At 43.7% G+C, this 57,671-nt stretch carries 49 protein-coding genes (1 of these 49 running past the window's edge); 23 read left to right on the forward strand and 26 right to left on the reverse strand.

Features of this window, described 5'->3' with window-relative positions:
* Positions 1-1,000, reverse strand: a 1,000-nt coding sequence (locus ACE5CV_RS04605) for an HlyD family secretion protein (RefSeq protein WP_374948989.1), incomplete at its 3' end; no start/stop codon positions are given.
* 273 nt (positions 1,001-1,273) lie between these two features.
* On the opposite strand from ACE5CV_RS04605, the gene ACE5CV_RS04610 reads away from it, so the two are divergent.
* The 3 genes from ACE5CV_RS04610 (at position 1,274) to msrA (ending at position 6,032) form a co-directional block, all read left to right on the forward strand.
* A complete protein-coding gene (locus tag ACE5CV_RS04610) occupies positions 1,274-2,941 on the forward strand; it encodes a gliding motility-associated C-terminal domain-containing protein (protein ID WP_374948990.1) in 1,668 nt (555 codons plus the stop codon).
* A gap of 140 nt (positions 2,942-3,081) precedes the next feature.
* Positions 3,082-5,358: a catalase/peroxidase HPI gene (gene katG / locus ACE5CV_RS04615; protein WP_374948991.1), complete on the forward strand. Its 2,277-nt coding sequence runs from the start codon at positions 3,082-3,084 to the stop codon at positions 5,356-5,358.
* 182 nt (positions 5,359-5,540) lie between these two features.
* Entirely contained in the window at positions 5,541-6,032 is a 492-nt protein-coding gene (gene msrA, locus ACE5CV_RS04620; protein WP_374948992.1) for a peptide-methionine (S)-S-oxide reductase MsrA, read from the forward strand.
* Positions 6,033-6,036: 4 nt separating this feature from the next.
* Here msrA and ACE5CV_RS04625 read toward each other — a convergent pair whose 3' ends face one another.
* Positions 6,037-6,552: a peptide-methionine (S)-S-oxide reductase gene (locus ACE5CV_RS04625; protein WP_374948993.1), complete on the reverse strand. Its 516-nt coding sequence runs from the start codon at positions 6,550-6,552 to the stop codon at positions 6,037-6,039.
* Positions 6,553-6,666: 114 nt separating this feature from the next.
* Here ACE5CV_RS04625 and ACE5CV_RS04630 point away from each other — a divergent pair, with 114 nt between their 5' ends.
* The 4 genes from ACE5CV_RS04630 (at position 6,667) to ACE5CV_RS04645 (ending at position 10,647) form a co-directional block, all read left to right on the forward strand.
* Positions 6,667-7,038, forward strand: a complete 372-nt coding sequence (locus ACE5CV_RS04630) for a DUF2809 domain-containing protein (protein ID WP_374948994.1) — start codon at positions 6,667-6,669, stop codon at positions 7,036-7,038.
* Positions 7,029-7,790, forward strand: a complete 762-nt coding sequence (locus tag ACE5CV_RS04635; RefSeq protein ID WP_374948995.1) for an oxygenase MpaB family protein — start codon at positions 7,029-7,031, stop codon at positions 7,788-7,790. Before ACE5CV_RS04630 ends, ACE5CV_RS04635 begins: the two co-directional genes overlap by 10 nt.
* Positions 7,791-7,938: 148 nt before the next feature.
* Complete coding sequence (locus ACE5CV_RS04640; RefSeq protein WP_374948996.1) at positions 7,939-8,478, forward strand: ferritin-like domain-containing protein; 540 nt, start codon at positions 7,939-7,941, stop codon at positions 8,476-8,478.
* A 3-nt stretch (positions 8,479-8,481) separates the two neighbouring features.
* Positions 8,482-10,647 (forward strand): catalase, encoded by a 2,166-nt coding sequence (locus ACE5CV_RS04645; protein WP_374948997.1) that lies wholly within the window; start codon positions 8,482-8,484, stop codon positions 10,645-10,647.
* A gap of 34 nt (positions 10,648-10,681) precedes the next feature.
* Here the strand turns inward: ACE5CV_RS04645 and ACE5CV_RS04650 are convergent, their stop codons facing one another.
* Both ACE5CV_RS04650 and ACE5CV_RS04655 read right to left on the reverse strand, forming a co-directional pair.
* Positions 10,682-11,161, reverse strand: coding sequence for an ankyrin repeat domain-containing protein (locus ACE5CV_RS04650; RefSeq protein WP_374948998.1), 480 nt, complete (start codon positions 11,159-11,161; stop codon positions 10,682-10,684).
* 32 nt (positions 11,162-11,193) lie between these two features.
* Positions 11,194-13,194, reverse strand: coding sequence for an ATP-binding protein (locus ACE5CV_RS04655; protein WP_374948999.1), 2,001 nt, complete (start codon positions 13,192-13,194; stop codon positions 11,194-11,196).
* 138 nt (positions 13,195-13,332) lie between these two features.
* On the opposite strand from ACE5CV_RS04655, the gene ACE5CV_RS04660 reads away from it, so the two are divergent.
* The 4 genes from ACE5CV_RS04660 (at position 13,333) to ACE5CV_RS04675 (ending at position 17,765) form a co-directional block, all read left to right on the forward strand.
* Positions 13,333-13,707 (forward strand): hypothetical protein, encoded by a 375-nt coding sequence (locus ACE5CV_RS04660; RefSeq protein WP_374949000.1) that lies wholly within the window; start codon positions 13,333-13,335, stop codon positions 13,705-13,707.
* 63 nt (positions 13,708-13,770) lie between these two features.
* Positions 13,771-14,691: a hydroxypyruvate isomerase family protein gene (locus ACE5CV_RS04665; protein WP_374949001.1), complete on the forward strand. Its 921-nt coding sequence runs from the start codon at positions 13,771-13,773 to the stop codon at positions 14,689-14,691.
* Between the two features lie 146 nt (positions 14,692-14,837).
* Positions 14,838-17,405: a BamA/TamA family outer membrane protein gene (locus ACE5CV_RS04670; RefSeq protein ID WP_374949002.1), complete on the forward strand. Its 2,568-nt coding sequence runs from the start codon at positions 14,838-14,840 to the stop codon at positions 17,403-17,405.
* A gap of 204 nt (positions 17,406-17,609) precedes the next feature.
* Positions 17,610-17,765 (forward strand): hypothetical protein, encoded by a 156-nt coding sequence (locus ACE5CV_RS04675; protein ID WP_374949003.1) that lies wholly within the window; start codon positions 17,610-17,612, stop codon positions 17,763-17,765.
* 103 nt (positions 17,766-17,868) lie between these two features.
* On the opposite strand, the gene ACE5CV_RS04680 is transcribed toward ACE5CV_RS04675, so the two are convergent.
* The 4 genes from ACE5CV_RS04680 to ACE5CV_RS04695 form a co-directional block, all read right to left on the reverse strand.
* Entirely contained in the window at positions 17,869-20,121 is a 2,253-nt protein-coding gene (locus tag ACE5CV_RS04680; RefSeq protein WP_374949004.1) for a xanthine dehydrogenase family protein molybdopterin-binding subunit, read from the reverse strand.
* A 4-nt stretch (positions 20,122-20,125) separates the two neighbouring features.
* A complete protein-coding gene (locus ACE5CV_RS04685; protein WP_374949005.1) occupies positions 20,126-21,118 on the reverse strand; it encodes an FAD binding domain-containing protein in 993 nt (330 codons plus the stop codon).
* Positions 21,111-21,629, reverse strand: coding sequence for a (2Fe-2S)-binding protein (locus tag ACE5CV_RS04690; protein ID WP_374949006.1), 519 nt, complete (start codon positions 21,627-21,629; stop codon positions 21,111-21,113). The genes ACE5CV_RS04685 and ACE5CV_RS04690 overlap by 8 nt, the downstream gene beginning before the upstream one ends.
* A gap of 162 nt (positions 21,630-21,791) precedes the next feature.
* A complete protein-coding gene (locus ACE5CV_RS04695; protein ID WP_374949007.1) occupies positions 21,792-22,883 on the reverse strand; it encodes a hypothetical protein in 1,092 nt (363 codons plus the stop codon).
* Positions 22,884-23,183: 300 nt separating this feature from the next.
* Between ACE5CV_RS04695 and ACE5CV_RS04700 the strand changes: the two genes are divergently transcribed.
* A complete protein-coding gene (locus ACE5CV_RS04700; RefSeq protein ID WP_374949008.1) occupies positions 23,184-24,608 on the forward strand; it encodes a DUF3943 domain-containing protein in 1,425 nt (474 codons plus the stop codon).
* On the opposite strand, the gene ACE5CV_RS04705 is transcribed toward ACE5CV_RS04700, so the two are convergent.
* The 7 genes from ACE5CV_RS04705 to ACE5CV_RS04735 form a co-directional block, all read right to left on the reverse strand.
* Complete coding sequence (locus tag ACE5CV_RS04705) at positions 24,605-26,020, reverse strand: serine/threonine protein kinase (RefSeq protein WP_374949009.1); 1,416 nt, start codon at positions 26,018-26,020, stop codon at positions 24,605-24,607. The genes ACE5CV_RS04700 and ACE5CV_RS04705 overlap by 4 nt on opposite strands.
* Complete coding sequence (locus tag ACE5CV_RS04710; protein WP_374949010.1) at positions 26,013-26,804, reverse strand: FHA domain-containing protein; 792 nt, start codon at positions 26,802-26,804, stop codon at positions 26,013-26,015. The genes ACE5CV_RS04705 and ACE5CV_RS04710 overlap by 8 nt, the downstream gene beginning before the upstream one ends.
* A gap of 59 nt (positions 26,805-26,863) precedes the next feature.
* Positions 26,864-30,928 carry an FtsW/RodA/SpoVE family cell cycle protein gene (locus ACE5CV_RS04715; protein ID WP_374949011.1) on the reverse strand — a complete coding sequence of 1,355 codons (4,065 nt, stop codon included), beginning with the start codon at positions 30,926-30,928 and terminating at the stop codon, positions 26,864-26,866.
* Positions 30,915-32,387, reverse strand: coding sequence for a PP2C family protein-serine/threonine phosphatase (locus ACE5CV_RS04720; protein WP_374949012.1), 1,473 nt, complete (start codon positions 32,385-32,387; stop codon positions 30,915-30,917). Before ACE5CV_RS04720 ends, ACE5CV_RS04715 begins: the two co-directional genes overlap by 14 nt.
* Before the next feature lie 90 nt (positions 32,388-32,477).
* Positions 32,478-33,428, reverse strand: coding sequence for a hypothetical protein (locus ACE5CV_RS04725; protein ID WP_374949013.1), 951 nt, complete (start codon positions 33,426-33,428; stop codon positions 32,478-32,480).
* Between the two features lie 77 nt (positions 33,429-33,505).
* Entirely contained in the window at positions 33,506-34,864 is a 1,359-nt protein-coding gene (locus tag ACE5CV_RS04730) for a serine/threonine protein kinase (RefSeq protein ID WP_374949014.1), read from the reverse strand.
* Between the two features lie 125 nt (positions 34,865-34,989).
* Positions 34,990-36,015, reverse strand: a complete 1,026-nt coding sequence (locus ACE5CV_RS04735; protein WP_374949015.1) for an LLM class flavin-dependent oxidoreductase — start codon at positions 36,013-36,015, stop codon at positions 34,990-34,992.
* Between the two features lie 195 nt (positions 36,016-36,210).
* On the opposite strand from ACE5CV_RS04735, the gene ACE5CV_RS04740 reads away from it, so the two are divergent.
* Positions 36,211-37,086 carry a YitT family protein gene (locus ACE5CV_RS04740; RefSeq protein WP_374949016.1) on the forward strand — a complete coding sequence of 292 codons (876 nt, stop codon included), beginning with the start codon at positions 36,211-36,213 and terminating at the stop codon, positions 37,084-37,086.
* 222 nt (positions 37,087-37,308) lie between these two features.
* On the opposite strand, the gene ACE5CV_RS04745 is transcribed toward ACE5CV_RS04740, so the two are convergent.
* The 3 genes from ACE5CV_RS04745 to ACE5CV_RS04755 all read right to left on the reverse strand — a co-directional run bounded on the left by ACE5CV_RS04745 (position 37,309) and on the right by ACE5CV_RS04755 (position 40,137).
* Entirely contained in the window at positions 37,309-38,352 is a 1,044-nt protein-coding gene (locus ACE5CV_RS04745) for an adenylate/guanylate cyclase domain-containing protein (RefSeq protein WP_374949017.1), read from the reverse strand.
* A complete protein-coding gene (locus ACE5CV_RS04750) occupies positions 38,352-38,732 on the reverse strand; it encodes a response regulator (protein ID WP_374949018.1) in 381 nt (126 codons plus the stop codon). The genes ACE5CV_RS04745 and ACE5CV_RS04750 overlap by 1 nt, the downstream gene beginning before the upstream one ends.
* A 79-nt stretch (positions 38,733-38,811) precedes the next feature.
* A complete protein-coding gene (locus ACE5CV_RS04755; RefSeq protein ID WP_374949019.1) occupies positions 38,812-40,137 on the reverse strand; it encodes a sensor histidine kinase in 1,326 nt (441 codons plus the stop codon).
* A gap of 154 nt (positions 40,138-40,291) precedes the next feature.
* Between ACE5CV_RS04755 and ACE5CV_RS04760 the strand changes: the two genes are divergently transcribed.
* A complete protein-coding gene (locus tag ACE5CV_RS04760; RefSeq protein WP_374949020.1) occupies positions 40,292-41,044 on the forward strand; it encodes a metalloregulator ArsR/SmtB family transcription factor in 753 nt (250 codons plus the stop codon).
* A 61-nt stretch (positions 41,045-41,105) separates the two neighbouring features.
* Here the strand turns inward: ACE5CV_RS04760 and ACE5CV_RS04765 are convergent, their stop codons facing one another.
* The 3 genes from ACE5CV_RS04765 to ACE5CV_RS04775 all read right to left on the reverse strand — a co-directional run bounded on the left by ACE5CV_RS04765 (position 41,106) and on the right by ACE5CV_RS04775 (position 45,132).
* The gene (locus ACE5CV_RS04765; protein ID WP_374949021.1) at positions 41,106-41,579 is read right to left on the reverse strand and encodes a hypothetical protein; all 474 of its coding nucleotides are present in this window, start codon (positions 41,577-41,579) and stop codon (positions 41,106-41,108) included.
* A gap of 128 nt (positions 41,580-41,707) precedes the next feature.
* Positions 41,708-44,089, reverse strand: a complete 2,382-nt coding sequence (locus ACE5CV_RS04770) for a TIM-barrel domain-containing protein (RefSeq protein WP_374949022.1) — start codon at positions 44,087-44,089, stop codon at positions 41,708-41,710.
* A 95-nt stretch (positions 44,090-44,184) separates the two neighbouring features.
* Entirely contained in the window at positions 44,185-45,132 is a 948-nt protein-coding gene (locus ACE5CV_RS04775) for a Smr/MutS family protein (protein WP_374949023.1), read from the reverse strand.
* Between the two features lie 132 nt (positions 45,133-45,264).
* Between ACE5CV_RS04775 and ACE5CV_RS04780 the strand changes: the two genes are divergently transcribed.
* Together ACE5CV_RS04780 and ACE5CV_RS04785 are read left to right on the forward strand one after the other, a co-directional pair.
* Positions 45,265-45,765, forward strand: coding sequence for a DUF892 family protein (locus ACE5CV_RS04780; protein WP_374949024.1), 501 nt, complete (start codon positions 45,265-45,267; stop codon positions 45,763-45,765).
* A gap of 233 nt (positions 45,766-45,998) precedes the next feature.
* The gene (locus ACE5CV_RS04785; protein ID WP_374949025.1) at positions 45,999-47,891 is read left to right on the forward strand and encodes a M1 family metallopeptidase; all 1,893 of its coding nucleotides are present in this window, start codon (positions 45,999-46,001) and stop codon (positions 47,889-47,891) included.
* Between the two features lie 75 nt (positions 47,892-47,966).
* Here ACE5CV_RS04785 and ACE5CV_RS04790 read toward each other — a convergent pair whose 3' ends face one another.
* Positions 47,967-48,353: a YtxH domain-containing protein gene (locus ACE5CV_RS04790; RefSeq protein ID WP_374949026.1), complete on the reverse strand. Its 387-nt coding sequence runs from the start codon at positions 48,351-48,353 to the stop codon at positions 47,967-47,969.
* 178 nt (positions 48,354-48,531) lie between these two features.
* On the opposite strand from ACE5CV_RS04790, the gene ACE5CV_RS04795 reads away from it, so the two are divergent.
* Positions 48,532-48,771, forward strand: coding sequence for a hypothetical protein (locus tag ACE5CV_RS04795; RefSeq protein WP_374949027.1), 240 nt, complete (start codon positions 48,532-48,534; stop codon positions 48,769-48,771).
* A gap of 72 nt (positions 48,772-48,843) precedes the next feature.
* On the opposite strand, the gene ACE5CV_RS04800 is transcribed toward ACE5CV_RS04795, so the two are convergent.
* The 4 genes from ACE5CV_RS04800 to ACE5CV_RS04815 all read right to left on the reverse strand — a co-directional run bounded on the left by ACE5CV_RS04800 (position 48,844) and on the right by ACE5CV_RS04815 (position 53,334).
* The gene (locus ACE5CV_RS04800; protein WP_374949028.1) at positions 48,844-49,041 is read right to left on the reverse strand and encodes a cold-shock protein; all 198 of its coding nucleotides are present in this window, start codon (positions 49,039-49,041) and stop codon (positions 48,844-48,846) included.
* Positions 49,042-49,150: 109 nt separating this feature from the next.
* Positions 49,151-50,293, reverse strand: a complete 1,143-nt coding sequence (locus ACE5CV_RS04805) for a GAF domain-containing protein (RefSeq protein WP_374949029.1) — start codon at positions 50,291-50,293, stop codon at positions 49,151-49,153.
* A gap of 352 nt (positions 50,294-50,645) precedes the next feature.
* Positions 50,646-51,842: a diaminopimelate decarboxylase gene (gene lysA / locus ACE5CV_RS04810; RefSeq protein ID WP_374949030.1), complete on the reverse strand. Its 1,197-nt coding sequence runs from the start codon at positions 51,840-51,842 to the stop codon at positions 50,646-50,648.
* 181 nt (positions 51,843-52,023) lie between these two features.
* Complete coding sequence (locus tag ACE5CV_RS04815; RefSeq protein ID WP_374949031.1) at positions 52,024-53,334, reverse strand: aspartate kinase; 1,311 nt, start codon at positions 53,332-53,334, stop codon at positions 52,024-52,026.
* 88 nt (positions 53,335-53,422) lie between these two features.
* Here ACE5CV_RS04815 and ACE5CV_RS04820 point away from each other — a divergent pair, with 88 nt between their 5' ends.
* The 6 genes from ACE5CV_RS04820 to ACE5CV_RS04845 form a co-directional block, all read left to right on the forward strand.
* Positions 53,423-54,832 carry a phosphoglucomutase/phosphomannomutase family protein gene (locus tag ACE5CV_RS04820; RefSeq protein ID WP_374949032.1) on the forward strand — a complete coding sequence of 470 codons (1,410 nt, stop codon included), beginning with the start codon at positions 53,423-53,425 and terminating at the stop codon, positions 54,830-54,832.
* 371 nt (positions 54,833-55,203) lie between these two features.
* Complete coding sequence (locus ACE5CV_RS04825) at positions 55,204-55,734, forward strand: RNA polymerase sigma factor (RefSeq protein ID WP_374949033.1); 531 nt, start codon at positions 55,204-55,206, stop codon at positions 55,732-55,734.
* Positions 55,715-55,981, forward strand: coding sequence for a hypothetical protein (locus tag ACE5CV_RS04830; protein WP_374949034.1), 267 nt, complete (start codon positions 55,715-55,717; stop codon positions 55,979-55,981). Before ACE5CV_RS04825 ends, ACE5CV_RS04830 begins: the two co-directional genes overlap by 20 nt.
* Positions 55,982-55,990: 9 nt before the next feature.
* The gene (locus ACE5CV_RS04835; RefSeq protein ID WP_374949035.1) at positions 55,991-56,689 is read left to right on the forward strand and encodes an ATP-dependent Clp protease proteolytic subunit; all 699 of its coding nucleotides are present in this window, start codon (positions 55,991-55,993) and stop codon (positions 56,687-56,689) included.
* A 108-nt stretch (positions 56,690-56,797) separates the two neighbouring features.
* Positions 56,798-57,481 carry a GDSL-type esterase/lipase family protein gene (locus ACE5CV_RS04840; protein ID WP_374949036.1) on the forward strand — a complete coding sequence of 228 codons (684 nt, stop codon included), beginning with the start codon at positions 56,798-56,800 and terminating at the stop codon, positions 57,479-57,481.
* Positions 57,482-57,489: 8 nt separating this feature from the next.
* On the forward strand, positions 57,490-57,671 hold part of the coding region annotated (locus tag ACE5CV_RS04845; RefSeq protein WP_374949037.1) for a Gfo/Idh/MocA family protein (this coding region is incomplete at its 3' end). 784 nt of the annotated region lie beyond the right edge of the window; 182 of 966 annotated nt are visible.

Below are 57,671 nucleotides of genomic sequence, written 5' to 3' on the forward strand. Positions count from 1 at the left end.
CTACCTTCATGTTAGGCCTAAGCTGTTTGTTATTACGCTCATCCAACTGCACATCAAAATTTACAATGCCATTTTGTACCGATGGATAAACATTTAATACGTGCCCCTTTAACTGTGCATCGTTAATGCGCACTACCACCGGCATGCCATTGTGTAATTGATCTAGGTAATTATCACTTATGCTGCCGTTCACTTTAAAGCTGCCCAGATCGGCTATACGGGCAAGGGCATCTCCTTCGTGCACGGTGGCACCTATATTTTTGTTAACATAGGTTACAACACCGCCGCGGGTTGCAACAATATTTGCAAGCTGTAATTTACGCTGCAGGCCGCTCAGGTCATTTCGCTGTATGGCAAGCGCAATTTCGGCTTCCTTGATCTCGATCTGCATAGTTTGCTGTTTGCTCCGGATCTCGTTCTCCAACTGCTTTTTCTCTAACTGCGCAACCTTTAAATTTAGCTCAGCTTGCTCTATCCCTTCGCGGGTACCGCCGCCGGCTTTAAACAGGCGTTTAGCATTCTCGACCGCATCAATAAGGCTACTGATACGCAATTGCTTAATATTGTTGTTAGATTGAATATCGAAAAAGCTTTTATTCAGATCAAGCTTCAATTTGCTGATCTCGTTACTTTTGCTCTGCATTTGAAAATTGATTTTTTCAAATTCTGTTTGCGCTGCTGATTTATCAAGCGCCAATATCGACTGACCTGCTTTTACCTTATTACCGGCATCCATTACCACATTTTTTATAGATGCGTTGATAGGGCTGGTAAGTATCTCTTCAAACTCAGGCAATATTTCGCCGGTGGCATTTAACGTATTCTCTACGCTTCCTTCACTTACAACGGCCGTAGTTATTTCACTCCTGTTTATACTGCTCTTTAAAGTGGTACGCAACATCCATACAGCAGCAGCCAGTAAGAATAAGGCAGCTATCCCTATTAAAATTCCATTTTTCTTTTTGCGGGCAATAACATCCTGCTCAATATTCTGATCCATTTTAGTATTTAAAATGAACAGCTATTTACAAGCAATGTACCAAACTTAATATATTGATTATCAGATTTTTAATTAATTTAAGTTTTTAAAATTTGCCCGATATCGGACAAACTTATCCGTTATCGAAATGAGGCAATAAGGCACGTCCCGAAAAGCGAATATATCCGGGCGGTTTAATATGCTCATCTGGGTAACAATTAGTAATTTCATCAAAAATTATCTACCAATAAAACCCGGATACTCATCCCTTTAATAGAGATAAGAATATTACCAATGTTTAGGCGAACCGTTTTACTGTTCATTTTTGCTGTTGCCATCGGCCCGGCTTCCTCATCGCGGTTATTTGCGCAGGGTAATATTGGATTCGAGAACGGCAATTTCGACAATTGGGAGTTTGCTGTAGGCAGTATCGAAACCAACGGTAAGATAACTACATATCCATCTATTGCAGTCCCAGGCAGCTTTACTATCTTGAAAAATGACGGATCAGACCTAAAGGATAACTATGGCAAGTTCCCGGTTTTTTCGCCAAACGGAAGCAAATACTCCGTCAAATTGGGCAACGAATTGTATGGCAATACCGTACAACAAATGTCATACACGATAACCGTACCGCCAACCGGCTCAAGCAGCATTGTTTTTGATTACGCTGTAGTTTTAGAAAATCCCGGGCATGAACCTTATCAGCAACCCCGGTTTACGGTGAAGGTTTATAATGTTACCGACGATAAGTACCTTACCTGCCCTTCCTTCGATTTTATATCCTCTGTTAATTTGCCCGGATTTAAGTACAATAGTGATGGTGTTTTTTTTAAAGACTGGTCATCGGCAAGTATCAACTTAACCGGATTGAACAACAAAAAGATAAGGCTGGAATTCACAGTGAACCATTGCCCTTTTGGCGAGCATGCAGGGTACGCTTACATTGATATCAATGAAAATATCAGTACGCCGGTAGGTGGTAATAACTTTTGTAAAAACCAAAGCAACATCACCTTATCCGGCCCGCCTGGGTTTGCAAACTATTCCTGGTCGACAGGTGATTTAAAAACACCGTTAGGCACCGGGCAGTTCCTCACTATCCAGCCTCCGGCAGATGCAACTAAACTGGCTCTCACAGTAACGCCATATAACGGTTTAGGATGCCCGGATACTTTTTATTTCGACGTGAACGGGATCAACAGCGATTTTAATTTTGTCGCTACGGATGCCATTATCAGTTGCCCGGGTACTTCTGTTGATCTAACGGCACCTTCCATTACATCCGGGAGCAGTCCGGGACTAACGTTTGATTATCTTACCGATTCCTTTGAACTATTATCCGGGCCATCGCGGATCACTGCAAATGGCTTGTATTATATCAGGGCTAAAAACGCTGGCGGGTGCAGTAATTTATTGCCGGTAAAAGTAACATTTGAGTTGCCGCAGCTACAGATAATTGTGCCGCCGCCGGTAAAATTTCCTGAAACGGTCGATCTTTCTGCAACCTTTAGCAAGCAACAAGGCGTTTCATACTATTACTATACCGATGAAGCAGCCAGTGAGCCTTTGGTGGACTTTACAGCTATCGCAACAACTGGTAAATATTATGTAAAGGCCGAAACAGCTGACGGCTGTATAAATATCCAACCTGTTAGTGTTACTGTGTCGCCGCCAGACCCGTTCACGGTAACCGCGCCAAATACATTTACCCCTAACAATGATGGTGTCAACGACACGTTTACAATTTTGTTAACCGGCTACATCAAGTTCAACGGATTAAAAATTTATAACCGCAACGGCAACCTGATCTTTAAAACAAGCGATGCAGCGCAGTTTTGGGATGGCACCTATAACGGTCGGCCTGTACCAAGCGGAACATATTATTGGATATTTGACGGATATGATAATTACTACCGTAAAAAAGTAACCGGTTCCTCTTTTATCACAGTTATCAGATAGCACAGGGGCGAAATTTTGTCTCCCCGCTCATCGATATTTACAATATGTCATAGAATTAATCGATTATGATTATTAGGTGCAATGTTTTAATTTTAGATTTTAGGCGGTAATAAACAAGCTTATTATATAATCATCAAATTATGAATACAGATTCGAATGATATCAGTAAATGCCCGTTTTTAAACGGTGAGATGAAACACAACGTTGGCGGCGGCGGCACCCGCAATAACGATTGGTGGCCTAATCAGTTAAAACTGAATATTTTGCGCCAGCAATCCACATTATCCAACCCGTTAGGTGAAAATTTTAACTATGCCGAAGCTTTTAAGAGCCTTGATCTGGAAGCAGTAAAGCAGGATTTGCATGCACTTATGACAGATTCTCAGGATTGGTGGCCTGCCGATTTTGGTCACTACGGTGGTTTATTTATCCGTATGGCATGGCATAGTGCAGGCACTTATCGTATTACAGATGGCCGCGGCGGCGGTGGCGCAGGCTTACAACGCTTTGCTCCGCTTAACAGTTGGCCTGATAATGTTAGCCTGGACAAGGCGCGACGCTTGCTGTGGCCTATTAAACAAAAGTATGGGCAAAAACTTTCATGGGCCGATTTGATGATTTTGACCGGTAATATTGCGCTGGAATCAATGGGTTTTAAAACATTTGGTTTTGCAGGCGGTCGCGAAGATGTTTGGGAAGCTGATGAATCTGTTTACTGGGGTGCAGAAACGACCTGGCTGGGTAACGATAAACGCTATGCCGACGGGTCACCGGGTGCAGTTGACGGCCATGGTATTCTGGTGTCTGACGAAGATGCCGATGGAGACATTCACTCCCGCAACCTTGAGAAACCTCTAGCTGCGGCGCATATGGGATTAATTTACGTTAACCCCGAAGGACCGGACGGTAACCCCGACCCGATTATGGCAGCAAGGGATATCCGAGAAACTTTTGGCCGCATGGCTATGAACGATGAAGAAACAGTTGCGCTGATTGCTGGTGGACACAGCTTTGGTAAAACGCATGGTGCGTCAACATCAGACCATGTAGGCAAAGAACCAGAAGCATCAGGCGTGGAATTGCAAGGATTTGGCTGGGCCAACCAATACGGATCAGGTAAAGGCCCGGACACTATCACCAGCGGCTTGGAAGTAACCTGGACAAAAACACCCACCCAATGGAGCAATAACTTCTTTGAAAATCTTTTCGCTTTTGAGTGGGAATTGACCAAAAGCCCGGGTGGTGCACACCAGTGGGTTGCCAAAAATGCAGAAGCAATTATACCAGATGCTTATGATGATGCTAAAAAGCATTTGCCTAGGATGCTTACTACCGATCTTGCTTTAAGGGTCGATCCTGCGTATGAAAAAATATCAAGGCGGTTCCTTGAAGATCACGAAGCTTTTTCGGATGCTTTCGCGCGTGCCTGGTTTAAGTTGACCCACCGTGATATGGGCCCGCGTGCACGTTACCTTGGCCCTGATGTACCACAAGAAGTTTTGCTTTGGCAGGATCCTATCCCGGCGGTTGATCATGCAGTTGTTAACGAAGGCGACGTTGCCGGCCTGAAATCAACAATCCTGGCATCAGGGTTAACTGTATCAGAACTGGTATCTGCTGCCTGGGCATCGGCTTCCACATTCCGCGGATCGGATAAGCGCGGCGGGGCAAACGGTGCACGCGTTAGGTTAGCACCGCAAAAGTACTGGCAGGTAAACAACCCTGCCCAGTTGCAAAAGGTATTGAATGCGTTAGAAGGTATCCAAAATAATTTTAACGGCAGCCAAACTGATGGAAAAAGGGTATCACTGGCAGATTTAATTGTATTAGCCGGAAGCGCTGCGGTTGAGAAAGCAGCAAACAATGCCGGATACAACGTTAATGTACCATTCACTCCTGGCCGTATGGATGCCTCACAAGAGCAAACAGATGTGGAAGCCTTTACTTACCTGGAGCCTGCTGCCGATGGTTTCCGTAACTACCGCAAAGCACAACTTTCTGTATCTACAGAAGAATTACTGATAGACAGGGCACAATTGTTGACCCTTACAGCGCCCGAACTAACGGTACTAGTTGGCGGCTTACGCGTATTGGAAACAAACTTCGACGGTTCTAAACACGGAGTATTCACATCGCGTCCAGGTCAGCTTACAAACGATTTCTTTGTAAACTTGCTTGATATGCGCACAGCATGGAAAGCCAAAGACGGCAGTAAAGAAGTGTACGAAGGTACCGATCGTTCTACGGGCGAAGTTAAATGGACAGGTACGCGTGCCGACCTGGTTTTTGGATCAAACTCGGAACTGAGAGCTGTGGCAGAAGTGTATGCAAGTGCTGATAGCAACGAAAAGTTTGTGAAAGACTTTGTAGCAGCATGGGTTAAAGTCATGAATCTGGATAGATTCGATTTAATTTAAGCACGCAATAAATAACATGTAAACGCCTTGAACGTTATGTTCGAGGCGTTTCTTCGTAGCTGGAATTGCTTATTAAATGAGCCGATTAGCGGACTAATCGTAAACAATTTGCGCTTGGCAACGCTTTAACATAATTACAATCGAAATCCGGGCACTTACCGGGCAACTATAAATACATTGATATGAGTACTGAAAAAGCAATTTTAGCAGGAGGATGTTTTTGGGGAGTGGAAGAATTGATCAGGCATCTTCCCGGCGTTACCTCAACTGTTGTAGGATATACAGGCGGCGACGTACCTAATGCAACTTACCGCAATCACGGCACACATGCCGAAGGCATAGCCATAACATTTGAGCCCGAAACGATTAGCTACCGCGAATTGCTGGAATATTTTTTCCAGATTCACAACCCAACCACCCGCAACAGGCAGGGCAATGATGTAGGGGCTTCATACCGTTCCGCGATATTTTACTTGACTGATACGCAACGCGATACTGCAAACGACCTTATTGCCGAAATGGAAGCATCCGGTATCTGGCCAGGAAAAATTGTTACAGAGGTGGTTCCCGCAACTGACTTTTGGGATGCCGAAGCCGAGCATCAGGATTACCTGCAAAAAAATCCGTACGGCTACACTTGCCATTACGAAAGGCCCGACTGGAAATTGAGCTAAATAATTACTGTAGAAGATCCGTATTGACCTGATGCGGAAAGCGCCTGGTGAGTTCCTTTAATTTAGCGCTTACTATGTTTGCGCAAAACGGTTTATCCGGATTACTATAGTAATAATTTAAGTATTCGGCACTGTTAACACTAAATTCTTTAAAGGGCAACACTTGGGTTATGATCGGCTCATCAAAATTCGGCTGCAGGTTAATGATCGCCTGGCGGGTTATATGTTCTTGCTCCTCATTAAACGTATACACTGCCGAACGGTATTTGCCACGCATGCTATGATTTGCTGTACAGCTATGCGTATGGAGATGAACTGCTACTAGCAGCTCCAGCGAAATCTTTTCAGGCTGATAGTTTACAATAACAGCTTCAGAAAATTTGCTTGCACTACCTTCAGATGCTATCCACCCCTGCTGCACTTCTGCAACTCCTTTAAGCGATTGAAAGATGGCCTCGGTACACCAATGGCAGCTTCCTCCAAAACCTATTCTATCCATCTGTTTACAACGCAATTTCATGGCATTGGTTTATGATGTTAGTTATTTCCTAGGTATAATAATCGGTCTGATTTATTTGGATTAGAATAAATTTATGATTTACTTTGAAATACAAAGTACTTTATAAAAATAAAAATGCTTAAGTTTAATCGTATCTATTTTATTGGGGCAACTTTGTTGTTGTTAACTGAAATTTTGATAGCTGTTTACCTGCATGATAATTTTATTCGCCCTTATGGTGGCGATTTCCTGGTGGTGATACTGATCTATTGCTTAGTTAAAAGCTTTATTAATTACAATGTAAACTGCACTGCCGTCGCTGTATTGATCTTTGCCTATCTAATTGAATGGAGCCAGTGGTTTCATTTGGTGAATATTATGGGGCTGCAGCATTCATTACTGGCGCGCACAGTAATGGGTACAGATTTTGCATGGACGGACATGTTAATGTATACGCTCGGGATAATGCTTGTCTGGGTTGTTGAACGAATAGTAAGATGCCTGTAAAATATTTTGTTGAGGAACAATCGATAGTTCGTAAGATCTGGGGCAAAGCCGATACAGTACTATTTATTTTTGCTGGAGCCGCCGCTGAATTTGCATTAAATAAGGCCGTAGATTGGCTATATTTTACCGGCAAACTTCCGGCCGATCCTCTGGCCAGGCTATTTTCCACCGTTACTTATTCACGGCAAATTCTATTTTCTACGGAAGAAGATGCCTATTATGCTATCAATCAGATAACTGCCATACACAAACATGTGGAAGGCGCCCGTGGTGCTCAAATACCCGACTGGGCATACCGCGATGTTCTTTTCATGCTCATAGATTATACTATCCGTTCGTTCGAACTGCTAGACCGGAAATTAAGCCTTGACGAGAAACAGCAAGTTTTTGAGACCTTTTACAAATTAGGCTTGCATATGGGGCTTCGGGGATTACCGCAAAACTACACCGCTTGGCTTACCATGCGTCAAGATCATTTAGAAAAAAATCTGCAATACAGCCCGCTAACGGCCGACTTATTTAAACAATATAGAAAACACCTGGGAGGGCCAAGATATTGGCTTATGTGTAAAGTACAGGCACTGTTAGTACCTGCCCGGGTAAAAGAACAGCTCAAATTAAAAAACGGTAATCTGTTAAATCCGTTGCTCTATGCTTACAAGCTATTTGCCGGTTCAAAGCTAAGCAGATGGTTTCGTGACGCTATATTGCCTGCAAAGTACAAATCTCAGATAGTGGCTATGGATAGCTGATCGCGTTAGTTTCATTGTTTACACTTTACCTTAATCGAGTACGGTTTTTCACGTCCTTTTATTGTCTTATTATTTAATTAGAAATTAAAACAACTTGGTTGTTTATAGCTTTATACTAATAGATATTTCTTAAATCTAAAAAAGAATCATGGCAAAAAAAGAAACCGGTACCGAACCGAAATTCATTACAGCTGCGCCTGCTGACGGCGAAAATCCATTATTGGAACTTTTTAAAGATGGTATAATGGACATCTATTGGGCCGAAAATCATTTAGTAAAAAACTTACCAAAAATGATTAATGCAGCAAATTCTGATGAGCTAAAGACTGCCATTGGCAATCACCTGGAAGAAACTAAGGGTCATGTAACCCGTTTAGAAGAGGTATTTGGGTTGCTTGATGAAAAAATTATCGCCAAAAAATGTGATGCAATGGAAGGTCTTACAAAAGAAGGTGAAGGTATAGTTGAAGGAACTCCAGCCGATACAGATGCGCGTGATGTAGGAATTATAATGGCATCTCAAAAGGTTGAACATTACGAAATTGCTACCTACGGCGGTTTAGCATCTCTCGCTACTACTCTTGGCCTGGCTGACGTAGCATCGCTGCTTGAGCAAACATTGGCCGAAGAAAAGGCTGCTGATGATCTATTAACACAAGTAACCACGAATATTACTGCTAAAGCCTAATCTATGCCAGTTAAAAAGAAAGCCGAGAAACCGGCTACCGAACCAAGTAATTTGAAAAGCGAAAAACTTGGCCAGTTTCGGGATGATGCTAACGGCCAGTTAATGACTACTAATACGGGTACTAGAATAAACGATGATCAAAATTCCTTAAAAGCGGGTGATCGTGGCCCTTCCTTACTGGAAGATTTTATCCTGCGAGAAAAGATCACTCATTTTGATCATGAACGTATTCCTGAACGGGTTGTGCATGCCAGAGGCTCTGGCGCGCATGGTGTGTTTAAACTTTACCAGGAGCAATCGGCAATTACTAAAGCACAGTTTTTAAACGATACGGAAATTGAAACGCCTGTTTTTGTACGGTTCTCTACAGTTGCAGGCTCACGCGGCTCTACCGACCTCGCGCGCGACGTGCGCGGCTTTGCGGTACGTTTTTATACTCAGGAAGGTAATTTTGACCTGGTGGGCAATAATATCCCTGTGTTTTTTATCCAGGACGCTATTAAATTTCCTGACCTGATACACGCAGTTAAGCCTGAACCAGACAACGAGATTCCTCAGGCCGCATCTGCCCATGATACCTTTTGGGACTTTATTTCCCTGATGCCGGAGTCGGCGCACATGGTCATGTGGGCCATGAGCGATCGTGCACTGCCACGCAGTTACCGGATGATGGAAGGTTTTGGTGTACACACCTTCCGCTTTATCAACGCAGAAGGCGTTTCCAGCTTTGTGAAATTTCATTGGAAACCGCTGTTAGGTGTACATGCCGTTGCATGGGATGAGGCACAAAACATTTCAGGCAAAGACCCAGACTTTCATCGCCGCGATCTTTGGGACGCTATTGAAAGCGGCGCTTTTCCGGAATGGGAATTAGGCGTTCAAATCGTATCCGAAGAAGATGAATTCAAATTTGAGTTTGATCTTTTAGATTCTACTAAACTCATACCTGAAGAGTTGGTGCCTGTACAGCGTATTGGTAAATTAACCCTTAACCGCAACCCGGACAACTTTTTTGCCGAAACCGAGCAAGTAGCTTTCCACTTAGGTCATATCGTACCAGGGATCGACTTTACAAATGACCCTCTTTTACAGGGCAGGTTATTCTCCTATACTGATACGCAATTGTTGCGGTTAGGCGGGCCTAACTTTCAGCAACTGCCTATTAACAGGCCGGTAGTACCTGTGTACAATAACCAACGTGACGGATTGTCCCGCCAAAATATTGATGCAGGTAAAACCAGCTACAGTCCAAATTCACTAAACGCCAATTCACCGGCTCAGGTTAAAGAAAGTGAAGGCGGTTTTGTAAGTCACAACGAACGTATTGATGGGCGCAAGATCCGGGCGAGAAGTAAAAGCTTTTTAGATCATTTTAGCCAGGCAAGGTTATTTTTCAATAGCCAGTCTGACCCGGAGAAAAACCACATTGTTGACGCATTGAGTTTTGAACTTGGGAAAGTTAAAACAATAGCTATATGTGAGCGAATGCTGGGTATTTTATCACTTATAGACAAGAGTCTTGCAGCTGAAGTTGCTTATGCATTGGGCTTGCACGTACCGCAATCACCGGAAAGGCCGATAAACAAAAGTATTCCGGCGGATGCTCCTATTGAAGATTACGAGTCTGTGCAGGTTGAAGGTTCATTGACCAAATCTGATGCACTAAGCATGACTAATACAATTAAGGATAGCATCCAAACCCGTAAAGTGGCGATTTTAGCGGCAGATGGCGTAAATGAAAAAACTTTGTTTGCAGTAAAGGCAGCAATAGAAGCCGAAGGCGGAGCAGTTAACGTAATTGCGCCAAGGCTGGGCTTTATCACGTCGCTTAACGATGAGCAGATACAGGCCGACGAAAGTTTCCTGACAGCGGCCTCTGTACTCTTCGACGCAGTTTATGTGCCGGGCGGAGCAAACAGTGCTGCTTCAATCGAAGCCGATCCGGATGCTGTACATTTTTTAAATGAAGCATTTAAGCATTGTAAGGCAATTGCAGCAGATGCTGATGCTATGCAAGTTTTAGAAGCTACGTACTTTAGTAAGAAAATTGAAAATGATGAAGGTGTTATCCTGAGTGACAATGCTGATACTTTAGCAACTAATTTTATTGAAGCTATTAAGCAACACCGTTTTTGGGAACGCGAAAAACCGAGAAAGATACCGGCTTAGTCAATAAAAAAAGCGCCTTAATAAGGCGCTTTTTTTATTGATTTAAAACAGCAATTGCGCCTTCGTTACCTTGCTGCAGTGCAATATCATAAACAGATAATCCCCTTGTATCAAGTAAGGTTTTATCCGCACCGGCATCAAGCAATTGCTTTAACATATCATTACGGCCAAACATCGCCGCAAACATCATGGCTGTACCACCATTGCCATGTGTTTGATCCAGATTTGCTCCCCTGTCAATAAGTAGCTGGGCAATATCTGCATATCCTTTAAAGCACACACCCATCAAAGCGGTGTTTCCGCCAAAATCAGCACCGTTAATATCTGCACCATTATCTATCAAAAAACGAGCGGCATCGATCTGATTATTATAACAAGCGATTATCAACGGTGTATACCCTTTGGCATCCCGCGCGTTTATATCAGCCTTTTGTTTTAGCAACTCTTCTAATACCGGTATATCGCCTTTCCTTGCGGCGTGTATAATCACTTCATTTAAATCCACGTTTTCCATAGAAACTCTTGTTTATAATTCAAAACTCTTACTTATTTAGCTAAAGGCAATGTAAACCAAAACGTACTGCCTAATCCTTCCTCACTTTTTACGCCTATATCACCGTTATGCCTTTTTATAATTTCCGAGCAAATGTAAAGGCCTAAACCAAGCCCTGATCCCTGATGTCCCGATGGGTCTACCCGGTAGTAGCGATCAAACAAATGCCCGAGTTTTTCTTGTGGTATACCCTGCCCCTGGTCTGTAACTGAAACGGTAACCATATCCGCATTGCTGCTAATATCAACCGTTATCAGGTCCGATTCCGGCGCGTATTTTACGGCATTGCTTAAAAAGTTGGTCAATACCTGGTCTATACGGTGCTCATCCGCATATACCTCCAGTTCAAGCTGGCCGGTTATAGCTATCTGATGTTTTGCAATAATGCTTATGGGATTAGCAACTGCATTTACCAACTGCGATAAAATGAACGTATTTTTATTAAGGTGTATTTCAGTTTGTTGCAACCGGCTCACATTAAGAAGATCTTCTACAAGATAGCTTACCCGCTCAATACTTTTACGCGACTGCATTATCAGCTTAGGAATCATCGTTTGCCCGGGCTTATCTTTGATTCGGTCCATCAGCTGTAACGAGGCCTTGAGGCTGGTGATAGGCGTTTTTAATTCGTGGCTGGCTATGCTGATAAAATCATCTTTTTGTTGTTGCAGGGCTTTATGATCCGTAATATCCAGTACAGTGCCCAGCATCTTTTCCGGATTTTGATTATCATCGTAAAAAACCTTGCCTTGTGCACGGATCCAACGCACAGATTGATCCTTGTGTATTACCCTGGCTTCGTAAAACAAATCGCCGGTTTTGATAGCTTGCTCATGCGCGGCGTTTCTTTTACTTCGGTCTTCGGGATGCGTTATTGCATCGATTGTAAATTTACCCGGCGCTTTGTCAAGGTTAAAGATCTCATTGAACCTGCCAGATACTAAAGGAATATTTGTTTTAAGATCCAAATCAAAAATACCTATCCCTGCAGCGTCAACTGCAAGGCGGCTGCGTTGTTCGGCAACCTCCATTTTACGCCTCGAGGCCACCAGTTCGGTAACCTCTATACCAATTACCATAATGGCATTCACAGTGCCATCCTGTGCCCTTACAGGCTCATAAACGAAGTTGATAAATACCCGTTCTGGAACGCCGTTTCTAATCAGGTACAACTCATGCTCGTTAGCCACATAGGGCACACCCGTATCGATCACATCATTCATCACCGGGGCGTAAGCTTCAGCAGCTTCGGGCACGGCATCCCAAATGGTGCGATTTTCTAACTCATGCCGTTGTTTGCCAACTAAATTTAAATAAGCATCATTTACTTCGATAATGGCTAAGTCGCCTGCACTAATCAGACAAATTCCCATCGGTGCCTGCCTGATCAGATTTCTGAAACGGCCTTCGCTAATAGACAACTCTTCGTTTAAGCTTTGCAAGTACTCCTGCGATAGTCGTAACTCCTCTGTTGCTGCAAGTAATTCTTCATTTATGGTGGCCAATTCTTCGTTACTGGCCCGCGCCTCTTCGTTAGATGCCGTTAACTCCTCATTAGTAGCAGTAAGTTCTTCAACCAATTCCTGTTCCCGTTTTTTACTAAGGTACCTGTTTGTGATATCGATAGCTGTGTGTAATATGGCAAACGTTTTGCCATCACTATTCTTAATTGCCCGGTATTCGTAATCGAAATAAAATGTTTGCAACCGACCATCTACAATGATGTTGGCAGGCGTATCCGTACCAGAAACAGTTATACCTTCATTCCATACGCGTTTAAAAAGGTCTATAAACGGCTGACCTTTTAATTCGGGGAGTGCGTCGGTAAGGGTTTTACCAATTACACTGCGATCTTTACCCCAGGTATTTAACATGGCATCATTTGCCGCCTGAATTACAGCATCTTCAGAAACATGTACAGCTGTTGGGTATTGCGTCATGCAAAGCACATCAATTAATTGCTTGTCATTCAGCAAGGAAGGCGAATCGTTCATTTTAAAGGTTTTGTGCGCCGCAAATGTAATATTTGCAAAAACATTTAACGCTTAAAACCACAGTTTGTGTGATGCAATATGATGTTAGCTTTAATTGCATTGTTGAAACAATTATGGCACGGATAACATTCATATGATATGATTACAGTAATTGGTGTTTTTGATGATATCGACCTTGCCGAAGAAGCAAGTTCTTACCTTTTGGCTAATGAATTTACAGGCGAGAACATTGACCTGTACACACATAACCAGGCAATTGATAATGATAACCGCATAACAAACTTTTTTAGCCATTTGATAGATGATGAAAAGAAAGCCACACATTTTGGATCACTTGCGCAGCAGGGTACTCTAGTAACTGTACATGCATTATCTGCAAGAGAAGCACAGGAAGCGGTAGATGCGTTAAATAATTATGGGGCTCTTGAAGTAAATGCCGACGACGAATCATCGGGCAAAAGTCAGATGATTGAACGGATAGTAGCCGACGACAAAAGGTTACGTACCATTTAAATCCGCCGTTGTATTTCTTCAAATGGTGCGATAAAGTTATCTTGGCTACTTAAAAGCCTTTTTATGAAACGCAGAAACTTCGTTCAAAGCTCCATGATCGCGGGTGCTTCGCTATTGTCAACCGGTGTTACAAAAGGGAATGCAGGTTCCGGTGATTGGTCTGCTACAGGCAAGCCCTTTAATATGAATTATGGCATTCACGATGGCATGTTCAAAACCCACGCCGGTGATAATTTTATTGACCAGATAAAATTTGCGTATGAACAGGGCTTTCGTGCTATTGAAGACAATGGACTATCCGGCAGACCAGTAGACGAGCAGAAAAAAATTGGCGATACACTCGCTAAATTAGGTATGGCTATGGGCGTGTTTGTGCAGCCCGGCCTGGGTAACGATAGCAACATGCTGGCATCTGGTAAGACGGATCAGGTTGATAAATTCATCGTATCCTGTAAACAGGCTGTTGAAGTTGCCAAACGGGTAAACAGCAAACTGGTTACCGTTGTGCCGGGCGATTTTGAACGCAAACTACCTATTGGTGTACAAACCGGTAATGTAATAGAAGCCTTAAAAAAAGGAACAGCCGTGTTAGAGCCTCATGGGATTACAATGGTTTTAGAACCACTGAGCGATAACCCAGACCTGTTTTTAAGAACAGGCGATCAGGCTTACGCGATTTGTAAAGCCGTGGGCAGCCCATCATGCAAAATACTTTATGATATGTATCATATCCAACGTAACCAGGGTAACATTCTGCGGACTCTTGATCTGATATATGATGAGGTCGGCTACTACCAGATTGGTGACAATCCAGGCCGTAAAGAACCCGGTACCGGCGAAATAAACTACAAAAATATCTTAAAACACATCCATAACAAAGGCTACAAAGGTGTAATTGGCATGGAGCATGGCACTGCAGGCGCCGGCAAAGAAGGCGAACTTGCACTGATAAAAGCGTATCGTGAGGCTGACAGCTTTATGTGATAGTGTATTATTCTATGTTACTTGTTAATGCTATTAAACAGTTAGTTGTTGCTGTATAGGTTTTACTAACAAAACTAACTTTATCTAATTATGCAAATGCAGCGGGTGGCAAATGGCATTAAAGCCCGTTATTATAGCCCTATTTGATGAGATACAAACTTATACTGTCTACGCTTATTTGTTTTATTACCAGCTTGCACGTAAATGCTCAAAGCATACAGGACGATAGCATAACAGTTGCTGTTGAACCTGATTATGACAAAGTAGGTAAGCTGCACCGCACATTTTTAGGCGAAAATTACCGTAAGCTTTGGTCGACGCCTGTTAGATTAAAGGTGTTTCGCCTCGAAAGAGAAAAAGGCGGTCTTACCATTTTACAGGCCGGCGGTGGTATGCAAACGAAATCGCTAAGATTACGCGATGCCTCCGGGCAGGAATGGGTGTTGCGCACAGTTCAAAAATATGCCGAGCGGGTATTGCCGCCTACCCTGCGCAAGGGTCTTGCTAAAGATATCTTACAAGATCAAATATCTACGGCCAATCCCTTTGCGGCACTAACGGTGCCACCAATGGCCGAAGCATTGGGCATTATGCATTCCAATCCTCAAATAGTTTACGTGCCCGACGACCCTGCATTGGGTAAATACCGTAAGGACTACGCTAATCATGTTTTTTTGTTTGAAGAACGGGAGCCGCTTGAATCGGACAATACCGACAATACAACAAAGGTTCAGAAAAAATTAAGGGATGATAATGATGTAAGGGTTGATGATAAATTGGTTTTAAGGGCCCGCTTATTTGATATGGTCTTAGGCGACTGGGACCGACACGACGACCAATGGCGATGGGATAAACAAAAAGATGGTAAAAATACGCTTTACACACCTATCCCACGCGACCGTGATCAAGTGTATTATAAAACATCAGGTTTTTTCCCATGGATTGTTGCGCATCAGTGGCTAAAGGCAAGGTTTCAACCGTACAAAGAAGAAATCAGAGACATTAAAGCCTGGAATTTTAATGGGCAGTACTTTGATCGCTATTTCTTAAATCAGGTAAGTGAAGACGATTGGAAAGAGCAGATCAGCTATATCCAAACACACCTTACAGACAAGGTGGTGGAAGAAGCATTTAAACGCCTGCCGGCGGGTATTTACAAACTTTCGGCACCGCAACTAATTACCATATTAAAAGCACGTCGCGATAACCTGAGCAAGCAGGGGATCGAATACTACAAATTTCTGGCACAGGTTGTAGAGATCCCTATGACTGATAAAAAGGAGCATTTTAATATAAAACAGGAAACAAACGGTAGGCTTGATGTAACTGTCAATAAGATCACGAAAGAAGACAGCATTGCACAGGTGCTTTACCATCGCACTTTCGACCCAACAGAAACCAAAGAAATTCGCCTGTACGGTTTTGATGGTAAAGACATTTTTAATGTTACAGGCGAAGGTAAATCGCCAATTGTGGTCAGAATGGTTGGCGGCGATGGTGTCGACAGTTTTTTAGTGGCGCCTGAGGTACATAATAAAGCCAGATTGTTTATTTACGACCGATCGGACGAGAAAAACATTTTTCCGCAAAGCGCTGCTGCCAAGCTGCGTTTATCTACTGATACTGCGGTGAATAGTTACAACAAAAAAAGTTACCAATTTGACCGACTTGCACCGGTAATACTTGGGCAGTACAACAATGATTACGGCTTATCGATAATCGGCGGGTTTTCTAACATAAAACACGGCTTCCGCAAAGAGCCTTATGCTCAAAAACAAGAGGTGCTGGTTGATTATTCGCTTGCAAGGCATTCATTGTTGATCACTTATGACGGCGACTTTAAGAAAGCGATTGGCAATAATGACCTGATGATCAATGTTACATCTAGAGGGCCTAACAGTGTAAACAACTTTTTTGGTATCGGCAATGAAACCGAATTTATAGACAAGGGTAAAAAAGAGATCGAATTTTACCGCAACCGCTATGATCTGGTCAATGCAGATATAGGGCTTGGGCGCACCTTTGGCAATATTAAAATTAAAGCCGGAATTGCCGGGCAGTATTATCACAGTTCGCTTGACAATAACGAGAAGAAATTTTTAAATACCTATAACATTAATAACCCGCAGCAGGGTGTGTTCTCCAATCAGTTTTATGCCGGCCTTGTAGCCTCGGCTGATGTTGATACGCGCAATCTGCCCCACTTTGCCACCAAAGGAGTTTTCTGGCACACAAGTTTACGCGGTTTACAGCAGGTAGGTAACGGTAACGACAGGTTTGGGCAAATTTTATCTGAGTTTAACCTTTACCTTAAGCCATTTAAAAAAACTGATTTCACAATCAGTAATCGTATTGGCTTAGGAACTACTATGGGTGAAGCTGCTTATTACCAGCAATTAAAGCTGGGGGGAATCAATACACTGCGTGGTTTTCATACCTGGCGCTTTACCGGTAAAACAATGGCCTATAATGGCCTTGATCTGCGGTTAAAGACGTTTGACTTTAACTCGTACTTATTTCCTGGTTCTGTCGGTGTATTGGCATTTAATGACGTGGGGCGGGTATGGTCGCCAAACGAGTCGTCTTCTAAATGGCACGATGGTTATGGATTTGGTGTTTACGTTACACCGGCAGAACTCGTTTTTATCCAGTTTTCTAAAGGCTATTCAAAAGAGGGATCTATTAGTTATCTGGCACTCGGCTATCGGTTTTAATTCCTTATCGCATGGCTAATAAACCAAACACCGATTGTTTTAGCAGACAATTGGCATATGTAGCAAAACGAACGTTTGTGTAATTTTTAAAAGGTTACTGCAACATTATCATAATTTCTAATTGAAAATCAAAGAGTTAAGCTCGGTCATCAAACCCTTAAAAGCAAAAAAATCCTTTGGCACGGTATTGGTATAAGTGTTAATATGAAAATAGTACACATCAACGTCAACCAGCCAATTAAAAAGATCGAAACATCTATCAAAGCGATGTTGCGTGTAGAGTACAATAATTTAAAAGCTAACGTAAGGTTTTTAAGCAACCACCCTGCAAACCAGCATTTTCCAGGCTTTATTGCCTGATTATATATATTATCTACCTATGGGAAACGGCTTCTTTTATTTAAAAGAGGCTTTTTTTATTTAAAACAACAAGCCCGCGCAATAAACTTGCACGGGCTTTCTTCTAAACCAGTGGTGCTACCCTGTCCATTACTTTATCCATGGTAATAGGTAAATCATTTACGCGTTTACCGGTGGCATGAAATACAGCATTGGCAATAGCAGGTGGTACTGCCACCAAGCCGATCTCGCCTAAACCCTTAACACCTAAATCGTTCACTATCTTATCGTCCTCTTCTACAAATATTACATCGAGTTCGTTAATATCTGCATTTACCGGGATATGGTATTCGCTTAGGTTATCATTTACAAATTTACCAAACCGATGATCCATTACAGATTCTTCGCGCAGGGCTTTGCTTATCCCCCAAACCATACCGCCCAGGATTTGGCTACGTGCGGTTTTTGGGTTTAATATCTTACCTGCAGCTACAGCAGTAATCATCCGCGTAACTTTTACGATGCCAAAATCCTCGTCAACCTCCACTTCAACAAACACTGCGCTGTGCGTAGCACGTGTATATTTGCGTTGTTTCATCACATTTGGCCAACCCATGTTTTTGCTTTTAAGCTGCTTCTCCTTAGTAGCCGATACAATTTCTTTGTAAGATAAAGGTTTACCGCCGTTCTTTTTCAAACGCAGGCCGCTATCTGTAAACTCCACATCGTCAATATCAGCATCGCTGAAAGGGGCAACCAATTTTCCAGCCTTTTTTAACAGCTTTTTTTGCAGGCCAAGGCAGGCGGCCTGCACCGCAGTACCTGTACTTGCAGCAGTAAAGGACCCACCGGATATTGGTGCAAACGGCATATCAGAATCCCCAAGCTCAAATGTAACGTCGGCCATATCCATACCCATAAAATCCGCAGCTATCTGGCTCATGATGGTGTAAGTACCTGTACCCATATCGCAAGTTGCGCTACGTACGGTAAGCTTGCCATCTGCATTTAAAATAGCCTCGGCACGTGTAGGCATTTGCATAGCTTCCCAAATACCAGACGCCATGCCCCATCCTAACAATTTATTATCGCGCCGCATCGAACGTGGCTCTGGGTTCCTGTCCTTCCAACCAAACTTATCCGCTGCTTGCCTGAAACATTCTTTTAACTCTTTACTTGAATACAGTTTGTCTGTAGTTTCATCCACATCTGTGAAGTTTAACAGCCTGAATGCTACAGGGTCCATCTTAGCGTTGAATGCCAGTTCATCAATAGTGATTTCTAAAGGATGCACACCTGTTGCACCGCCTGGTGCACGCATATCCATCGGACTTGCCATATCCAACGGGAGCAATTTGTATTGCAATTTTGCATTAGGCGACGGATACATCATATTAGACCAATTCACAACAATTTCTGTGTAGTCTTCATATTGCGATGTCTCTCCAATCCCTTCGTGATTTATTGCCTGGATTTTTCCAGTTCCATCAGCACCAAATTTGGTTTGCTGATAAGTTGCCGGTCGGTGACCGAACGTAAACATTTGATGACGGTTCATGCTCAACCGTACGGATTGTTTAAGATCCAGCGAAGCCATCACCGCTAAAAAAAGTTGATAATTGGGTCGCAAACCAGATCCAAACGCACCACCCACATAAGGTGATATTACTCTTACGTCTTTAAAATGCAAACCAAACACATTGGCAACGTATAGCTGGCAATTTACACTGCCCTGAGTTTTGTCGTAAATGGTAAGTTTTTTATCTCCTTCAAAAACTACTGTAGATGCAAAAAGTTCCATTGGATTGTGGTGCTCAACACCATGAACAAACGTACCACCTGCTTTAATAGCTGACGATTCGAAGACCTTATCCGCATCTCCTTTCGGTTTGGGCGGGCCGGGCTTTAAAGCGCTGGCCAAGCCCTTTTTAGGCTTACGTGCTTCATTTAAATGAGCATGCAAATCGGTTTCAAAATCTTCCACCTCGTACTCCACAGTGATCAATGATGCTGCATATCGCGCCTGTTCAAAAGTATCGGCCACAACCATTGCAATCGGCTGTCCGTTGTAAACTATCTTGTTGTTATGCATCGGTATAAAAGGTTTGCCGGGCGGCGCATCCATATCCGCATAATTAAGGCTTAACCATGCTGTAGAAGGTCTGTTTTCATGCGTGTATATTTTTATAACGCCATGTACAGCCATAGCGTTTTCCAGATTGAATTTAACGATCTTGCCTTTAGCAATCGTACTGTTCACAACATAGCCATAACGCAAACCGGGAACATTAAACTCAGCTGCATATTTTGCGCTGCCGGTAACTTTAGCTTCGCCATCTACCCGGCTTATGGGTTGCCCTACAAATTTCTGCTGCATAATATTATTTATTGAAGTTAGCTGCCGATAAACAATTGCGTATAATAGCCCGCCTGGCAAGTTCTATCTTAAATTCATTATTTTTAAAACCCACTGCGCCTTCTAAAATCATTTCCGCCGCGGTTTCAAAATTTTCCCTGGATGGCGTTTTCGATTTCAAAAAATCTTCTGCTTCCTTTTTACGCCATGGCTTATGTGCCAGTCCGCCACATACTATACGGGCTTCGGCAATAACCCCATCCTTTAACTCAAGCCCGGTTGCAACGGCAACCAAAGCAAATGCATAAGATGTACGGTCGCGTAATTTCAGGTAGGCATAGTTTTGGTTAAATCCAGTCTCAGGAAGGTCTATCGATGTGATCAGCTCACCATGTTGCAGGGTGTTGTCAAATTGCGGCTCATCGCCCGGCAACCGATGAAAATCAGCAAACGGAATAGCCCTTTCACCCGCGGGGCCGGTTATATTAACAACAGCTTCCAGTGCAGCCAGTGCATTGCACATGTCGCTCGGGAACACCGCTATACAACTTTCACTTGCGCCCAAAATAGCATGAATACGATTGTATCCGCCAATGGCCGAGCATCCGCTACCCGGCTCCCGCTTATTACAGGGAGTATTTACATCATAAAAATAGTAGCAACGGGTACGCTGCAATAAATTCCCTCCGTTGCTGGCCATATTGCGCAGTTGTGCCGAAGCACCGGCAAGTATGGCTTTAGAAAGTAAGGGGTATTGCTGTTCAACCAGTTCATTATACGCTGTATCGGCATTGCGCGCCAGTGCGCCTAATCGCAAGCCGCCACCGGGCAGCGTACTAATCTGGTCAAGCCCGATGATTTTGTTTATATCGATTAGCGCATTCGGCCTGGCAACATTCTCTTTCATTAAATCGAGCAGGTTGGTGCCGCCGGCTATAAACTGAGCATGTAAATTACCGGCCAATTGTGCTGTTGCGGCAGTAGTGTCAGCCGCTTCGGTGTAAGTAAAGCTATTCATAATTCCCGGCCTCCCTTACCTCCATAATCGCTTCAACTATATTGTTATAAGCCCCGCAACGGCATAAATTACCGCTCATCAATTCTTTTACGTCCTCCCGATTGTTTACATGACCTTCTTTAAGCATCCCTATGGCAGAGCAGATCTGCCCAGGCGTGCAATAACCGCACTGAAAAGCATCGTACTTAATAAATGCCTGCTGTACCGGATGTAACGATCCATTACCTATCCCCTCGATAGTGGTGATTTCTTTGCCGTTTTGCATCACAGCAAGTGTAAGGCACGAGTTAACGCGTTTGCCGTTTATCAATACCGTACAGGCGCCGCACTGACCATGGTCACAACCTTTTTTGGTGCCGGTCAAATCAAGTTTTTCGCGCAGTGCATCAAGCAATGTAACCCAAGGTTGTACAGCCAGTTCGTGAGCCTGACCATTTATATTTAGCGTTACCTTATGCATAGCAGGTTCAGTTACCGGCGCATCTTTTATGGCAGTTATATTATCATCCATATTACGGGAATTACTTTATAGGAAAATAACCGTAACGTTATACAGATGTTTTGCCAAACGCTGATTTTGATTTATTTAGAAACAATCAACATACAGCGTAGCAAATTGCCTACCGAATTGGAATAAAGCTAACTGAGTTGTTAGAAACGGTTGAAGCAGCTATTATTTATTTTTTAACCCTATCTGATGATTAGTGTAATCCATCAGGTATTCGTTATTAAGAAAAAAATCGATGCTGATGATACTACGGAAATCGTTGGTGTTGTTTGGATTTTGAACCGTGGTTAAATTAGCATTATTAGTTGTAGTGTAACTGTAAGTAAACCCTTTGCTGGTAGTAATAGTAACTGTTGAGTTTGCCGGCAGTGCCCCTATCGCATTCTCGCGGATATTTTCGATAATTGTTTGCGTAGGATTGCCGGTATCGAATAGAAGCTGCGCTGATGTACTGGTGCCATTGTAAACAATCGTCCCCGGGATATTGCCTGAATAACCGCCTGAATTGTTAAAATTGAGCGGATGCATAATAAACCCGGTAGATGCAGCCTTATCAGTTGGCGTTAAACCGATTGATAGCAAACCGCTGACATAGTTACCCGCCGAACTGAACGACGAGGCGCTTAAAGCCGACAAACGGTAACCCTGAGTTAGATTTGCCCCCAAATCAAAATAACTAAGTGGGCTTAAAATCAGGTTGCTTGCAAAACTATAACCGGGGCCAACGCCCATGATATCTGCCGAATGGGCAGGCAATTGCGTATTGGTAATGCTATTCATTACTTTATAATAAAGGAAAAACGGAATCCTTTTAGTTACAATACTACCATTGTTATCACCAAATGTAAAAGTTGTATAAGCAACGTTGCCGTACTCTTTAGTAAGATTTGTTGCATCACCGTAACTCATTACAGACGTTCTGGAGGTAATAGTAATACCGTTGACATTCACAGAATCGCCGGTAAACTGAAACCCGTTAGCGGTGATCATTGATGCAGGGATTATGCCGGTGGCATCCAACGTTAAACCCGATGACCCCGTATCAAAAACGGTATAATAATTCACCGTTTGCGTACCTACTCTGGTAACCGGAATAAACAATCTTTTTGATGTGCCGGATGAATATTCATACAAACCCAATGTTGCCAGGCTTTTAACAGTTGCAGGGCCAGTGTTGGTATTTGATTCTTTCTTGCAGGACGTTATATTGGATATGACTATCAAACTGCAAACTATAACGGTGAGAAATTTTTTCATTTAAATGGATTACACTGCATATACGTAGTAAGTTTAGCGAGCGGCTTGCAGTTCAAATTAGTTATTAGTAATTACCAAATATAATGGTAATGGTTTGTCATCTTATCAAATATAATGGGACAGTCTTTTATCGGCCTTATCATAACACAAATTCGATTTGTCGATCTATAGATTATAACAGACAGTTGTACCGACAAAAAAATTAAAACTATTTAATGCTGTTTGGGTTCATAATTCTTTAACAGTTGTTTAACGTTGTTAAGACGATTTACCTATCCGATTATTTTAAAGCAAACTGTATTGAAAGTACTTTCCGCAACCTTCGTTTTTATCGCACTTAGTATTGCCACGTTTTCACCTTTAACAACACGTGCACAAACCGCCGGCGACGTCGCCAAATTAGTTGATAGTTCGGCTAAGACTGCCCCTCCTGTCAATTTAAAACCGCTACCACCAACACCTAAGCGTTTTTGGCGTGGAGCATATCAGCTTGGGCTTGCACAGGTGGTACCATGGAGCTATGGCCGTTTTGTGGCCGATGCACCATACTCACGTGTAACCGGCGAATCGATCAAATACAATTTAAATCCTACCCATTGGGCCTTTGATAAAGATATTTTTCAAACCAACCAGTTTGGCCATCCCTACCAGGGTAGCTTATATTTCAGTGCATTTCGTACCAACGGATACAGTTTTTGGGAATCTGTACCGGCCGCATTCGCGGGCAGTTACATGTGGGAAACCTTTGGAGAGAACGAAGCGCCCTCCCCAAATGATTTTGTAAATACCAGCTTTGGTGGTGTAGTACTCGGTGAAATGAGCTATCGCTTATCTAATAAGTTGGTAAACAACCATACCACCGGCTTTAAACGGCAGCTCACCGAAGTTGCCGGTTTTTTAATTAATCCGATGAACGGCCTCAACCGTATTATCGATGGCAAATGGGGTAAAGTAGATTACAAGGCAGCCAACCGCGATTCATCAAGGATCAGCGCGGAATTTGATCTGGGTGTCCGCAGCTTTAACGCCAATAATTCAAATTTTGTAAAATATGGCAAATTTGGATTGTTTGGCCGCGTTAAATTGCTTTACGGTAACCGATACCAGGACTACGAGACCCCTTTCAGTAATATTTACATATCTGCCGAGATGGGGAAAGATGATAGCTCATTAGTAAACAATGTTAATGTATATGGCTCACTAATAGGCTGGGAGATCAAATCAAATCAAAAATTGCAGCACCTTGCTATTCTATCTGCAAATTATGACTATATCCGTAATGAGGCATTTTTCTATGGTGCACAAAGCGTAAAGCTGAACTTGTTTTCGGAATATAATATCACTAAGATGTTTACCATCAATACAGCGTTTGCAGCCGGCCCTGTTATTTTAGCTGCCGTGCCGGATAAATACCGGTACAACGGTCGTACCTACAACTATGCATCGGGTGTGAGCTTAACAGGCGGCGGCGGTATTAATATCTCCGACAGGATCTTCGCCAGTGTGGATTACCGCGGCGGATGGCTGCAAACCATCAATGGCAACAAATCGCACTACTTTTTACATACGGTAAATAGCGAGTTCAGGTATTTTACGGGTAAAAAGCTTTCGCTGGCGTTTGAACCGGGCTATTTTATTCTACGCGGCTACTACAAAGACTATCCGGACATTGATCAAAAATATCCGTTCGCGAGGTTTTCAGCAAGGTATAGCGTTAATCTTTAAAATATACCCAAAAACTTTTTCCGTTTCTTCTTCACTACTGGAACCGCTCTGCGCCTGGCCGTTGCTATCGAGTCGGCACGGGCTTTACGCTTTTTCCAGGCGACGCGTTTGATCTCTGTTGCAGTGATCGCGTCTATTACCGGTTTGTCGCTGTACGGATCTAATACGTATGGAGGGTGCATATAGCCTTTGCCTGTGGTATAAATTGGCCGGTTATCTATCACCGGTGGTTTTTTAGTCAAAAATGCAAATAACGACAAGGCCATAAAAACAATGGCAACTGTAACAAGACCGGCAAAGGCCGCCTTCGATATAACCTTAATTGACCCGTTTTGTACATATCTGCCTTCAGCTTTATTGTACTTTGCGCCCGCTGCAATGGCAATAGATTCTAATGAGGTTATCAATTTATCTTTTTGCGGCTTGCTTTCCTGCTGTTGGCTCAACTCGGCCTGCAAGCGTTCATTTTCTTTCAGGAGGATGCCCTGCTGACCCTGAGTGTCGGCAGACAGGCTGCCGTTTACAATAGCGTCCTTCAGTTCTATTGCGTTGCTATACCTGTTCTCCGGTTTTTTTTCCAGGCACTTGCTTACAACTTGCAGCAGCCATTGTGGTACGTGTAGTTCAATAGCTTGCTTTTCGGCTGGCCAGCTTTGTGGTAGCGCAGCACGGCGCGCAGCTACAAGATCGGGAACAGGGGCCTCTAAATGGGCTATCATCACACTATTGCGGCCTGTTTCATGATTTCCCTGCAGCGGGAACGGTACCAATCCTGTAAGTAATTCATACATGATGATCCCGAAACTATAAACATCTGTTTGTGGGAGCATATGGCCTTCCTGCTGCTCGGGTGCCATAAATTCTATAGCGCCTGCATTACGGATACTTGTACGGCGCTGCTCTTCGGTCATGATGGCAAGGCCAAAATCAAGCAGCACATAGTTACCTGTGTGTATATTGTATTTAACGTTGTTGCTTTTAATGTCGCCGTGCTTGATACCAACCTGATGACAATGCGCCAACGCGTTAGCCAACTGATAAGCCACGCGGCTAACTTCCTGCAGCATAAAGATCTTTTCATGCGGGGGCTGCAGCAGTTCACATAGATCCGGCCCTTCAATATACTCCATCTCGATGTAGGGCAGCGAACCGCTCTCCGTAATCCCAGAACTCAGAAACTTAACAACATTTGGATTAGCAATTTCATTTACCTTTTGCAGCTTGGCCACCTCGTTTTGAAAGTTGCGAAAGTTCTTATCTTCGTCACTTTCCGAATAGATTGGAGTTGGGAGCAACTTAACGGCAGTTATAATTGGCCCCATCCGCCTGCCCTTGTAAACAGAACCCTGCCCGCCTGTTCTAAGTGCGCCAAGGTTTTCTAATCCCTCTGTTATGGTAAAAACTTTACTCATCCGTAGCAGGTTGGTAGCTAAATTCTAAAACAGCCGATTCGCCAAGAATAATCTGATCTCCCTCTAATAATTGGTGGCCAATAGTGGTCGAGCTTAATTTGATCACATCTTCGCTTTTCTCACTTCTTATCTTGATCTTATTTCGGGGTGGTACGCCGCCTTCATCCGCAAAGATCATAAACTTGCCTGCATCATTATTCCACTCAATATGCGCGTGTTGGCGGCTTACATATTTGTTTGCGGCATCACCGCTGTCCGACGGGAATGCGATGATATTGGTACGGAAGAAACCGTCATCGGCTTGGGCCTTTTTATCCCGCCCGATATTGATCTTGTCTGAGTTTGATGTGATATTATATTCTTTTTTATCCGTCTCGCCGCTTAAGGCGCGTACGTAGGCCGATGCACTTTGTTTAATAAAGTTTTTATTTGTCTTGATAAAAAAAGCCGCATCAAGTTTAGCCGCTTTTACAGCCTCATCAGGGATTTGCTGATTCATAACAACGTCCATCGTCCAGTTTTCGGGCAAGGCAACAGCGTAATCGTCGGCAATACGTTGTACTTCGTCTTTAAAAACTTCCGGTTCATCAGCGTAAACGGCAGCTTCGTAAACCGCACAATCTGATGATGCACAGTTGATGTAAAGGTTAAGGCCTTTAATATTACCGCCTTCGCCGCCCTCGGCTTTTTGCAGTTCCTGCTTTACAAATTGCAACAACTCGTATCGGACACCCTTAACGTCAGCCGGACGATCTTCTTTATCGCTTTTAAAAATATTAAACATTTACCTGCGTATTTTAAATTAACCGATGACAGTGATATATTTCATAACCCTGCTATTATTTAGTTGTTTGCTGTTATACCTTTAATATAACCTTTTTTAAGCAAATAAGGAATAACGTGCTGACCGGCAAGTTTGACCGCATCTGATGAACCTTTTGTAGATTCGACACGGATACAAACCACCATATTGCCCGGCCCGTTAGCTTTAGGCGCAAAAAACACGTACCAGCCATCATTTATCTGCTGCTTTTTCCAGATCCGCTCCGGTGTACCGGTTTTACCTGCAACCGCCAGCCCCAAAGTAGACGCCTTAGGTGCACTTTGCTCTATCATATACCCGCGCATTAAATGCGCATATTTAGGATCGTTAGCTATTGGTATGCCGGACTTTACTGCAACTGCCGAATCACTCACCTTTAGTACGTAACGGTTATTGAGCATGGTGCCGTTATTGGCAATGCCCGATGCCAGCCTTGCTACTGCAGCCGGGGTAGCGATCAACTCGCCCTGTCCCCATGACATACCTGATATACCTTTTGCCCTTGTTCTGCGAATATTGTTAGGATCGTAACGCGGTTTAGTATTAAATTCAGTTTTGCGCCACAATTCGCGCCATTTTTCTTCCTGGGTTGCGTTCTCTTTGTCGCGGCCATAATAATAACCGCCAACCCCATGCAAAAACATCCCGGTTTTTAAATATAACGTGGCCATATCCTCCTGCAGATGCTCTTGGTTGGCCAGTTTAATAAAGTACACGTTATTTGATTTCGCTACCGCTCGCTCAAGCGTTATCAAACCTGTTTCATCGGGCTCAAAGCCTTTGGTACGGATGCGCTCCCACGATGCGACATTAAATTTTTTATCTGCGGCTGCCAGGCCCAACTTATTGAATGATGCCAATGATGTTACCAGCTTAGCGGTAGAACCCGGCTGTGTTGCCAAGGTAAAGCCCAGGTCGCTTGTTGTAAGCCAGCCTGCCAATTGATTTTGCTCGGCATAGCTCATGGTGAGCTTTTCCCAGTTGCGTACAGGTGGTAAAGGATACACCGCCGAGGTTAGTACATCGCCCGTTCCGGATTCCATGATCACAACTGAAACACGGTTATCAAGCAAAGCGGTATCTGCCGCTATAGAGTTTTGGATGCTGGTTTGCAGGCCGGCATCCATAGTTAACTTAACATCACGGTTGCGGTTTTTAAATGCTTCTACCTCGCGGCTGTTGATACCTGCAATTAACAACGGTGATAAAGCGCTAAAATCTTTTTTAACAACCGTCATTTCCTTTACACCACGGGCAAGGAAACGGTTTTCACGATAGCGGTTAGCCGTAACGTTAAAGTTGCTGGTGGGTAGTTTAAACCCGCGTAGTTCGGCGGCGTGCTCATATTCGGCAAAGTAGCCGTTGCTGCTGCCATTAAATACCCCTGTGTTCGCGTCGCCAGTCCAAAAAAACATCTGCTCTTCAAACGGATAATACCTGTCGAGGCGCTTATGCATAGCCGAATCAATATTGTACCCCTGTGCGCCGGCCATTGCCAGTTTAGCGCGTTGTTTACGTACTAACTCAGGTTTGCTGGTGGCCAGCAACACACCTTCACGGTCATATAAGTTACCGGCTTGCAGGCGGTTCATCAAGATCGCTATTCGGGGATTGTAACTGAACATGCGGGCGCCGCTTTTATCGGCAACTAATGCGGGTTGTACCACCCATTTTTTATTATCGAACGAATATCTGGAAACGTTTACAGCCATCAGCAAAATGCCCATACAAGCGGCGATCAAAGCTGGCACCAGGTTCCTGTCCTGTTGTTTAGATACATAAGCCATTTGCACCGGTGTGCCCCTTACAAGCGATGCTGAAAGTAAAAATCCGGACGCCAGCAAATTTGCCACTAACGACGAGCCGCCATAGCTTTGAAATGGTAACGATACCCCGCTTAGCGGCAAAGCACCGGTGGAACCGCCCGCTATCAAAAGAAACTGTACAAACGTGGAGATACCAATGCCCGCGCAGAGATAAAACAGGAATGGTGTTCCCGTTCGGCGGCCAATGATAATGGACCTGTGCAGATATAATAGAAATAATATAAAAATGCAGGCGATACCGGTCCAACCGAATTCCTCGCCCATAGATGGAAGGATCATGTCGGTATGTGCCTCTGGAATGGTTTTGGCAAATCCTTCCCCTACACCCTGGCCTGATACGCCTCCGCTGCTCATAGCCCAAAGCCCGTTAGCTACCTGGTCACCACCATATACTTCATTGTTCCAGGCATCCTGCCAGATGGCTTTGCGGTCTACCAATCTTTGCACCGGGCCGGGAAACATCTTTCCTAAATAAGGGATCTGGTCGATGGTTAAAAACGCTGCCATGATCACTAAAACCATTATGGCTGATTCGCTTAGCGAACGGCGTTTAAACAACATTAACAAGGCTACCACAGCGCCGGTTATCAGCGCCGATATCCAAACATTTTTAACCACCCATGATACGATAACATACAATACCACAGCCCCTGCCATAAACATAAAATCGCCGCGGGAGAAAGAGAACAGCGCAATGAAAGTGAAACAAACTACCATTGCCGGGCCCAAATCTCCCAGTAATAAAAATAGCATTAGCGTAACCAGTATTGCGATCAGCGCGAAGGAAAAAAACGACCAGCGTTTTGTCCAGCTGGTATATTCGCTAATCAGCTTTTCATTAGCTGCAAAAAATCCGGCAAGAAATAAAATGACCAGGTATTTTACGATCTCGCTGGGCTGGAAACCAAAAAGGTTTACTTTAACACCACTACCCTCGGGGCCTGTACCAAACCTTATAGTAAGTGCCAGTAAAGTTGCGGCTAATACAGCCCAGGGCCATCCGTTAGCCGCTTTGCGGTTTTCTTTAAAAACCAGCATCCTGTAGATCAGCGAATCGGGTGTAAAACGACGCAGGTTAAACTGTAAGATCACGATCATGGCAACCAAACCAATGCCCAGGTACATCAGGGAATCCTTTGCAAAGAAACGATCGCGCAGTGGGTCCTGTAAACTGAGCAAGGTCAGGAATGACATCCCGGCAAGCAGCATTACTACGGGTAAAATCAATTGATCGGCAGTGCTAAACTTCCAGGAGAGGATAATGTGCACTAACAAAAACATGCCTACAAAACTTCCCGCTATAATCCAGAACCATTGATTAAATTCTGCGGGGGTGCGGATAATAAATGATTTTTCCTTCTTTAGGATGTTGAAGTCGCGGGTTGAAAACAATTTGATGGTATGCGGCGATTGGTTAAAGGTAAAACTTACATCTTCACTTAACCCCTCCACACCCTGGGATGTTCCAAATTGATAACCAGGTTGCAAAGGCAATACTTTATAGGCCTTACCGGCAGGCAGGTTTTTAAAGCTATAGTTACCCTGTGGATCTGTACGGGCATAAGCGGTTAGCTCCTGCAAATGGCGCTTTCCTGCGCTATCTGGCAAGAAAACCTTTTTAATGCCATTACCGGGTTCTGTCAAAAGCTTTACATCCTGTACTTCTTCGTCGTTGTAAATGCTGTCTTGCGGCAATATCATATCCAAACGGATCAATACACCCGGCACAGGTTGCTTTTTACTTAAAATACTGCCGCTGATACTGTAGTTGCCCATTGCCAGGTCGGTAACGGCCGGCAGGGTTGGGGGATTTTTGCGCTCTTCAACAAAACGGAGCGAATCATCTCCTGTGTAACCTAAAAGCGACCGTGAAGCTGCTATCCTATTTTTAAAGGACTCGCCGCCATTAACAAAGGCATCATCAGCAATTAGGTAATACTTACGCTTATTTAACTCGCCTACGTTGTCAATTTTTTGGCCGGTGCCGATATTATCAGCAATGGTTTTGGTGATTAGGTCGATGTCACGTTTATCTTCCAGATAGTAGCCTTTAATGAGCATTTCCCTGGTTTTCTCAGCCGGATCTTTGGCATTTAAATTAACGATCGTTCCGTCCTTCAGCCGCTTATCTACATCGGCAAAACGCGTTTGCAGTACCGTAAATAAACGGAAGAACAAAAACAAAAACAGAGCGGCTATCAACAGCAAGAACAACCGTTCCTTTAACCGGCTTACAGTTTGGGGTTTATCGGGTTCCATTAGGCTTTAGTATAACTTTGGCAGATGTATCTTCTTTTAATTTTGCACCGGGCATGTCGGCAGTAATAAACTTTTTATTTGATAGCAAATACTGCTTCTGGACAGATACACGACAATTAGAGAACTGGGTACCACGTAAAAACAAGCCGGTGTTAAAGAGGGACACTGCAACATCAAAATCTTCAAACTTAATATTATCCAGCACAATAACCTTGCATTGAGCAGCAATATCCAAGGCAGGGCCATGATAGGCAGTATCGCGTTTTAAAACAATGTTACCTTTGCCCCTTATGTAAAGTGTATCCTTTAAAACGTGCAAAGTATCGCTAATAATAATAACCTGTTTAAACGCCGTATCCGACAGGTTAAGCGTATCTTTTTTTAAATTGTTCAGCATGTTTTGCAGCTTAATCTCGTCCCGGTTACGGAGAGGTGCATCTTTAGTCGCTCCTTTAATAGTTACATTAGCTACAGGCTGTATTCCTTTTTGCCATTGCAGGTAAAGCCATATACTGCTTGCAGCAAGGGCCAGACATAAAACAGCCAGTAAAATAGTTAAACCGTAATTTTTTTTTGCAGTCGCCGGATTGGCAGTTACAGTTTGATTGGTCTTGGATGATACATTCCCATTGTCGGGTTTTACTGCGAGGTAAGGTTCATCAGCGTTTTTTTTTAAAACGGCTGCAGGTTTTACAGCCTCCGGCCTTTGGGCGACCTTGTTGTTTTGCACCAACACTACTGTAACGTTGTCTTTACCCCCATTGCTATTTGCAGCAGTAATCAACTGCGTAGCCTTATCTGTTAGCGACGTATCCTGCGTAAGAATGGCCGACATGCCGGCTTTATCTACCAGATCCGTCAACCCATCGCTGCAAAGTAAAAGCATATCGCCGGGCAGGAATGGCGAAGACCCTGTTTCTATAAAACTCTCGTCGGTATCTATTTGCGTGGTAAAACCCAGTGCTTTATTGATCTCGTTACGTTTTGGATGGTTCATGGCAGCGGTTTCCGTCAACCGGCCTGAGTCTTCCAGGAAACCTACAAATGAATGGTCTTTAGAGATTTTTACTAATGATTCGTCACGAAGCAGGTATAACCGGGTATCGCCCACATGCGCATAGTAAAATATGTTGTTCGCAACATCCGCAATGGCCACTGTAACTACACAGGCCATACTTTCTAAGCCTACCTCAGTTTGCTTTTTGTTAAAGATGGCGGCACTAGCCTGCTTTAAAGCATCGATCATAGCGGGGATATAATCGCCATCAACCTTACTCATATGCCTGGTAATTACATCTTTGGCAATTGCCGAAGCTACTTCTCCGCCATTATAACCGCCTACCCCGTCAATTACAGATGCCAGTACGATGCTATTGCCTAATGTTTCAGCAATAAAGGTATCTTCATTATTATCCCGGACACGGCCGGTATCAGTTATTCCAAAATAGTTTTCAGCCATTGCGTTTTCCTGATTGTTTGATATCGATAAAATGGGTCACCAGCAGGCATACGCCAATTGCTAACAAGCCGATAGATAATAATTGTGACATTATGCTTTGAAAAGATTTAAACCAATGATCCCGTTAAGCAGCATACGCGAATTTACCGGTAGCTTAATCCACTTAGGTGCATTAATATCGCTTCGCTCGACTGTGATTTCGTTTAGTGTGGTGATCTCTCCAAATGATGCCAGGTAAAACTTACCGTCGGTTTCATTATATTTTATTTGCAGATGCGGGGCGTTAACCCATTCAGACGGTATGGTGAATATATTGGAGTCTTCGCGCGTTTCGTCACTTCCGGACACGATGAGATCGTTTTCCTTCATCAGATACTCAACTTTCTTACCTGCAAATTGCTGATCTGGAATAATGGTCTCTAACCGGGCTATGGTGTTATTACCCGGCTTCTTTTCTATTTGCGCCTCTGTTTCCAGTTCTTCGTGGTAAGGAATTTCAAAATAGCCCTCGCTATAGTAAGTAAAACCTTTAAGTATATCCTGGTCAACGTCAAACGTTTGGGCTATACCGGTTTGGCGGGGTATAAAAGTAACCCGCAGGTTCTCTTCTTTTTTGTTATTATTATCCGGCAGCAATTTGCCAATGAACCCTTTATCGCCTCGTGCATAATCGGGATGGGATACCAATCTAAACACCCACTTAGAGCCGGATGGCTTCACTGTTTTTCCTGCTGTGCGGTGTTCTTTAAGAATCTCATAAAATTTTTCAACTGTTTCCTGAACAATCAGTCCGAAGATACCTTGCTTATTAGCAACAAACTCTTTGTAGTCGTCCGCATTAAAGCTGATAATAAACTCATGGTAAAAAACAACGCGGTCGGCAAATGAAAGCTCGGTGATAGACTCCTGAAATTTCTCGATAATGTAACTATAAACCGTATCCGGAGTGAGGGCTTTAGCCTTGGCCTTTTCGCTGGTTTCGTTGGTCAAAAACCAATCCTGTATGCCTATACGCTGCCAAAAGTTGGGAGTAGATGCCATTTAATTGCTGAAAAGATAAAGGTAATACGTGTTAATGAACATAAAAAATTTGCAGATGTTTGGCGCCGCCGTAAAAACTATTGATCGGGCCGAACGGTAGTATCGGGAGCCAGATTTTCTGTACTATCCGGCACGGTAACCGGTTTTTTCACCACTTTAACGGTATCTTTTTTAGGCTTTACTGTATCTGCTTCAGTGGTACTATTTTCCAGTCCCGCTGCCGAACCATAATTTGGCGGAACTGCGGATGTATCCCTGTTATTTTGCAGGCTATCAACGCCGGAAGTGACAGGATTTGCCTGCCGTTTGTAAAAGGTAGAATAAACGGCCATTCCCATAAAAAGCACAAGCAACGTCATCACTGTATAGTAAAACGGCTTAGATAACGATACCCGCGAATCATCCTCTACAGACTGGGTATTTACCTGTTCAGCATTTTGGTACTGTAGCAGTTCTGTCTTTAATCTTTCGTTTTCGCTTTGAAGTGCTATGGCATTCAATCCGGCTTGCTGGCTGTTACCATCCGCTGCCGATAAACTACCTGTAATTATTGCAGCATCCAGCTCCTTACCACTGGCGTACCTGTTTTCCGGATTTTTTTGCAGGCATTTAGCTATTACCTGCAGCAGCCATTGAGGCACCTGCATTTCCTGCTTAATTTTAGTTGCATCCCACGTCTCGGGAATGGCAAGTTTACGGGCGCGCAACAGATCAGGCACTTCCGATTCAATGTGCGCAAGCATCACCGAATTACGGCCGGCATCGCCTCCTCCTACCAACGGAAAAGGCACCTGCCCTGTCAACAACTCATAAAGGATAACACCGTAGCTATAAATATCTGTTTGTGGCAGCATTTTACCTTCGTGCTGCTCAGGCGCCATAAACTCTATAGCCCCTGCGTGGCGGATGCTGGTACGGCGCTGTTCTTCGGTCATGATCGCCAGGCCGAAATCCAACAATACATAATTGCCGGTGTGAATGTTGTACTTTACGTTATTGCTTTTAATATCGCCATGCTTAACACCTACCTTGTGGCAATGGGCAAGTGCCCCGGCTAATTGATCGGCAACACGGATAACTTCTTTCAGGCTGAAGATCTTGTCATGCGGGGGTTGCAATAGTTCGCCCAGGTCCGGGCCTTCTATATACTCCATCTCAATAAAAGGGAAAGACCCGCTATCAGTAATACCCCAGCTCAGGATCTTTACCACATTGGGGTTGGGTTCCTCGTTAACCTTTTGCAGTTTAGTCACCTCGTTACGAAAGCTGCGGAAGTTCTTATCTTCCTCGCTTTCGGTATGGATGGGGGTTGGCAGTAGTTTTATTGCGGTGAGGATTGGCCCCATACGCCTGCCTTTATATACAGAACCCTGCCCGCCGGTGCGAAGCGCACCCAGGTTTTCCAAGCCTTCTGTTATAGTAAATACTTTGCTCATTAATAGTCTGTTTCGCTGCGGTTGATTGTACACAGAATTTACAGACTAAATTACATTTAATACGCGCAATTGTTGTAAAGAAATGTAATCAACTCAAATTGAGTTGAAGTGAACAATTTGATCGCTTACACCGCCACTCTCGACATTGTTTTCATTACTTCGGCAAACAGCTTGTAAGAGTACAACCTTGATGAATGTTCAAATATGTGCGATGTAGCCATCACCTCGTCTACACCGGTTTGTTCTAAAAACGAATTCATACCTGATTTGATCGTATCCGGGCTGCCAATAAAGGCATACGCAAGCATTTGCATAACCGCCTCTTCTTCAAACACATTCCATATGCTATCCATGCTGCTAACGGGTGGTGGCAGTAACTGGCGTTTGCCGGTAACTATACCCATAAACAATTGCTTTAAAGATGTCGCCAAACGCTCAGCTTCAGAATCGGTATCTGCCGCAACCACGTTAACGCAGGCCATTACATACGGGCTTTGCAGGTACTCGGAAGGCTGGAAATTGTCCCTGTAAATATTGATAGCCTCCATGAAATAGGTAGGTGCAAAATGGCTGGCAAATGCGTATGGCAGGCCCATTGCAGCAGCTACCTTAGCACTATCTGTACTTGAGCCTAAAACCCATATCGGCACATCCAGCCCTTCGCCGGGGATAGCACGCACTTTGGCGGTAGCATTATCGGCCGAAAAGAAGTTTTGCAGTTTTACAATATCCCGGGGGAAATTATGTGCGGCATTAAAGTTTTCACCACGGATGGCATAGGCTGTTGTTTGGTCGGTACCTGGCGCCCGGCCAAGGCCAAGGTCTATCCTGCCCGGATACAGGGACGCCAACGTACCAAATTGCTCGGCAACAATCAGCGGCGAATGATTAGGCAGCATTACACCACCCGAACCTACCCGTATGGTTTTAGTGCCACCAGCTATGTAACCAATCAAGATGGGCGGCGCCGAACTTGCAACGCTTATCATGCTATGATGTTCTGCAAACCAATAGCGGGTATACCCCAGCTTTTCAGCTTGTTGGGCCACATCCATGCTCTTTTTGAAACTCCCGGCAGGGTCGCTGCCTAGTGTTACGGTAGCTAGGTCTAAAACGGAATATTTTATATCAAGTGATCGTTCTGTGCTCATTTTAGTATTGTTAAAAGGCTTAACCGCAAGGCGGTTTCTGTTAACATTCAAATTTAATGCTAAATAACAAGCCCAAATACCGGCAAGGGGTATAAATGACTTTAGGCTCACAAACTGGCGCTATTATTACATCAAATTAATATCTTAGCGCATCGAATAAGTTAACGCTATTCAAATACTATCTATCCGGCACAAATGAGTAACAGCAACGCTATAAAGATTTCCCTTACTGATACCGTTTATACCATCATCGGCATATTATTTTGCGGGTTTGCGTTGAAAAGTTTTTTAGTACCAAATGCGTTTTTTGACGGGGGCGTTACGGGTATATCCCTGCTGATACATGAGCTTTACCACGTTAACATCGCCTATGTTATTATTATAGCCAATATCCCTTTTATTATCATGGGGGCTTTCCAGGTTAACAAAACGTTTGCGGTGAAAACATTCCTGGCAATTGTTGGGGTGGCGCTATGTCTTTTATATATCCCCTATCCCGAAAAAATCACATCAGATAAGCTATTGGTGTCCATCTTTGGCGGTGTGTTTATGGGTACAGGTATAGGCCTGGCCATTCGCGGCGGCTGCGCCCTGGATGGTATAGAGGTGTTGGCATTATACACCGGTAAACGCATCAGCTTTACCATCAGCGAGATCATCCTGGGCATCAACATCGTTATCTTCCTGATAGCGGCCATGAAGGTAGGCCTGCCAACATCGCTCTATTCTATCATCACCTATTATACCGCATCACGCACCATCAATTTTGTGATAGAGGGGCTGGAAGAATATACCGGGGTTACCATTATATCCGCACAAAACGTACTGATAAAAGAAATGCTGGTGAAACAGCTTGGCCGTGGTATTACGGTTTATAAAGGTGAGCGCGGTTTCCTGAAAGAAAGCTTTGATGTAAGCCATCCGGTGGATATTGTTTTTACGGTTGTTACCCGTTTAGAACTTAGGCGACTGCGCAATATGGTACACGACATTGATCCAAAAGCTTTCATTTTTACCAGCATTATTAAGGAGGCAGCCGGTGGTGTACTTAAACGCAGGGCAAGGCACTAAAAAGCATAAATATTGGCAACCCAGCCTTCAAAAAAAGTGAATAAAGGTTAACAAAGGTTTACACTTTTTCGCTTTTAAAGTGTTAACATTTTAAAAATCAGGTACTTACAAAAAACGTGGGTTAACATGATTTTGGCAAAAAAAGTGCCGTTTGCAATTAACTAACTATTTGCTTAACGAAGTGTGTTCAGACGGAAATCAAGGTCAGAAATTGAAATTTAATTACTCCACCACTTCGTAAGTGTTTACCGGCTTAATTTTATTTTTGAGGATGAATTCGCCATTGGGGCGGCATTTAAATGATTCCTTAACCTTCTCATATACATCTTCAGTGATCACGATCTGTCCGGCAACCGCAACAGACTGCAGGCGCTGGGCAAGGTTAACCACATCGCCTATAACGGTATAATCTAACCGGCGTAAGGACGAGGAACCTATGTTACCTGATACCATATCTCCGGAATTAATCCCGATGGAAATTTGCGGCTTAAAGTTCTTCTCGCCTACCGAAAATTCTTCCTCATCGGCCAATTGTAACTTTAATGCGAGTGCGGTGTCGATAGCCCTGTCCAGATGATAATCGCCCCTAAAAACGGCCATTACGGCGTCGCCCATAAACTTGTCAACGTGGCCGCCCTGGGCAATAATTTCTTTAACTATCTTATCAAATAATCCGTTTAGTAAATTTACTACAGTGTTTGCCGGGATGTGCTCGGTAATAGAGGTAAAGCCGCAGACGTCGACAAACATCACGGTTGCCTGGATAGCCTCATTTTTCATCAGGCTGCTTTCAAACTCCTTGTGCGACATGAACTTGAGCACATTCTCGTCCACATACATCTTAAGGATGTTGTTCTCTTTTATCGCGCGGAGCGTGGCCTGCATCTCTTTGACATGGTTAATGGTTTTTTCCATGGTAAGGTCAAGGTCGTCAAAATCTACCGGCTTGCATACAAAATCGAAAGCACCACGGTTCATGGCAGTACGGATGTTCTGCATATCGCCATAGGCAGATACCACAACTGCTTTAAGCATGGCATTAGCTTCGGGCAGGCGGCTTAACAGCGTAAGGCCGTCCATAACGGGCATATTGATGTCCGACAAGATAATATCCAGATCGGGGTGCTCTTTTACCTTTTGTAAAGCTTCTTCACCGTTCTGTGCAAAAATAAACTCGTATATATTCTCCCTGATCTTTTTACGGAACTTTTGTTTTACCAAAATCTCCAGATCCGCCTCATCATCCACTACCAATATCTTGGCCATTATTCGCTAAGTGTTTTTAGTTTTTCTTTTAATAAATTAAAATCCAGCGGTTTGGTTAAAAAGTCGTCGGCACCTTTGTCCATTGCCTGCCGGTAATTTTCGTCGTCACCATAAGCGGTTATCATCATCACTACCGGCTGGGGCGGCATATTGTAATCATGGCGAATATGCCCAAGCAACTCAATACCACTCATCCCTGGCATATTGATATCTGAAAGGATCAGCACTACTTCAGAGTGTTTTTCCTGCAGGTATTCCAAAGCCTCTTCGCCCGATTGCGCAAAATTAAACTCAACCTCATGGCTTTTGATCTCCTTACGAAACCGCTGTAAAAAAAGGGGTTGAACGTCTGCTTCGTCGTCTACTACTAATATTTTCATATGGCGCTTAAAGATAGCTATTTCAATTTATGCAGGGTAGTATGTTGAAAGTTACCTGCCATTGCCGGCATACCAACTATTAGGTTAAAGGCAGGTTGATGATAAATTCCGTTCCCTCACCAACTTTGCTCTCTATGTCTATTTTACCCTTGTGCGCTTTTACAATAATGTCGTAGCTGAGCGATAAGCCAAGTCCTGTGCCTTCGCCGGCAGGCTTTGTGGTAAAAAATGGCTGCATTATTTTATCCTTAATTGCGTCAGGGATACCGCTGCCATTGTCCTTTACTCTTATTTCGATGCCTTTAGGCCCATTGGTTACGGTATGAATAGTACGGGTACTCACTTCAACCTTTGGTCTAAAATCCGGGCCGGCGGTTTTCTTTTTATCATGTACCGCATAAAAAGCATTGGTAAACATGTTTAATAATACCCGCCCAACATCCTGCGACACGATGTTAATAAGCGGCAGGTTAGGATCAAGATTGGCAACCAATTCAGCATTAAAGGATTTATCCTTGGCGCGTAAGCCGTGGTACGCTAAACGGAAATACTCGTCGGCAATGGTATTAATATTTGCGGGCTCTTTAATATTGCTGCTGGCGCGGCTGTGCTGAAGCATGCCTTTTACAATACCATCGGCACGCTGGCCATGATGGCGGATCTTCTCCAGGTTACTTTTTATATCGTTCGCTATTGCTACTACCTCTTCCGTATCGCCTTTGGCCAGTTCTTCTTCCATTTCGCCAATCAGTTCCATGCTTACTTCAGAAAAATTGTTGACAAAATTTAACGGGTTTTGTATTTCATGCGCAATCCCGGCAGTAAGTTCGCCCAGTGAGGCAAGTTTTTCTTGCTGTATCAATTGCGCCTGGGTAGCCTGCAGCTCTTTCAGGGCGCCTTGCAATTCATCTTTCTGGCGGGTAAGCTCAGCTGTACGTTCAGAAACCATGGCCTCCAGTTCAGATTTACGCTCATTAATGCGCTGAATTTCTTCGCGTTGTTTTTTTGACGTGGCAAAACGGGCAAAGATCCATCCAAATGCGGCTAACTCGGCACACTCGAAAAAATTATCGTATTGGTTATAAAATTTAGGGACAATCAGTTCCACACATCCGTTAAGGATAGCCATAAAGGCCAGCGGATAATGCGCAAAGACTAATACGCCAAAGGATTTAAAATCGGGCTCCTTGCGCATGTAAGACATGACCCCCAGCAGCAGTAAACCGCCAAGAATATTACAGATCTCGTCATCGAGATAGTTGACACAGACAAACCAAATTGCTATCACACCAAAGGTGGCTAACTGCAGCGTACGGTTCCATTTGTCGTAAACCGGTGAAAATTTAAGTGATTTTCTTACCCGTGTGATCAGTAAAAATATCGCGAGGAAAATAAAAACATGCATTCGTGAGAATAGGATTTGATAACTACTAAACTAAGGTAATTATTTATAGCGAACTGTGCGTGTACCGCCGGTAATTAGCCTCATAAAATACTTTTACAAATGTTTGCGTAACCAAATGGTTACTTATATATTTGTAACCGAACGGTAACACATTATGAGACGAGACGTATTCCAGGCGATAGCAGACCCTACCCGCCGAGACATTATCAATTTGCTGGCCAACAGCCAACTTAATTTAAATGCGGTTGCAGATAACTTTACGATAAGCAGGCCCGCAATATCTAAACACATTAAAATACTGACCGAATGCGGATTAGTTATAATCAAACAGCAAGGCCGTGAACGCTACTGCCATGCTGATTTGAAAAGACTAAAGGAGGTAGCCTCCTGGGCAGATCAGTACCGTGCATTTTGGACAGGCAAACTTGATGCCCTAGAAAATTTTTTGGAGAACGAACAAACTAAAACAAAAATAATTATGGAAGCACAACCGCTAATTGTGGAGCGAACGCTCAACGCGTCGGCAGGCCGTATCTGGCAAGCCTTAACAGATAACGACCAGATGAAAAACTGGTATTTTCAATTAGAGCATTTTGAAGCCCGCGTAGGTTTTGAATTTAAATTTAAGGGCGGCACTAAAGAAAAGCAGTACCTGCATAAGTGCCGAATTACGGCCGTTGAACCTGAAAAGAAACTAAGCTACACCTGGCAGTACGACGCTTTCCCCGGCCAATCTGAAGTAACGTTTGAACTTTTCCCGGAAAGTGATGACAAAACGCTGGTCCGTATAACCCACACCGGGTTGGACAGTTTCCCGAAAGACGACCCGAATTTTGCTGTCGCAAGCTTTACCAAAGGCTGGAATCATATATTGGGCACAAGCCTGAAGGCGTTTGTAGAGGCTTAAAAGAAAATAAACAACAAAGCCGGGATTTTGTCCCGGCTTTGTTTATAGTGGTATTTTATTATTATTTGTTAGGTACACGTGTTGGTGTTACCGGTACCGACGGCGCTGTTGGTGAAGTTGGCGTCATTGGTGTTGGTGATGTTTGCGGCACAGTTGATGGTGTTGGGCTGCTTGGCATTGTAGGCACCGACGGATTTGTTGGGCTCGTAGGTGAAGTTGGCACCGTAGGCATAGTTGGTGACGTTGGCGTAGTCGGCATGGTACGCGGCGAATTTGGATTTGTAGGATCTACCGGCGAATTTGGATTAGTTGGTGTTGTTGGGTAAGCCGATGGATTAGTATTACGCGGCGTTGTTGTGCGCGGGTTTGTTGTACGGCCCGGCGTAGTACTGCGTCTTTTAGGCACAGTATCTTGTTGTACGGTTACTGCACCATCTGTTAATATTGCTTTATCCGTTGTATTTGTTGTTTTTGCTGTTGCATAACCTAATGCACAGGTTGCGGCCATGGCCATCATTAAACTTATCTTTTTCATAGTATTATTTATATAATGGTTTATAATAATTAACTTATAAATACAACTATTAACCACAATAAAGGTTTTCATTTTTTTTAGAAAAGGAAGTTTAACTTTTCTGGTTACCCTGAACGATAGTGCAAGTGCTACAACTTTACCGACAAAGGTGCGCCTGTGTAAATAATTTTTCGATCGATCTTAGCGGTGACACCGGTATCAGACCCATGACTGCCATTTACCACCACTACGTTGAAAACGCGCTTCTTCAACATCCCGGGGAAGCTGCCCTTTGTCGCTGAAATATTTAATCTACGCAGCTTATCATTGTAAGTTAACGTAAATGTTGCCTTTGCACCTTTTTCATAATTGTAGTTATCGTTCTCGTCCTCATAGAACTTAAACTCGCCGTTTGCACCGGGGTAAACACGCAACTCGATATTATCGGCAGGCTTTTCTGTGGCATATTCCATTACCGGCCCCATCGGGATAACAGATCCTGCTTTTACATACAGGGGCAACATATTCATCGGCACGTTTACATTTAAGGTTTGGCCGCCAGGGGTGGCCTCACCCGTCCAGAAGTTGTACCATTTGGTGCCGGCCGGTAAATATACACTCCGGGTTTTGGCTTTAGCCGATGCATTTGCACCGGTGTAAAGCTGGGTGGTAACCGGGTTTACTAAAAAAGCCGGGCCAAACATATACTGATCAGGGATATTGTAAACATTTGCATCGTCCTTAAAATCAAATGCCAGCGAACGCATCATGGTATAATTTTCGGTAGTTACGCGACCTGCTAACGAGTAAATGTAAGGCAGTAAGCGGTAACGAAGGTTATCAAAGTTCAGCAGGATCTTACGGGTATCTTCATCCCAGTTTTTTGAAAAAATAGCCCGCTCTCCCTTACCGTGGATGCGGAATATAGGGCTGAATGCACCAAACTGAAACCAGCGGGTAAACAATTCTGTGAATTCCGGTTTCGACCAATCCGGAGCTTTCCAGCCATAATGGTAGCCGCCAATATCTGATGTCCAATATGGGATGCCCGATACGCAAGCGTTAATGCCTTGCGGCACCTGGTTTTTAAAATTGGCGAATGTACACTCAATATCTGACGACCATAAAGTGGCCGCATTACGTTGTTCGCCCGCAAAAGACTGCCGTACCAAAAAGAATGCCCGTTTACCCGGGATATCACGTCGCCAGCCCTCGTATACGCCTTTGGTATGCTGCAACGAGTAAGTATTAAAATAATCGATGCCCTTCCCTATCGAAAAATCGGCTTTACGCCGCTCATCAAGCAATGCGCCATTATCCGGCTCGCACTGGTCTATCCACCAGGCATCCCAGCCATACCGCTTAACCAAACTATCCCTTGCTTGCTGCCAGTAAAGTTCGCGTGCTTTAGGGTTGTGGGCATCGTAGTAGGTATCAAACGTATGCGTGACCACATTGTCCCAGGTAATGGTGGTTAAGCCACCTATCTTTTCTAACGCGTCGTAATTCGGCGTGCCTTTGCCAAACACCGGCCAGATAGAGATCATAGCATGCAGGTTGGCCTGGTGCAGGGCATCCACCAATTTTTTAGGGTGCGGGTACCGTTCCGGTTTCATGATATGCGAGCCGATTGGCAACGGATCCCAATAGTACCAGTCCTGCACCAGCACGTCTACCGGGATGTGGTTATTGCGGTAATTATCTTTTACTGTTAAGATCTCGGCTTCGCTCAAATACCTGTCTTGTGATTTAAACAGCCCGAAAGCCCATTTGCCAAACATGGGAGCCTTGCCGGTAGCAACGCGGTATAAATCAATAATATGATCAAAATCCGGCCCGTAAAAAAAGTAGTAATCCACCTGTTTACCACTCTCAGACACGTATCTGAATTTAGTGTTCCCATCTTCGGCACCGTAAAAGTTAGATGCCGAGTAATTATCCCACATCAGGCCGTAACCCCTGGTAGATAACATTACAGGGATGGCCCCCGTTAGGTATTTAATTGCCATATCCTGGTTACGCCCCTTGTAATTGATAGATAAGGAATCGAGCGGATGGCAACCCAGGCCAAACAGCGCTTCATTTGCCGGGGATGTAAAGGCAGTGCTGCAGTTATATGTATTGATGCCGGCGATGGTTGCGGCCGACATGGATTTGTTGCTGTTGTCTTCGGCAGTTATGACTTTACCAGCCAAATCCATATAGGTAATCGCGTTGGTTGCCTTATTGATGCTTATTTTAAGTTTCGCAGTGGTTATGATCACATCTGCACTATTGTCTTTAACCTGAAAGTTAACCGGCTGCAACCATCTGTTATTTACCACCAGCGATTCCTTATTATCGAACGCAGTAAGAATAGTATACTTAACCTCAATGATATCGGCCCGGCAGATATTGATCTTCATCAGCCCTTTTTCCAATCTGAAAACAACGCCGTTTGCTGTTTTGCTAAATGATTTTATAGCTGCATTAGCGTTAACCGCAAAGCACAGCAATGCCACAAAAAGTGCCGAAGATTTTAACCGGATCATAAGGTTTATATTGGTGAAACAGTGCTAAATATAAGCAATGGTCGGCAATATATGTCAACACTACATTTTAATCGTAGTGGTGACTACAACAACCGCTACTTTAACATCACTTTTGTGGCGCCGTATCCAAACTTTTCTTTACGGGCATCCATAAAGGTTTGTACTTTGGGGTGCTTGCTCAACAGCTTATGCAGCTCGTGCTTTAAAATGCCGTTACCTGTTCCGTGAATAAAGGTAATATCCGGCATTTGGTGTACAATGGCGCCATCAAGCGCGTGTTTAAAGGCGTTTACTTGTATGTTCATCATTTCGCTGCTGGTCAAAAATTGATGATCGTCACGCAATTTTTCGATATGCAGATCAAACTCCTGAACCGGCTTTTGAACTTCCTGCTTTTCTTCGGCAGGTTTAAAAAAACTTTCCTTCAGTTTCTCGGCGTCAATCAACAGCTCGGGCTCATCCAGCTGTATAAGCCATCCCTGCTGCTTTAATATCGGGATGATTTTTTTTGCACCTGCAAAATCTTTTGCTTTAAACTGCTCAGACACATTCAGGGGCGCGGGCACCTCCTGATTCTGTCTGGTATGGTAAAGCACCTGGGATAGAAATTTAGGCCATAATTGCAGATCAGACAACTTTGCCGAGTACACTTTTGCCGCTGTATTAGGTTCGATAATGCCGGCAAATTCGCCTTTAAAGCTTTTTTGCTGTTCGGTTGTTAATGAGGCTAAAAGCTGGTAAGAAGTTTCATTCAAAATATACAGATGCACTAAAGCGTTTGCCTTTGCATCGGGCACAACGGCAATAAAAACGCCTTTACTTTTAAATTCACCTGGCAAAACGGTTGTAACCGGCGCCACATAGTCTTCATCATGACTTTCAGCGCCATGTCCGTGTACATATGTTACTTTAGCGGCAAGAACCGGGATCTCAAAATCATCTTCTACAGTAACACCTATCATTTGTTCGTCGATTATCTGCGTTACATAGCCTTCCAGCTTTTCATCAACAAACCGAACAAAATCACCTAATTTATATTTCATAGTTTTATAACGTAAATGCAAAGGTATTAAATACTGCAACACCATTTTTTTACTTAGATTTACATATCCAATACTGTTAACTTTGATGCTTCAAAGTTTTTCCGTTACTAAACGTTTTTCTATTTTTGAGCTATGCCTACTACCCCTCAAATCAATGAATCGTATTTAAAATCGATTTTTCAATATCAGCTTAATCGGATTTATAATGGTAAATGTTTTTTAAAAGATAACCTGGATCATTTGATCAGCCTTGCATCTTTCCGGGCCCTGCAATTGGCAATGGGCGAGTTTGGCAGCGGCGTGCATAACCAGATATCCCGTATGGACGATATTTACCGGTTAATTGGCGAAAAGCCGCTCGACACTGTTGGTAATCCTATTAAGTCTATCATTAAAGACGAGTTTTTTATAGATGAAAAGCAGACCATGCCGGTACTAAATGATCTGGATATCATCCTATACGTTCAATTACTGGAACATGTAAACATCACCACTTACAGGATGCTTATCATGATTGCTAAGTTGTTAAAGTACAACGAGATTAAACAGTTGCTTACAGAAAACTTTGACGAGTCGGCAGAAAATGATCAGTTGTTTACACTGATAGCCAAGGAATATATCACTACAGACTAACGATTACAGCCAATTTTAAAAAAACAAAGCCGTACATAAAGCACGGCTCTGTTAGTTATTTAATACCCCTACTAAAATAACTTAAACAAATAAAAAAAATTAAATTAAGCCCTGCAAGGCTTTCAACTGTTGGCATTGTAACAATTCGTTTACTCAAAAATCGAATGTGCGTTACTCACTTATCTTTTTAAATTTGCCATTTAACAAATCGTTTTAGCAAACTGTACCCCTTTATGAATAAAATTAAATTATTGTTGCTTACGCTTGTAAGTGCCACGCTGCTAACGCAAGTTTACGCACAGCAAGGCTTATACATGCCCCGCGAAATTAAACAGGCCTATGTAAAAGGCACCCGCTCTGCCGATGGTAAACCCGGCGCCAGGTACTGGCAAAACCGCGGCAAATACAATATTTCTATTACCACCAACCCACCGGGCCGCCTGGTTAAAGGTACCGAAACCATCACCTATATCAATAACAGCCCGGATACACTAAGGCGCATTAACATGAAGCTGATCCTGAATATTCACCGCCCCGGTGCTGCGCGCGAAGGACATGCAAGTGAAGATTATCTGACCCAGGGAATCCAGATAGATACCTTTTTGATAAATGGCCAAAAAAAGAACTGGAACAACGCCACCATGGGATCTACCAATCAGGCTGTTAGTTTAAGCACGCCACTGATGCCGCGCGATTCGATAAAACTTAATATTGCCTGGCATTTTGATGTAAGCAAAGAGAGCGGCCGCGAAGGGATGATAGATTCTACCACCTATTACCTGGCCTACTTTTACCCCCGCGTTTCTGTATATGATGATTATAACGGCTGGGACCGCATAGAATTTGTAGACTCCAAAGAGTTTTACAACGACTTTAACGATTATACCCTTAACGTAACTGTGCCTAAAAACTTTATTGTCTGGGCAACAGGTACGCTACAAAACCCTACACAGGTTTTACAGAAAAGCTATGCCGATAAGTTAAAAAGATCCATGACGGATGATAGCACCACGCACATCGCCACGCTTGCCGACTTGGCCGCCAAAAAGATCACCGCACAAAACATAGTGAACACCTGGACATGGAAAGCAACCGACATTAGTGATATGGCGGTTGGCATCAGCGATCATTATCTGTGGGATGCCGGCAGCGTTATTGTAGATAAAAAAATCGGGCGCCGGGCCAGTTTGCAGGCAGCATATTCTGAAAAGGGTACCGACTTTAAAAAGTCCGTACAAAACGGGCGTAATGCTTTGGGTTGGTTTAGCAACAACTGGCCGGGCGTACCTTACCCTTTCCCTAAAATGACGGCTTTCCAGGGTTTTGCCGATATGGAATACCCTATGATGGTTAACGATAGCCAGGTTGGTAACGATAGCTTTGCCCAGTTGGTGCAAGATCATGAGATAGCACACACCTGGTTCCCATTTTATATGGGTATAAATGAAAGTAAATACGCCTTTATGGACGAGGGCTGGGCAACTACCCTGGAGTACCTGATCGGTATTGACGAAAAAGGACCGCAGGCGGCAGCTACTTTTTACAAACAGTTTCGTGTGAACGGTTGGATCAATGATCGCTCTACCGCACAGGACCTGCCCATAATTACGCCATCAAACGAACAGCATATAGGTTATGGCAATAATGCTTATGGCAAGCCATCGTTAAGCTACCTGGGACTAAAAGACATGCTGGGTGACGAGTTATTTAAGAAAGCGCTGCATGGTTATATGGACAGGTGGCACGGTAAGCACCCTATCCCCTGGGATTTCTTTAATTCGATGAATAACGTAAGCGGTAAAAACCTCGATTGGTATTTTAACAACTGGTTCTTCACTAATGGCTACATCGATCTGGCTATCGGCGAAACGGTGAAGGGTAAAGATGGCTACACATTGACCATTAACAATGTTGGTGGCTTCGCCATTCCGTTTGATGCAATTCTGACCTATGGAGATGGCACCACAAAAACATTACACCAAAGCCCGGCTGTTTGGGAAGCTAATCAAAAACAGCTATTCCTTACTTTTAAAGCAGTACCCGGCAAAAGCCTTAAATCTGTAATGCTGGATGGCGGCATTTTTGTTGATGCCACTAAAAAAGATAATATATGGGAAGTGAAGTAATCAATTTCGCAAACTAATTAAACAAAAAAATCCCGCCTGAACATCAGGCGGGATTTTTTATATATTATCAACCGGTTATGAATTCTGAATAGAATTGTTCCAGTCGTTAGCAGTAGATTTTGCTTTAGATTTAGCTTCACCGTAACCGTTTTCGGCGTAATCGGTAGCTTTTGATTTTGCGCTGTCAACAGCACCTTCAGCATCGCCAACTGCAGAGTTGAATTTTGATTTCACAGAATCAACAACATCGCTTCCGTACTCTTTAGCGTTGCTAGCGTACTCTTTTGCGCTGTTTGCAGTGTTTTGTGCTTTTTCTTTTGCTGATGCAACAAGATCGTTAACATAGTCAGCAATGTCGCCTCTAAGGTCTTCACCTTTTTCGGGAGCTAATAATAAGCCTAAAGCGGCACCTGCTGCAGCACCCACTAAAAGTGCTGCTATAATTTTTGCTTGGTCTTTCATATTCTTTACTTTTTAGTAGATGATTTGTTACATAGTTAACAAATACCATACCGCACTGTTTAATAAATTAAAAAATAATTTAAGCCGGCTTATTAAGGCATAACAGCGTCATACTTAAGCCCGGCATTAGAACAAAAAAATAGTTAATTGTATTAATAAGAATAGTAAAAAAACTACAATGGATGTAAACAAAATACATAGCCTGATGCGTGATATCCATTTCAGGAAAGAGTTTTACCTGGTTACAATGGTAGCGCTCATTGTATTGATTGTTATCAATTACAAACTCTTACCGGCATTGTCGGGTGACAAAGGTGGGCACCGGTGGGCAAATTCCTTTATTAACTTTCTGATATTTGCCGTAGCTGCGGCGATAGTAATATTTTCAGCGTTGTTTTGGCTCAATGGCAATAACTAACTGCCTGTAAAGCAAAAAAGCACCCACTATTAAAAGTGGATGCTTTTGTAAGCTTAGTTTATTAATATATAATTAATTAACAACTTTTACATTTACTGCGTTTAAGCCTTTACGTCCGTTTTCTACTTCGAACTCAACTTTATCGTTTTCACGGATTTCGTCGATTAGACCTGTTGAATGAACAAATACGTCTGCGCCACCACCAGCTGGGGTAATAAAGCCAAAGCCTTTTGTTTCATTGAAAAATTTTACTGTTCCTTCTTTTTGCATTATTTTATTTATTAAAGGCCGCAAGGTAGGGATAATTATCCGTATTTGCGCATAAACCGCATTATTGTACTTAATGGTGCTGTAAAATGATGATAGTATTACTAAGCAATCAAGCTACAATTGCCAGGTGGCGGCCGTGAAGGGTATTCTCAGAATCTTTAACTATCCCGCGTATCTTCTCATCCAGTTCATTAATGGTTAGCTCCATCATGGCAAAATAAGTAAAGTCAATGTTTTCCATCTTTAGCAAATCCATGATTCCTAACAATGAGGCGACCGGCCTGCGCAACTCATGGGATTGAATAATAGCAATCCGGTTCAGCGCTTCGTTCTGTACGTTAATATATTCTTCCTGCCTTTTGTGATGCGTAATATCGGTTGAGTTTAGCGCTACCCCTATTACCTCGCCGCTGGCATCCCTTACCGGGATAAAGGTGGTAACCTTCCAGCACGCAAACGGGGTACCGGGCATCATCATCCATTCGCGTTTGGTAGTACGCCCGGTAAGCGCAACGCTGAAATATTTTTTAAACTGGCTAAGCAATAAAGGATCGGTATATTTAAGTATCGAGTCGCCATTGGCCAGTTTGTGCTTAAAAACGTTACGAATAAATAAAGCAGCCGACTTATTAAAGGCCAGTATCTCGTACTTTTTGCCAACCAGGATATGGGTATCATTAGTACTATCGAACATCGCCTTCAACTTCAGCTCCGATTCGCTGATGGCCAAGTTCTGCTGCAACTCTTTATGATGTTTTTCTTCCAGTGAATTAATGCTGTAATTTAGTTCCATTAAATTAACCACCTGCTTTGCCATGATGCCCAAAGTTTTTATCTGATGGGCGGTTAACTCGCGTGGCTGCATATCAATAATACAAAGGCTGCCTATGGCAAATCCATCTTTAGTGATGAGTGGCATACCAGCATAAAAGCGCACATTTGGTTGGCCGGTAACTAACGGATTCGTCTTATGCTCGTCATCCAACCACATATCGGGAATGATATGCAGGTTGGTTTGTTCAATAGTATAATTACAAAAGGCAACGCTCCTGTCAGTACAATTTATTTCGGTACCCACTGCGGCTTTAAACCACTGGGTATTTTCATCAAGCAGGGTAACAAGCGCAACCGGTGTTTCGCATATATCAGACACCAGGCTCACCAGATCATTCAGATCTTTAGTGATGCCTGCATCAAGTTGTTTAAACCTGTCGACAGCGGTTAGGCGTTGACGCTCTGTGTATTTTATCATCTACAAAAACTATATTATTAATACGCAATTATTATCGTATTAATTATTATAAATGCTGCAATTTAACTGTTGCATTAAGTATAAAAGTCAATGCTATTTAGTATGGGGTTACAGTTACTAAATACGGTATAATACACTAATAAGTTTCGTAATAACGCGAATTAATAACTAAAAAGCCCCAGGTGATAAACCATAGGGGCTTTGCCAAATATCTAAACCAGGACATAATCAGGTAGACTGGATGTAATTCGACCGTGTTAATTTCGACAGGCGCCTAAAGGTTAGGGGTAAACACATTGTAAAATTATACGTTTGTTTCCTGTACCGTAGTTATTAATATGCCGGGCGACTACTATTGTGAATAAACGCTTTTTACATGATCGCGCAGGTTGTAACCCGATGCCATTACTTCGCCATAAGCGCCGGCGGTGCGGATTGCGATCAAATCGCCGCGGTACGACTGCGGCAGATCAACATCCTTGCGGAAACAATCCGTGCTTTCACAGATAGGGCCAACAACGTCATATTTTATTTGAGGTGCGGGTTGCAAGGTGCCCGGCGCATTCGCTTCTTCAATCATTGCTCCCCGCCCCCTGCTCAAATTCTCGATAGCATGATACGCCTGATAAAGCATCGGTCTCATCAGCTCCGTCATGCCGGCATCCAATATCAGAAAGTTCTTTTTCTGTCCATTTTTTACGTACAGCACCCTCGATATAAGTGAGGCGGATTGTGCTACCAACGCACGGCCCAATTCAAAGTGTACTTCCTGCCCTGGCTTTACGTTGAGGAATTTTTTGAAAACACTGAAGTAGCTTTCAAAATCCGGGATGGCATTGGTGTCCGGGTTGTAGTAATCTACGCCTAGTCCGCCGCCTGCATTTAAAATCTTTACAGCAAAGCCATGGTCTTCAAACCAGTCCTGCATTTCGTTTATACGGATGCAAAGGCTGCCATAAACTTCCATATCGGTAATTTGCGAACCGATGTGAAAGTGTATTCCCAGGAAATTTAAATTGGCTGATTTGCGCAGCGTATCCACCACATCATTCAACTGCCAGGTGTTAATGCCGAATTTATTCTCGTCAAGGCCGGTAGTTATATAATGGTGTGTGTGTGCATCAACATTCGGGTTAATACGGATGGCCACACCGGCCACTTTGCCCTTTGCCGCAGCCAGATCATTAATAATCTCCAGCTCCTGTACCGATTCTACGTTAAAGCAAAAGATGTCGGCATCCAACGCCAGGTTAATCTCCTTGTCCGATTTCCCAACGCCGGCAAACACCACCTTATCCTTACCGAAGCCGTGTTCGATAGCCGCCTTAACCTCGTTGCCGCTAACGCAGTCGGCACCAAAACCGTAGGCTTGCACCGTATCTATAACCCTAGGGTTAAAGTTAGCCTTCATGGCATAGTGCACATGAAAGTTATGTTTGACTGATGCCTCGCGGCAGGCATCAAGCGTTTGCTTCAATGCATCAAGGTCGTAATAGTAAAACGGCGTCTCCAGGTCAGCAAAGCGCTGTATAGTATTGTTATTGAACATCTTTATAAAGTCAAAATTAAAAAGCCAAAAGTCAAACTGACTTTTCTAAACCGGGATTGCAGCACACAACGCAATCTTTTGGCTATACAGAGTGGCTCTGTAAGTCGGGGATTGCTTCGTACCCCGCAATTACGCGTATGATTGTAAGCCCTGCGTTCCGGCGAGGGTTTGGGTGGGGTTCCTAAAACAACCTGTTATGCAGGCTTCTTAATACCTCTACCTTTTCCTCGGTCTTAACCAATAAGGACATGTTATGGTCGCTGCCGCCGTAGGATATCATCCTTAAAGGGATATGCTTTACGGCCTCCAGCACACGGGCCGCGTAGCCATGCTTCTCGGCGCCAAAATCGCCAACCACACATATTATTGTATGGTTAACGTCAATATCAACAGATCCAAACTTACCTAACTCGGCGGTGATCTCGCCCAGGTAAGTGGTATCATCAATAGTTAACGATACCGCCACCTCTGATGTGGTGATCATATCGATACTTGTGCGGTAACGCTCAAAAACTTCAAAAACCCGGCGTAAAAAGCCATGAGCCAGCAACATACGGCTGCTTTGTATCTTTATAGCGGTTATTCCGTCCTTGGCAGCTATAGATTTGATCTTGTCCTTTTCGCTGGTATTAGTTATCAGCGTACCTGCTGCCTGCGGATCCATGGTATTTAACAACCGTACCGGAATCTTATACTTTTGCGCCGGGAACACACTTTGCGGATGTAGGATCTTTGCACCAAAGTAGGCTAGCTCGGCAGCCTCGTCAAACGATAGCTGTGCAATAGGCGTAGTGCCCTTAACAATGCGCGGGTCGTTGTTATGCATCCCGTCGATATCCGTCCAGATCTGCACTTCTTCGCTGCGGATACCCGCCCCTATTAATGATGCGGTATAGTCGCTGCCACCGCGGCGCAGGTTATCGATTTCGCCAAAAGCATTGCGGCAAATAAAACCCTGGGTAATAAAAAGGTTAACGTCCGGGTGCTTATCCAGCAAAGGCGGCAGCTCGGCAGCAATGTGCTCTACCACCGGCTCGTTATCCTCGTCGGACTTCATAAAATCAAGTGCGGGCAATAGAACCGATGGCACGCCGATTTCTTTCAAATAAATATGGTATAAGGTAGTCGAGAGCAATTCGCCCTGCGCCAAAATGATTTTGTCTTCAATAGGCGTAAACAAGTCGTTAGCCAGCGTGGTAAGCAATTTAAAATGATAATCGATCACCTCTTTACCCTGGGCTAAAAACTCTGGCTTTTGTAAAAGCTCATTAATAAAAATTTCGTACTTATTCTTCAGTATAGCAATTAGCTTTGCGGCTTTCGCCTTATCGTTTTCCAGGTAGGCCTGGCCAATTTCAACTAAACTATTTGTAGTGCCCGACACCGCCGAAAGTACCACGATCTGCCGCTCGGCCGGATCAATTATATCCAGCAGCTTTTGCATACGGGCAGGACTGCCAACCGATGTTCCGCCAAATTTTAAAACTTTCATTATTTGTTTTCGTTTACCATAAATGATTGATATTCTTGTATCAATATTTGAGGCGCTAAAATTAGGATTTTAAACCATTATATCTAAAATGAGTACAATAAAATTTGGAACGGATGGCTGGAGAGCGATCATTGCCGACGACTTTACCGTAGAGAATGTAAAACGCGTAGCCTATGCAACTGCATTATGGCTTAAACAAAATTTTGAAAACCCAAGTGCCGTAGTTGGTTGCGACCCTCGTTTTGCAGGCCCTATGTTTGCCGATGTTACCACCACCGTGCTGGCATCTCAAGGCATCAAAGTATTCCGTGCCGAAAATATTTTCATCTCTACTCCAATGATATCTTTAGGTACAGTGCGTAAAGGCGCCAGTGCAGGTATCATCATTACTGCCAGCCACAACCCGCCGGCTTATAATGGTTATAAAATAAAGGCATTTTACGGTGGCCCTGCTACCCCTGATGATATTGAAAAAGTTGAATCACAGATCCCTGAAACGGTTAGCCTTGACCTTAAATCGGTAGCTGATTACGTTACCGACGGTACTGTTGAGTATATCAATTTAGAGGATATGTATGTGGAGCATGCTGAGGCCAGCTTCGATATCCCGGCTATTCGTGATAGCGGCCTGCAGTGGGCTTACGATGCCATGTATGGTGCCGGCCAAAATGTAATGCGCCGCCTGTTTCCGGATATTACCTTTCTACATGCCGACTATAACCCAAGTTTTGACGGCCAGGCACCGGAGCCTATCCAGCGTAACCTGCAGGAGTTTGAGCAGCTGATCAAACTGTCTGAAGGTGAAATAGCATCTGGCCTGGTTACCGACGGTGATGCCGACCGCATAGGGTTATATGATGGTGATGGCACCTTTGTCGATTCGCACCATATCCTGCTTTTGCTTATCCATTACATGTACAAGGTTAAAGGGGAAAAAGGCGAGGTATACTCAACCTTTTCTTGTACCAGCAAGATCCAGAAACTATGCGATGCTTACGGATTGAATAACACCGTTACCAAAATTGGCTTTAAATACATTTGCGACCTGATTGTGAACAGCGGCAAAACCTTTATGGTAGGCGGCGAAGAATCTGGCGGTATCGCGGTAAACGGCCACATCCCCGAGCGCGATGGCGTTTGGATAGGTTTGATGATTTGGGAATTTATGGCCAAGAGCGGCCGCAGCCTGCGCGACCTTGTAAACGAAATTTATGACGTAGTAGGCAAGTTTGCTGTTGAGCGCTATGACCTGCATGTAACTGAAGAAAAGAAACAGGCTATCATCAGCCGTTGCAAAGGCGGTGTTGAAAGCTTTGGCAACCTTAAGGTAGTTAAAACAGAAGACCTTGACGGCTTTAAATTCTTCTTTGAAGATGAAACGTGGGTAATGGTCCGCCCATCGGGTACCGAGCCGGTTCTGAGGGTTTACGCCGAGGCACCATCTACCGCAGAATCATTTAAAATATTGGATATCGTAAAAGCAGATTTGTTAAAATAATCTGCATCCAACAACACAATATGAAGGCTTGCTTTGGCAAGCCTTTTTTTGTTTAATGCATATCGGAAAAAAGCGCACAACTATTAACAAAGGTTTACACTTTTTTGTGAAAAAATTACTTAAATAATTGACTATAAATAACTTACAAAAAACGTGGGTTAACATGAATTTGCCTGGATTTGAGCTCGTGCCAAGCCGGCCTTTTACCGCTATCCAGATCGTTACCGAAGCATTTTTTGCCCGCTAACTTGCCATACTCTTAAGACGCTTTTGCTGCAGCTTAGCAGCACAGTTGCTTTTAGATTTTATTTGCAATTTAGTGGTGATATATCGCCCGGAACAGGCACATACTATTAAACGATTATCTGATTATGAGCAATCAAAAACCAGTGGGAATAGAACAACTCATTATGCGGCTTTACCAAACGGCATTCCCGGCTGTGGCCAGGTATGTAAGCAAAATGGGTGGCAGCTTTGATGATTCGAAAGATATATTTCAGGATGCACTGGTGATCTACTATGAAAAAGCTGTTGTCGGTAACCTCGGGCTTAAAAAAGCCGACGAGCAAGCTTACATCTTAGGTACTGCCAGGCATTTGTGGTTAAGAAAGTTTAGCAGGGATAAAGGCAACATGCCCTTATTGGATGGCTTCGATGTGGCAGATGAGCAGGAAAACGAAGTATCAGCAACCAGGCTGATGCATTACCTGCAAACCGCGGGCAAAAAGTGCATGGAACTGTTAAGCGCTTTTTATTATGATAAACTGCCCATGCGGGATATTGCAGGCCTGTTCGGCTTTACAGGCGAGCGATCGGCCACCGTCCAAAAATATAAATGCCTTGAAAAAGTAAGGGAAACCGTTAAACAAAACGCATTGGCTTATGAGGACTTCGTTGCTTAAGATCAAAGAGATAGATGACCACCTGCAAGGCCAGTTGCCGCCGCAGGATGCTGTGTTGTTTGAAGCGCGCTTATTGCTTGATGCAGAACTTGCAGATCAGTTACACTGGCATAAACAAACGCTGGCAGCGGCAAACCGTTATGGCCGCACCAACCTGCGCAACCTGATAGAAAACGTTCATCAGCAACTGTTTACCCAACCTGCCCATTCCGGTTTCAGGCAGAAGATCCTGCAGCTGTTTAAATAAACCAAACAAATGGAAATGAATAAAAATGAATTCCGCAAATATGCGGTGAGGCACCGCCATGTCCAATCGTTACACCTGGACAAGTACATAAGCCAGGTAAATACCAGCCTGCTGCCCCAGGGCATGACACCGCACATCATGGAAGAGCGCCAGCTCAACATCTCGCAGATGGATGTCTTTTCGCGTTTGATGATGGATCGCATCATCTTTCTGGGTACCGCTATAGACGACCAGGTAGCCAACATCATTCAGGCGCAGTTGCTATTCCTGCAATCGGCAGACGCTAAACGCGATATCCAGATCTATATCAATTCACCGGGAGGGTCCGTTTACGCAGGCTTCGGTATTTACGATACCATGCAATTTATAGCGCCGGATGTGGCCACTATCTGTACAGGAATGGCAGCCTCCATGTCGGCAGTATTATTATGTGCCGGCGCAAGCGGCAAACGGGCGGCATTACCGCACTCCAGGGTAATGCTGCACCAGCCGTCGGGCGGTACACAAGGCCCCGCGTCTGATATTGAAATTGCCGCAAGGGAAATTGCCAGGATCAAACAAGAACTTTATGAGATCATTGCCAGGCACAGCGGCCAGCCCTATGAAAAGGTTTACACGGTGTCTGACCGCGACCACTGGATGATCGCTCATGAGGCGAAGGAGTTTGGCATCATCGACGAGGTACTTGGAAGGACGGACGCGGTTTAAGGTTTCCCTCATGGTTCAGACTAATTCTCAAAAGTTCTGATTATTTGTATCAAGCAATTCTTTCATTCTGTAAATTCTGATTATTTTTAGATGCCAACTAAACGCTAAATGAAATACCTGCTGCTGTTATTGCTACTGCCTTCATTCGTGCTGGCACAAAAAAAGCCTACCAACCAAAACCTGTTCGATACTATTCCCTTCATCCCTGATCATACTACTCAACGGCTTGCCGAATTTGCCAAACAGCCGGTTACACGGGGCGGCATCATCTTTTTAGGCAACAGCATTACAGAAATGGGCAACTGGCCCACACTGCTTAATGACACTACCGTATTAAACCGGGGCATCGGCGGCGATATAACCTTCGGCGTATTAAAACGGCTGGATGACATTACCAACCGGCAACCCAAAAAGCTTTTCATCTTGTTGGGCATAAATGATATTGGTAAAGACATCCCCGATTCGGTGATCGCCTATAACTACTTTAAGATAATCAGGCAGGTGCATGCCAAAAGTCCGGCTAGTAAAATATTTGTACAAAGCATTTTGCCGGTAAATGCCAAACACGCCAGTTTTCCGCAGCATTATGATAAGGGCGAGCACATCCCCAGGGTAAATAAAATGCTCGAAGAAAATGCAAAGGCTTTATCTTATACCTACATAAACATAGCGACTTTATTATTAAATGCCCAAAAGGAAATTGCCGATGAGTATACTATAGAAGGGCTTCACTTAAAGCCGGCGGCCTATCAGGTGTGGGTAGCTTACCTTAAAAAAATGAACTATTTATAACCTTAAATATGAACAGAACTAAAGTTGCCATTATTGGCGCCGGCTATATCTCTGATATTCACCTGGAATCGTACCATCGCTTTGTACCCGAGGCCGAAGTAGTAGCCATTTACGCCCGTAACCTGGATAAGGCCAAAGCATTTGCCGAAAAATACCACATCCCCGCGTTTTTTGACGATGTAGACAAACT

Source organism: Mucilaginibacter sp., assembly GCF_964263795.1.
Lineage (GTDB): Bacteria > Bacteroidota > Bacteroidia > Sphingobacteriales > Sphingobacteriaceae > Mucilaginibacter.

What these genes read in the sequence shown, in the direction of transcription:
- ACE5CV_RS04835 (WP_374949035.1), top strand. Translation starts at nt 55,991, where the DNA reads ATGGAAATGAATAAAAATGAATTCCGCAAATATGCGGTGAGGCACCGC.
- ACE5CV_RS04740 (WP_374949016.1), top strand. Translation starts at nt 36,211, where the DNA reads ATGAGTAACAGCAACGCTATAAAGATTTCCCTTACTGATACCGTTTAT.
- ACE5CV_RS04710 (WP_374949010.1), bottom strand. Translation starts at nt 26,804, where the DNA reads ATGTTTAATATTTTTAAAAGCGATAAAGAAGATCGTCCGGCTGACGTT.
- ACE5CV_RS04625 (WP_374948993.1), bottom strand. Translation starts at nt 6,552, where the DNA reads ATGAAATTGCGTTGTAAACAGATGGATAGAATAGGTTTTGGAGGAAGC.
- katG (WP_374948991.1), top strand. Translation starts at nt 3,082, where the DNA reads ATGAATACAGATTCGAATGATATCAGTAAATGCCCGTTTTTAAACGGT.
- ACE5CV_RS04775 (WP_374949023.1), bottom strand. Translation starts at nt 45,132, where the DNA reads ATGAAATATAAATTAGGTGATTTTGTTCGGTTTGTTGATGAAAAGCTG.
- ACE5CV_RS04830 (WP_374949034.1), top strand. Translation starts at nt 55,715, where the DNA reads ATGAGGACTTCGTTGCTTAAGATCAAAGAGATAGATGACCACCTGCAA.
- ACE5CV_RS04610 (WP_374948990.1), top strand. Translation starts at nt 1,274, where the DNA reads ATGTTTAGGCGAACCGTTTTACTGTTCATTTTTGCTGTTGCCATCGGC.
- ACE5CV_RS04765 (WP_374949021.1), bottom strand. Translation starts at nt 41,579, where the DNA reads ATGAAAAAGATAAGTTTAATGATGGCCATGGCCGCAACCTGTGCATTA.
- ACE5CV_RS04630 (WP_374948994.1), top strand. Translation starts at nt 6,667, where the DNA reads ATGCTTAAGTTTAATCGTATCTATTTTATTGGGGCAACTTTGTTGTTG.
- ACE5CV_RS04690 (WP_374949006.1), bottom strand. Translation starts at nt 21,629, where the DNA reads ATGGATGATAATATAACTGCCATAAAAGATGCGCCGGTAACTGAACCT.
- ACE5CV_RS04770 (WP_374949022.1), bottom strand. Translation starts at nt 44,089, where the DNA reads ATGATCCGGTTAAAATCTTCGGCACTTTTTGTGGCATTGCTGTGCTTT.
- ACE5CV_RS04795 (WP_374949027.1), top strand. Translation starts at nt 48,532, where the DNA reads ATGGATGTAAACAAAATACATAGCCTGATGCGTGATATCCATTTCAGG.
- ACE5CV_RS04680 (WP_374949004.1), bottom strand. Translation starts at nt 20,121, where the DNA reads ATGCAGCAGAAATTTGTAGGGCAACCCATAAGCCGGGTAGATGGCGAA.
- ACE5CV_RS04785 (WP_374949025.1), top strand. Translation starts at nt 45,999, where the DNA reads ATGAATAAAATTAAATTATTGTTGCTTACGCTTGTAAGTGCCACGCTG.
- ACE5CV_RS04800 (WP_374949028.1), bottom strand. Translation starts at nt 49,041, where the DNA reads ATGCAAAAAGAAGGAACAGTAAAATTTTTCAATGAAACAAAAGGCTTT.
- ACE5CV_RS04685 (WP_374949005.1), bottom strand. Translation starts at nt 21,118, where the DNA reads ATGAATAGCTTTACTTACACCGAAGCGGCTGACACTACTGCCGCAACA.
- msrA (WP_374948992.1), top strand. Translation starts at nt 5,541, where the DNA reads ATGAGTACTGAAAAAGCAATTTTAGCAGGAGGATGTTTTTGGGGAGTG.
- ACE5CV_RS04825 (WP_374949033.1), top strand. Translation starts at nt 55,204, where the DNA reads ATGAGCAATCAAAAACCAGTGGGAATAGAACAACTCATTATGCGGCTT.
- ACE5CV_RS04805 (WP_374949029.1), bottom strand. Translation starts at nt 50,293, where the DNA reads ATGATAAAATACACAGAGCGTCAACGCCTAACCGCTGTCGACAGGTTT.
- ACE5CV_RS04705 (WP_374949009.1), bottom strand. Translation starts at nt 26,020, where the DNA reads ATGAGTAAAGTTTTTACCATAACAGAGGGATTAGAAAACCTTGGCGCA.
- ACE5CV_RS04660 (WP_374949000.1), top strand. Translation starts at nt 13,333, where the DNA reads ATGATTACAGTAATTGGTGTTTTTGATGATATCGACCTTGCCGAAGAA.
- ACE5CV_RS04720 (WP_374949012.1), bottom strand. Translation starts at nt 32,387, where the DNA reads ATGGCTGAAAACTATTTTGGAATAACTGATACCGGCCGTGTCCGGGAT.
- ACE5CV_RS04670 (WP_374949002.1), top strand. Translation starts at nt 14,838, where the DNA reads ATGAGATACAAACTTATACTGTCTACGCTTATTTGTTTTATTACCAGC.
- ACE5CV_RS04840 (WP_374949036.1), top strand. Translation starts at nt 56,798, where the DNA reads ATGAAATACCTGCTGCTGTTATTGCTACTGCCTTCATTCGTGCTGGCA.
- ACE5CV_RS04735 (WP_374949015.1), bottom strand. Translation starts at nt 36,015, where the DNA reads ATGAGCACAGAACGATCACTTGATATAAAATATTCCGTTTTAGACCTA.
- ACE5CV_RS04820 (WP_374949032.1), top strand. Translation starts at nt 53,423, where the DNA reads ATGAGTACAATAAAATTTGGAACGGATGGCTGGAGAGCGATCATTGCC.
- lysA (WP_374949030.1), bottom strand. Translation starts at nt 51,842, where the DNA reads ATGTTCAATAACAATACTATACAGCGCTTTGCTGACCTGGAGACGCCG.
- ACE5CV_RS04760 (WP_374949020.1), top strand. Translation starts at nt 40,292, where the DNA reads ATGAGACGAGACGTATTCCAGGCGATAGCAGACCCTACCCGCCGAGAC.
- ACE5CV_RS04695 (WP_374949007.1), bottom strand. Translation starts at nt 22,883, where the DNA reads ATGAAAAAATTTCTCACCGTTATAGTTTGCAGTTTGATAGTCATATCC.
- ACE5CV_RS04675 (WP_374949003.1), top strand. Translation starts at nt 17,610, where the DNA reads ATGAAAATAGTACACATCAACGTCAACCAGCCAATTAAAAAGATCGAA.
- ACE5CV_RS04790 (WP_374949026.1), bottom strand. Translation starts at nt 48,353, where the DNA reads ATGAAAGACCAAGCAAAAATTATAGCAGCACTTTTAGTGGGTGCTGCA.
- ACE5CV_RS04715 (WP_374949011.1), bottom strand. Translation starts at nt 30,928, where the DNA reads ATGGAACCCGATAAACCCCAAACTGTAAGCCGGTTAAAGGAACGGTTG.
- ACE5CV_RS04815 (WP_374949031.1), bottom strand. Translation starts at nt 53,334, where the DNA reads ATGAAAGTTTTAAAATTTGGCGGAACATCGGTTGGCAGTCCTGCCCGT.
- ACE5CV_RS04640 (WP_374948996.1), top strand. Translation starts at nt 7,939, where the DNA reads ATGGCAAAAAAAGAAACCGGTACCGAACCGAAATTCATTACAGCTGCG.
- ACE5CV_RS04635 (WP_374948995.1), top strand. Translation starts at nt 7,029, where the DNA reads ATGCCTGTAAAATATTTTGTTGAGGAACAATCGATAGTTCGTAAGATC.
- ACE5CV_RS04750 (WP_374949018.1), bottom strand. Translation starts at nt 38,732, where the DNA reads ATGAAAATATTAGTAGTAGACGACGAAGCAGACGTTCAACCCCTTTTT.
- ACE5CV_RS04650 (WP_374948998.1), bottom strand. Translation starts at nt 11,161, where the DNA reads ATGGAAAACGTGGATTTAAATGAAGTGATTATACACGCCGCAAGGAAA.
- ACE5CV_RS04665 (WP_374949001.1), top strand. Translation starts at nt 13,771, where the DNA reads ATGAAACGCAGAAACTTCGTTCAAAGCTCCATGATCGCGGGTGCTTCG.
- ACE5CV_RS04755 (WP_374949019.1), bottom strand. Translation starts at nt 40,137, where the DNA reads ATGCATGTTTTTATTTTCCTCGCGATATTTTTACTGATCACACGGGTA.
- ACE5CV_RS04730 (WP_374949014.1), bottom strand. Translation starts at nt 34,864, where the DNA reads ATGAGCAAAGTATTTACTATAACAGAAGGCTTGGAAAACCTGGGTGCG.
- ACE5CV_RS04655 (WP_374948999.1), bottom strand. Translation starts at nt 13,194, where the DNA reads ATGAACGATTCGCCTTCCTTGCTGAATGACAAGCAATTAATTGATGTG.
- ACE5CV_RS04745 (WP_374949017.1), bottom strand. Translation starts at nt 38,352, where the DNA reads ATGGCCAAGATATTGGTAGTGGATGATGAGGCGGATCTGGAGATTTTG.
- ACE5CV_RS04645 (WP_374948997.1), top strand. Translation starts at nt 8,482, where the DNA reads ATGCCAGTTAAAAAGAAAGCCGAGAAACCGGCTACCGAACCAAGTAAT.
- ACE5CV_RS04780 (WP_374949024.1), top strand. Translation starts at nt 45,265, where the DNA reads ATGCCTACTACCCCTCAAATCAATGAATCGTATTTAAAATCGATTTTT.
- ACE5CV_RS04725 (WP_374949013.1), bottom strand. Translation starts at nt 33,428, where the DNA reads ATGGCATCTACTCCCAACTTTTGGCAGCGTATAGGCATACAGGATTGG.